This is a genomic window from Rhizobium sp. CRRU65 (genome assembly GCF_048551595.1).
Classification (GTDB): domain Bacteria; phylum Pseudomonadota; class Alphaproteobacteria; order Rhizobiales; family Rhizobiaceae; genus Rhizobium; species Rhizobium leguminosarum_J.
The window spans coordinates 220854-277271 of sequence record NZ_JBLYZH010000008.1 but is presented as its reverse complement, the minus strand read 5'-3'; the positions used below and the strand labels follow the sequence as shown (position 1 = coordinate 277271).

Genomic DNA, 56418 nt, shown 5'->3' with positions numbered 1-56418 from the left:
CCGAAGCGGTTGATCTGGGCGATCAGGTAATCCTTCTCGAACATCTCGCGGGCTTCGCGCAGCGGCAGCGTCATGATGTGATAGTCGTTCTTGGCGGACACCTTCGGCAGCATGTCGCCGAGATCGGTCGGCAGCATGTCGGCGGTGATCGGCGCATCCGGGCCGTCGGTGCGGGCAAGGATCATCAGCCGCTCGATATTGTTGCGCAGCTGGCGGATGTTGCCGGGCCAGTCATGCGCCTGCAGCACCGCCATGGCGTCGTCGCCGATACGGCGCGGACGGATGCCGGCCTGCTCCGATATCTGGCGCATCAGTTGATCGACGAGGAAGGGAATGTCCTCGCGCCGTTCGGCAAGCGCGGGCACACGCACCGGCACGACGGCAAGGCGATGATAGAGATCCTCGCGGAACCATCCCTCGGCGATGCGGCTCTCGAGATTGTATGCGGTCGAGGAGATGATGCGGACATCGACCTTGACGCGCTTGGAGCCGCCGACCCGCTCGAACTGCTGATCGACCAAGACGCGGAGAATCTTGTTCTGCGTCTCGCGCGGCATCTCGCCGACCTCGTCGAGATAGAGGATGCCGCGATGGGCTTCTTCGAGCGCGCCGATCTTGCGCGCCTGGCCGGGCGTGCCCTCGGTGCCGAACAGCGCCACTTCCATGCGCTCGGGCGTGATGTTGGCGGCGTTGATCGCAACGAAGGGGCCGTTGGCGCGGGCCGACTTCTTGTGGATCATCCGCGCCACCAGCTCCTTGCCGGAGCCCGACGCGCCGAGGATCATGATGCGGCTGTTGGTCGGCGCAACCTTCTCGATCGTCTGGCGCAACTGCGAGACGGCAACCGAGGTGCCGATCAGCTCCAGCGCATCGCCGGTGCGGCGCTTCAGATCCGAGACCTCGCGCTTCAGCTTGGAATTCTCCAGCGCGCGTTCGGCGATCAGGATCAGCCGGTCGGCCTTGAAGGGCTTTTCGATGAAATCGAAGGCGCCGCGCTTGATCGCCGAGACGGCGGTCTCGATGTTGCCATGGCCTGATATCATCACGACGGGCAGTTCCGGATGGCGAGTCCTGATCTCGTCGAGCAGTGAGAGACCATCGAGCTTGCTGCCCTGCATCCAGATATCGAGGAAGATCAGCCGCGGCACGCGATCGGAAATCGCCGCCAGTGCGCTGTCGCTGTCATGGGCCGTGCGCGTCTCGTGCCCTTCGTCGGAGAGAATGCCGGAAACGATCTCGCGAATATCGTGCTCATCGTCGACGACGAGAATATCAGAGGCCATAAACGCTTTCCTTGTCATTGGCTGCGGGGGCAGCAGGCGTCGGATCCAGGCGTGGCAGATGCACGCGGATCATGGCCCCTCTTCCCCGGTCAAAATCGGCGGGCGCATCATGCAGCTCGAGCTGCCCGCCATGTTCCTCGATGATCTTCTTGACGATGGCGAGGCCGAGGCCGGTGCCCTTCTCGCGCATCGTCATATAGGGTTCCAGAATGCTGTGGCGGTTCTCCACCGGCAGGCCGCGGCCATTGTCGATCACGTCGACGGTGAAGCGGTCGCGGCCGGTATCGAGGGCGGCGCGGACGAGAACCTTGCGTTCGTCCCGTTCGTCGCCAGGAACGGCCTCGATCGATTCAACGGCATTCTTGATGAGATTTCCGAAGGCCTGGCCGAGCATGCGGCTGTCGAACAGGCCTTCCAGCGGCTGGTCGCCGAAATCCTGCCCGAAGGTGACGTGATGGTTGCCCATCTCGCGCAGGAAGATCGCGTCGCGCAGGATATTGCACAGATCGCTCGGCTCCTTGGTGGGCTTCGGCATGCGAGCAAAGGCGGAGAATTCGTCGACCATGCGGCCGATGTCGCCGACCTGGCGGATGATCGTATCCGTGCACTGGTCGAAGACGGTCCGGTCATCCGGGTCGATCTGCTTGCCGTAACGGCGCTGGATGCGCTCGGCGGACAGCTGGATCGGCGTCAGCGGGTTCTTGATCTCATGAGCGATGCGCCTGGCCACGTCGCCCCAGGCGGTCGAGCGCTGGGCGATGACGAGATCGGTGATGTCGTCGAGCGTGATCACGTAGGATTCGCTCATGTCGCGCACTTCCTCGCGGGTGACCTGCACGCTCAGCGTCCTCACCGTGCCGCCGCGCACCAGCGCGATCTGCTTGCGGAAATCGCCGCGATAACGCACCGCAGCCTCCGTCAGCACGTGATCGACCTCCGGCGCGATGTCGACCAGCTGCTTTCCGAGCATTTCGTCGGCCGACAACGACATCAGCGTCTCGGCCGAACTGTTGACGATGGCGATGCGGCGATCCTGCTCGACGCCGATGACGGCGGCGGTGACGCCCGACAGCACCGCTTCGATGAAGCGGCGGCGGTCGTCGACCTCGTCCTTGGCCTCAAGGATCTCGTCGCGCTGGGTGCGAATTTCGGAGATCATCTTGTTGAAGGTGCGAGAGAGATTGGCGACGTCGCCGTCGACGGCATGCACCGGCACGACGATATCCATATTGCCCGATGCAACGCTGTCGGCCGCCGTGATCAGCAGGCGGATCGGCCGGACGATGCGGTCGGCGACGGCGATCGCGGTCCAGATCGCCGCCAGCAGCACGATGAGCGCGAAGCCGATATAGAGCACGGCGAAGGCGACCTGCAGCGAGAAGCGGTTGGCCTCCATCGAGCGGTATTCGGTGGCGTTCTCCTCCATCATGCGCATGGCGCCCATGACCTTGGGATCGACGGCGCGCACCGTATAGAGAAAGGTGCCCTGGATGGCGTCGAGCTTGATGATGGCGCCGACGAGATTGGTGACGCCGGGCGGGATCAGCGTCGGCTGACCGGCCGCAGCCTTTTCCAGTGCGTCCTGTGGAATGGCCGGCAGCGGCTTTTCGGTGGCGATGTCGGCCTGGACGATCACCGAGCCGTCGCGCTCGACGAGGAAGGCGCCGAGCAGGCCGCGGCCCCTCGCCTGGCGGGTCATCAGGTCGGCAAAACCGGTCCTGTCAAGGCTGTAGAGCGCGCGGTTGCGCTCCAGATCGTTGGCCATGGAGACCGTCTGCCCCTGCAGGTAGCTGGCATTCTCCATCATGTAAGCTTGGCCGATATTGCGCGACGAGCTGACGATCGACTGGGTGCGCAGCGCGAACCATCGGTCGAGGCCGGCATTCAGCGTGATACTGGCGAAGATGGCGACGAGGATCGCCGGCGTAATCGCGACGATCGAAAAGAGCACGACGATGCGGATGTGCAGGCGGGCTGCCGCACGGCCGCGGGTGCGGGCTTTCAGCAGCCTTGCCACCTCGCGGCCGATCAAGGCGAGCAGCGTCAGGACAAAGAAGGAATTGACGATCACCGAGGTGATGACGACATGCGACGTCGGGGCGATCGGCGTCAGGCCGAGCAGCACGAAAAGCGTCGCTGTGGCGCAGAGAAGCGCGCCGCCGGCGAGCACGAGGCCGGGCACGGCAAAAAGGGCGCGGCGGTCGGTCACTGTCGTCACCGTCTCGCCCGCCGCCGCCGGCGATACCCCATCCTGCGTCATTCGGCCTCTCTTCAGACGACACCTGCCGCCCTCGCCATCCGATCGAAAACCAAGCAACGCCGGCTTAAGAAGCCAGCGCTGCAACGACTCGATCGGGGCGAATGTCCAAAACCCTTGCGTGACCTTTAAGCAACGCATTGTGGCGAAAATGCAACGCGTCTGGTCACATTGTCAAGCCGTGTTAACCTTGTCTCGTCGGCCGTGAGTTCGGCTCCGCCGCCCATGTCGGTGGTTTTCCATGCCGCCTTTTTACGTCTCTAATCTAGTTGATTTGCGCATGCATCGAGCTTCACATAGTGCGACGTGAGCCTCCCAACGTATGCTCCGTTAGAGATATTCTCCTTCATGAAGTTTATTTTTACGACCTTTGCAAATGTCCTCGTCATGTACTGTTCGAACGTCTCAGGAGAAAAATAATCATTTGGGAATCCGCGATATATACTGCAGCAGTCCGGGTGCCTCATAAGGAACTCTGGCACAAACCTGTAGTTGGACTTCATCCTCGATGACTGGATGAAATAGGGTGAGTTTTCAGACGCTCGGATGGATTGAGCGACAGCGGCTGTTATGAACTCGCTGTCGCTGAGCGGCCCACGGTCTCCGCAATCGTGCGAGACCTCCCAGGTGTGGCCGGCCGTTTTGAACCTGATGAACGTCCAGGCACCGGTAAAGAGCACGATTGCCGCCAGCAAAATCAGGAGAATTCTCAATATCTCGCTCTCAAAATGTCTTAACGGCCCGTGTCGACAAAAGACGGCATCGAGAGCTTTTGGCCCAGAAGCTCGCCGCATCCTCCGACCAGTAGAATACCCCGTTGGCCCGCTGCGCGAGCCATCGTGCTGGAACGATTGGCCAGCGACGTCCCTCGACGGGCCTTGATCTGACCCGCCGAGGGAGGTTTGTTTTCTCTAGAAGCGACGTGGTCCTTCGGGCTTGTTTCCGACGATCGTGTCGATCCGCTCCAGCACGTCAGACGTCATCTTGTGTCTGTGTGAGAGGGCCGCGAGATTGTCCTGCAGCTGGCTGGCGCGCGAGGCTCCAAGAATGACGGTCGAGACGTTGCGGTTGGCGAGGCACCACAAAAGGGCAAGATGCGTGATCGACATGCCGATCTCGTCCGCGAGCTTTGCGAGCTCGCCGACTTGTTTGAGCTGGGCAAGGCCGGCATCGCTGGACCACTTTTCCTTCAGCCATTCGTAGCCCGGCAGGTTCATACGGCTGTCGGCCGGCACACCGTTATTGTACTTGCCGGTGAGGACGCCCGAGGCGAGCGGTGACCAGATCGTGGTGCCAAGGCCGATCAGGTCATAGAGCGGCAGATAGTCGGATTCGACCTTCTGGCGTTCGAAGATGTTGTATTGCGGCTGTTCCATGGTCGGCGGGGTGATGCGCAGGTCCCGGGCAACGGCGTAGGCTTCCGTCAATTGCTGCGCGGACCATTCCGACGTGCCCCAATAGAGCACCTTGCCCTGGGCGACGAGATCGTGCATCGCCCGGACTGTTTCCTCGATCGGCGTGTCGATATCCGGGCGGTGGCAGAAGTAAAGGTCGAGGTAGTCCACCTGAAGCCGCTTGAGCGCTGCGTGGCAGGCGTCGGTCACATGCTTGCGCGACAGGCCGCGCTGCGTCGGCTTCTGGCCTCCCCAGAAGACCTTGCTGGAGACGACGAAGCTGTCGCGGCTCCAGCCGAGCCTGCTGAGCGCCTCGCCCATCACGATCTCGGATTTGCCGCTCTCGTATCCTTCGGCATTGTCGAAGAAGTTCACCCCGTTGTCGTAGGCAAGCTTCATGAGGTCGACGGCGTCGCCTCCATTGACCTGCTTACCGAACGTCACCCATGAGCCGAAGGAGAACTCGCTCACCTTCAGGCCCGACTTTCCCAAACGTCGATATTCCATCATGCAACTCCCGCAAATTATGAATATGTGCCGGCTGGTCACCGGGGTCGGCGTCGCCCGATTGATCGACGACCGATTCGCGTAATCTATGGCATGCGGAACGATATGCGAGGCTCAGCCCGCAAGTTGACCAAAACACGATGTCGCAGGCCCCGTCAGCCCCGACCGTAAAGAAAAAGGGCGCTCCACGACATCAGTCGGAGCGCCCCGTGGCATGCGATCGACGACGTTTGCGGCGGAGGTCGACGGCAGCAAGAGCAGAATGACGAGATTCGGAACGGATAGGCAACATGCGATTGGAATCTGCGACATTATCGCCCGCTGATTGATCACGTCGTCCACCTGTTATCCACAGCTTATCCACAGGCATGGCGACGATGATCGCAGCAACTTCAATGACATTTGCCCGGCGGCGAAACACTCCTCACAAATGCTTATGTGACTGTCGAATGACACCGCATCTTTGTTTGTCTGCTTGGATATAAACCGTGGCCTGGCTCAGATAGGCTCACCTCTCCTCCCGACCGTGGCGGCGGACGCCGGGAGGGGTGGGCGGTGGGCAACATGAGGGCCCGCCGCCTTCTTTTCATCGCACCCCGGAGCAGCTTCAGGCGGTGCGGGAACTCCTGTAGACCGAGACGCCAAGTTCCCTGATCTTCTTGCGCAAGGTGTTGCGGTTGAGACCGAGAAGATCGGCCGCCTTGATCTGGTTGCCGCGTGTCGCCGTCAGGGCGGCGAGGATCAGCGGATATTCCATTTCGGTCAGCACACGGTCATAGAGGCCGGGCGGCGGCAGATTGTCCCCGAAGCCTGCGAAGTAGCTGCGCATGTTCTCTTCGACGGCTTGCGCGATCGTCATCGAGCCGCTGCGCATCGGCCCCTTGTCGATCGGGCTGTCGGGCACGTCGGAACGCAGTTCCGCGTCGATGATCTCGCGGGTGATCACATCCTGCGGATAGAGCGCCATCAGGCGGCGGATGAGGTTCTCCAGTTCGCGGACGTTGCCCGGCCAGGCATAGGCCTTCATCAGTTCGAGCGCTTCCTGATCGAAACGCTTGGAGCCAAGACCTTCCTTTTCCGCCTGCTGGATGAAATGGCGCACCAGATCGGGAATGTCCTCGGCGCGGTCGCGCAGCGGCGGCAGGCGCAGCGGCACGACATTGAGGCGGTAGTACAGATCCTCGCGGAAGAGGCCCTGGTTGATCGCCTGCTTCAGGTCTTTGTTGGTGGCGGCAACGATGCGCACATCGGTGCGGATCGGCGTGCGGCCGCCGACGGTGGTGTATTCACCCTGCTGCAGGACGCGTAAGAGCCGCGTCTGGGCGTCCATCGGCATATCGCCGATCTCGTCGAGGAAGAGCGTGCCGCCTTCGGCCTGCTCGAAGCGGCCGGTCGAGCGCGTCTGGGCGCCGGTGAAGGCGCCCTTCTCATGGCCGAAGAGTTCAGATTCGATCAGGTCACGCGGGATCGCCGCCATGTTGATCGCAACGAACGGGCCGTTGCGGCGCTTGCCGTAATCATGCAGCGCGCGGGCGACGAGTTCCTTGCCGGTGCCGGATTCGCCGGTGATCATCAGCGTCAGGTCGGTCTGCATCAGCCGGGCGAGCACGCGGTAGATTTCCTGCATCGCCGCCGAGCGGCCGACGAGCGGCATGCCGTCTTGCATGTCGTCTTCGAGTTTGGCGGGCTTGCGCTTCGGCTCGGCGAGCGCCCGGCCGATGATGCCGATCAGCTCGGTGAGGTCGAAGGGCTTCGGCAGATAATCGTATGCGCCCTTCTCCGAGGCCTTGATGGCGGTCATGAATGTGTTCTGGGCGCTCATGACGAGGACCGGCAGGTCGGGCCGCGCCTTCTTGATACGCGGCAGCAGATCAAAGGCGTTTTCGTCGGGCATCACCACATCGGTGACGACCAGATCGCCCTCGCCTGCCGAAATCCAGCGCCAGAGGGTAGCGGCGTTGGAGGTGATACGGACGTCATAACCGGCGCGGCTCAAAGCCTGGTTGAGCACGGTCCGGATGGCCGCATCATCATCTGCAACGAGGATCGTGGCTGTCATCGAGAAGGTCCTGTCGAGCTTGCTATAGAGGCGTCTTCGAGCGAGGCGTCCTTCGACGCCGGCATGAGAACGCGGAATGTCGTGCGGCTGTTCTGGCTGTCGCATTCGATGATGCCGCCGTGATCGCCGATGATCTTGGCGACCAGCGCCAGGCCGAGGCCGCTGCCGTTCGGCTTGGTGGTGATGAAGGGATCGAATAGATGCGGCACCAGATCGAGGGGGACGCCGGGGCCGTTGTCGTGGACGCAGAATTCCAGCGGCAGCGAGATCTTTTCGCGCGTGCCGGCGACCGAAAGACGGATGCCGGGGCGATAGGCCGTCGTCAGCATGATCTCGCCGTCCGACCGATCGCCGACCGCTTCGGCGGCGTTCTTCACCAGATTGAGGAAGACCTGGACGAGCTGGTCGCGATTGGCATAGACGGCCGGCAGTGACGGGTCGTAACTCTCGGTGACGCGGATGTTGCGGGCAAAACCCGCCTTGGCGACCGCCTTCACATGATCGAGCACGGAATGGATATTGACCGGCATGCGGTCGACAGGGCGTTCGTCGGAAAAGACTTCCATGCGATCGACCAGCGAGACAATGCGATCGGTCTCGTCGCAGATCAGCCGGGTCAGCGCACGGTCCTCATCGACCGCGGACTGTTCGAGCAGCTGGGCAGCACCCCGTATGCCCGAGAGCGGGTTCTTGATCTCATGCGCCAGCATCGAGGCAAGGCCGGTCACCGAGCGGGCGGCGGCGCGATGCGTCAGCTGCCGGTCGATCTTGTCGGCCATCGAGCGTTCCTGAAAGACAATGACGACGGCGCCGGGCTCGCTGAGCACAGGGGCGACATAGAGATCGACCAGCTTGTCCTGGCCGAGGCGGGGTGAACTCAGGTCGACGCGATATTCGTTGACCGGCGCCTTGCGCTCGCGCACCTGGTCGATCAGGGCAAGCAGCGGGCTGCCGAAAGGAATGAAGGTCGAGATGCGGTAACGCGCCAGATGCGAGGCGCTGGCGCCGAAGAAGGCCTCCGCCTCCCAATTGGCAAAAACGACGAAGCCGGATTCGTCGACCATGACGACGGGGTTCTGGATGGCGTTCAGCACGGCCATGGCGACGGTCCCGCCGGCGTGATCGGACGGAGATGTCATATCCTTCATCATGCCGCCTCCCGGCTGTCGACAACACTGGCCGCAAGCGCATCGTAAAGGCGCGCGGCCACCTCGTGCGGGTCGCGCGAGGTCATGATCTCCGCCTTTTCAGCGCCTGACAAATCAGGCGCGAAACGCTGGAGATACCAGCCAAGGTGCTTGCGGGCGTGGCGGATTGCCACCGCCTCGCCATAGAAATCCAGCATCATCCGGTAATGCTCGACGGCAATCTCGGCGATCTCCTGCGGTAGCGGCTCGGGCGCTCCCGATATGACACCGGCATGCCACGGCCTACCCTGGCAGCCCCTGCCGATCATCACGGCATCGGCGCCGGAGCGGCGCAATATTTCCTGCGCATCGCTTGCCGTTTCGACATCACCGTTGGCGATCAGCGGAATGGAGATCACCTCGCGGACGGCGCGGATCGCATCCCAATCGGCGCGGCCTTCATAGAATTGCATGCGGGTGCGCCCATGAATGGTCACAAGCTGGATGCCGGCCGCCTCGGCGCGGCGGGCGATATCAGGCGCGTTGATCGAATTCTCATCCCAGCCAAGGCGCATCTTCAGCGTCACCGGAATGTCGACGGCCTTGACCGTCGCCTCGATGAGGCCGAGCGCGTGATCGGGATCGCGCATCAGCGCCGAGCCGGAATAACCGCCGATCACTTTCTTTGCCGGGCAACCCATGTTGATGTCGATGATATCGGCGCCGTGATCGGCGGCGATCTTGGCCGCCTCCGCCATCCAGTGCGCCTCGCGCCCGGCAAGCTGCACCATATGCGGCCGGAAGCCCGCAGCGCTAAGCCGCGACCAGGATTCGGCCGTGTCGTTGACCAGTTCACGGCTCGCCACCATCTCGGTGACGACGAGGCCAGCGCCGAAGCGCCAGGCAAGCTCGCGGAAGGGCATATCCGTGACGCCGGACATCGGCGCCAGTACAACGCGGTTCCGCACGGACACGGGTCCGATTTGGAAAGGCGCTGCGAGGTCCTTGTAAATCAAATGATTATCTTTCGGGCACACAATAGAACTGCATTATTTTTAGCCACTATTCCCTGGCTTGCCAAGGGGGCTGCGACCGGAATTGATATTTTTCGGGCAGATGCTGGAAAAGGCCAAAGCAAGACGTTAGAGCACTCGGGTCAATTCCGCATAATTTAGGGGATTTATGCTGCAAATGCCTTCTAAGCAACCGATATCGGCTGGAATTGTCATCGTTGCCGCCGGCCGCGGCGAGCGCGCAGGATCATCCAAGGAAGGCCCCAAGCAGTATCGCATGATCGGCGGCAAGCCGGTTATCGTGCATACGCTTGAAAACTTCATGACATGGGAAGCGGCAACTGAGATTGTCGTCGTCATTCATCCCGATGACGAGGCGCTGTTTGCGAGAGCCTTCCGCCACATCATCTCGGCAACGCCGATCGAAACGGTGCATGGGGGTGCCACAAGGCAGCAATCCGTGCTTGCCGGCCTCAGATACCTCAAAGACAAACAAATCAGCCATGTGCTGATCCATGATGCCGTGCGGCCGTTCTTCGACCATGATCTCCTGGACCGCATTGCCGAGAGCCTCGACGCCGGCGCACAGGCGGTGCTGCCAGCGATCCCGGTCACAGATACGCTGAAACGCGCCGACAGCGCCGGCACCGTGCTGACGACGGTTTCGCGCGAGCATCTTTACGCTGCGCAGACGCCGCAATCCTTCGCCTTCCAAACGATCCTCGAGGCGCATGAGAAGGCGGCGGCAAGCGGACGAAGCGATTTCACCGACGACGCCTCGATCGCCGAATGGCTGGGCATTCCGGTAACGATCGTCGAGGGCACGGCCGACAACGTCAAGCTGACGGTCAAAAACGATATCGCCATGGCCGACGACAAGCTCTCGTCTTCGCTGCTTCCAGACGTGCGCACCGGCAACGGCTACGACGTGCACCAGCTCGTCGCGGGCGATGGCGTGACGCTCTGCGGCGTGTTCATTCCGCATGACCAGAAACTGAAAGGACACTCGGATGCCGACGTTGCGCTGCATGCGCTGACGGACGCGCTGCTTGCCACCTGCGGCGCCGGCGATATCGGCGATCATTTCCCGCCGTCCGACCCGCAATGGAAGGGGGCAGCTTCGCGGATCTTCATCGAGCATGCCGCCCGGATCGTGCGCGAGCGCGGCGGCACGATCATGAATGCCGACGTCTCGCTGATCGCCGAAGCACCCAAGGTCGGCCCGCATCGCGACGCTATGCGGGCGAAACTGTCGGACTATCTCGGCATCGATATCGAGCGCTGCTCGGTCAAGGCGACGACCAACGAGACGATCGGCTTTGTCGGCCGGCGCGAAGGCATCGCGGCGATCGCCACGGCAACCGTCGTCTATCGCGGGAAGAAATGATGAGCCCTTTTCCCAACGATATCCTTTCGGCGGCGGAGACGATCATTCGTGACTTCACGGCCGCAGGGCTGATGGTCTCGACCGCCGAATCCTGCACCGGCGGGTTGATCGCCGGGGCGCTGACGGAGATTTCGGGTTCGTCAGCTGTCGTCGACCGAGGCTTCGTCACCTATACGAATAGCGCAAAGATCGAGATGCTCGGCGTGCAGGCGGAAACCCTGCTGCGCTTCGGGGCAGTTTCCGAGGAAACGGCGCGGCAGATGGTGCATGGCGCCCTCTTCCGCTCACGCGCCGAGATCGCCGTTGCCGTCACCGGCATTGCCGGCCCCGGCGGCGGATCGGCGGAAAAGCCGGTCGGCCTCGTGCATCTCGCCGCCAAATCGCGCGACGGCGCGCTCATCCATCGAAAGATGCTCTATGGCGATATCGGCCGCAGCGAGGTTCGGCTGGCGACGATCAGGACGGCGCTGGAAATGGTGCGCTCGCTCCTTGCTGCCTGACGCCGGTTCGCTCATCGGGCTGGCGTGTAGATCCTGTTTGCGCGCGTCTCGAAGGCTTCGGTGAACATGCGGAAGGCGCGGTCGAACATCGAGCCCATCAACGCACCCAGGATGCGGCTCTTGAACTCGTAATCGATAAAGAAATCGACGGTGCAGCCGCCAGACGGCGTCTCGGCAAAGTGCCAGCGGTTGTCGAGATATTTGAACGGGCCATCGATATATTTGACCTCGATGACGTGTTCGGCCCGGTTCAGCAGCACCTGTGTCGTGAAGGTCTCGCGGATCGCCTTGTAGCCGACCGTCATGTCGGCAACGAGCAGGATCTTGCCGTCGCGCTCCTTGCGGCTCCGGATGGCGAGCGCTTCGCAGAGCGGCAGAAATTCCGGATAGCGCTCGACATCGGCGACGAGATCGAACATCTGCTCGGGCGTGTGCGGGACGGGACGGTGCGTTTCGAATTGCGGCATAAGCGGCAATTAATCGGGCCGGCCGAGAAGATCAAGAAGCTCGCGCATCTGGCGGCGGGATTTTAGCTGAAGAACCGGCACGTCGGGGCCGTGCTCGGCGATGCCGGCGACATGATCCCGAAGTGCTGCTTCGATCAAGGGGGCGGCATCCCGCTCGAAATTCCAGATATAGGCAAGCGCCTCCAGCGAGAGCCGTTCGGGACAGCCGACTGGCAGTTCGGGACGGTTGCGCCCGAAATAGCGCAACCCTCTCGATATTGCTCCATACAGGCATGCATCTCTGGGTAGCCGAAGCCAAATAACGGCGTCGGCGCGCGGCAGGCGAAGATGGAAGGAGCTGAGCCCGGTTCCATCGATGATCCAGCGTTCTTCCGCCACGACCTCCGATATCATCCGATCGATGTCGCTGCGATCCCGCTTCCTCCAGCCGGGAAGCCAATAGAAATCGCGATCCATCGATATATAGAGAAGATCGAGCGAGGTCGACAGCGCCCGTGCAAGCACGCTCTTTCCACCACCGGGGCAGCCAATCACCAGAATGCGTTTGGCATGCCGGAGCATTGCTCCGTCGACGGGCATGGCCGCAACTCCCATGAAAAACCGCTGCGAAAACCCGCGGCTCAGACTGCTGATAAAATCGGCCATTCCTCTTTCGTCATGCTCGGGCTTGTCCCGAGTATCTGCAACCGGCACAGCAGATCCTCGGCACAAGGCCGAGGATGACGTCGAGTCAAGATCGAGGTTTGCCAACAAACTGAACTGCGGCGAAAATCGCCGCAGCCGACACAAAAAGCAAGCGCCGGATCTTACTCGGCGGCGATCAGCAACTTCTTTTCGCGGGCCGCCCGCAGCCGGGCGAAGTCGTCGCCGGCATGGTGCGAGGAGCGGGTCAGCGGGCTGGAGGCGACCATCAGGAAGCCCTTGCTGTAGGCAACGGTCTCGTAGGACTTGAACTCGTCGGGCGTGACGAAGCTTTCGACCTTATGGTGCTTGCGGGTCGGCTGCAGGTACTGGCCGATCGTCAGGAAATCGACATCGGCGGTGCGCAGATCGTCCATCAGCTGCAGCACTTCGTTTCGCTCTTCGCCGAGACCGACCATGATGCCCGATTTGGTGAACATGGTGGGATCGAGTTCCTTCACCCGCTGCAGCAGGCGGACGGAATGGAAGTAGCGGGCGCCGGGGCGAACCGTCAGATAATTACCAGGCACCGTTTCCATATTGTGGTTGAAGACGTCGGGCTTGGCGGCAACGACGCGTTCCAGCGCCCCCGGCTTCTTCAGGAAATCAGGCGTCAGGATCTCGATCGTCGTCATCGGCGAGGAGGCGCGGATCGCCCAGATCACCTTTTCGAAGTGCTCGGCGCCGCCGTCCTCCAGGTCGTCGCGGTCGACCGAGGTGATGACGACGTGGCTGAGGCCCATCTCCTTGACCGCCTTGGCGACGTTCTCCGGCTCGGCCATGTCGAGCGCATTCGGCTTGCCGGTGGCGACATTGCAGAAGGCGCAGGCGCGGGTACAGATCTCACCCATGATCATGAAGGTCGCGTGCTTCTTGTCCCAGCACTCGCCGATATTCGGGCAGCCGGCTTCCTCGCAGACGGTGACGAGCTTGTGCTCCTTCACGATCGCGCGTGTCTCGGCATAACCCTTGGAGGTCGGCGCCTTGACGCGAATCCAGTCCGGCTTGCGCATGACTTCCGTGTCCGGCCGATGCGCCTTCTCCGGATGCCGCACGCGCTTGGCGTCGGGATTGATCGTGTCGAGGATGGTCACCATTGCAGTTTCAACCTTCTACCGCCCCTATGCGGCAAATCATCTAAAGAGCATCGCGTCAAATCGGATTAATGCGACGCTCTTTAAGTCTTTGTTTTATGCAAGTCGTTATCCCAAAACCGCTGCACACTTTTGGGCGACATGCATTAGCGCCGCACCAGCCGCGCAAGGAATATCAGCAGGCAGGCGCCGAGAAAACCCGTCACGAAATAACCGAGCCGCCCGCCGACCACCTCGAGATGAAACTGCGCGAGGATGGCGCTTGCGACGACCGAGCCGACGATGCCGAGCACGATATTCAGGAAAATCCCGTATCGCGCTTCCATCAGCTTGCCGGCGAGCCAGCCCGCAAGCCCGCCGATGATGATTGCCGAAATCCAGCCGACGCTTTCCATTCTTGCCCTGCCCCTCAGTTGCGCTTCAAGCGACCGCCCTCGCGATCAGAACCACGATGATGGCGCCGACGGTGGCGTGGATGATCTGCACCACCAGCGCGTTTTCAATGCCCAGCGAAATGCCGAGCGCGCTGAACAGATAGCCGCCGACGAAGGCGCCGATGATGCCGCTCAGCAGGCATCTTATCAGCCCGCCGCCACCGACGACCAGGCTTGCGAGGAAGCCTGCGACCAGGCCGATCAGCAAAAATACCAGCAACGCCTGCGTCTCCATAGACATGATGATTTCCTTTCGTTTTTTCCACCCCAGCGGAGTGGCTTTCCACTCCGGGGGGATGGATTCTCCACCCCGGCGGGACGGCTTTGCCGCTCTGAGATAAAGGGCGGATTGGGAAATTATCAAGCGTTCAGCACGCGACCGTAAGCATCGAGCACCGCTTCCTTCATCGATTCCGACACGGTCGGATGCGGGAAGATCGTGTGCATCAGTTCTTCCTCGGTCGTCTCGAGGTTCATCGCAACGACGAAGCCCTGGATGAGCTCGGTGACTTCGGCGCCGACCATATGGGCGCCGAGCAGCTCGCCGGTCTTCTTGTCGAAGATCACCTTCACCATGCCTTGGTCTTCGCCGAGCGCGATCGCCTTGCCGTTTGCTGCGAAGGAGAAGCGGCCGACGCGGATGTCACGGCCCTGCTCCTTGGCTTTGGCTTCGGTGATGCCGACGGAGGCGACCTGCGGATTGCAATAGGTGCAGCCCGGGACCTTGCCCTTGTCGGTGGGATGAACATTCGGGAGGCCGGCGATCTTTTCGACGCAGACGACGCCCTCATGTTCTGCCTTGTGCGCCAGCATCGGCGGGCCGGCGACATCGCCGATCGCATAGATGCCGGCGATATTGGTCTTGCCGTAGCCATCGATGACGACGCAGCCGCGGTCGGTCTTGACGCCGAGCGCCTCGAGGCCGAGGTTTTCGATATTGCCCTGAACGCCGACGGCCGAGATCAGCCGGTCGGCGGTGATCTGCTGCACCTTACCATCGGCCGTCTCGACATGAGCGGTGACGCTGCCGGCGCCCTTCTCGACCTTCGAAACCTTGGCGCTCGTGAAGATCTTGAGGCCACGCTTTTCAAGCTGCTTGCGGGCGATCGCCGTGATCTCGGCATCCTCGACCGGCATGATGGTCGGCATGACTTCAACGACCGTCACGTCGACGCCCATCGAGCGATAGAAGCTGGCGAATTCGATGCCGATCGCGCCCGAGCCCATGACGATCAGCGACTTCGGCAGCACATCCGGCTTCAGCGCCTCGAAATAGGTCCAGATCAGCTTGCCATCCGGCTCGATGCCGGGCAGCGCGCGCGGGCGGGCACCGGTGGCAATGATGATGTGCTTGGCGGTATAGGTGCCCTCGCCGCTCTTGACGTTCTTAGGCAGCGGATGCTGCGGCTCCACGACGGCCTTCGACGACTTGCCGACGACGATCTCGCCCGCCTGGGTCCCGGTCGAAGCCTTCGTGATCTTTGCCTCGCCCCAGATGATGTCGATCTTGTTCTTCTTCATCAGGAAGCCGACGCCGGCATTCAGACGGGCGGAGACGGCGCGCGAGCGGCCGACGACGGCCTTGGCATCCGGCTTGACCGTGCCTTCGAGAACGAGGCCGAAATCCTTGAAGTGATTGGCGTGATCGAGCACCTCGGCCGAGCGCAACAACGCCTTGGTCGGGATGCAACCCCAGTTCAGGCAGATGCCGCCCATATGCTCGCGCTCGACGATCGCGGTCTTGAGGCCGAGCTGGCTGGCGCGGATGGCAGCGACATAGCCGCCGGGACCCGAACCAATGATGATGACGTCGTAGGATTCAGCCATGTGTTTCCTGCCTTTGTTACGCTGCGCTGCGGGTCATGAGCACCCACGCATGTCTCTTGCTGTTTTCGAAGAGCGGCACGGCATCGGCGCGCGCAGCCTCCAGGAATCCGTTTCTTCCGTAAAGCGACAAAGCCGCTTCGTTGTCGCTGGCGGTGATCAGGCTGACGGGCCGCCGATCGGCCCTTTCGATCTGATCGTCCAGCAGCCTGCGTCCGATGCCGATGCCGCGCAGGTGGCGATAGACGCCGAGACTGCCGATGAACCAGCTTCCGACCACCGTCTTCTGCAAGGCAAGCATCGGTGCGGTCGCCGGAATCGTCGCCTCGATATCGCCTATCCCCTCACCCAGCGCATGGCCGATCGCCACACCCGCAATCTCACCATAGGCCTCGGCAATGACGGCATCCCGCCAGCTGCCGACAGCTTCCTCCTGGCTCATCTTCAGCCGGCCCCGCTCCAGCGGCGTGTCGCTCACGCCGTTTTCCACACCGGCAAACCAGAGCCAGGAGGCAAAACCGCGCGATGCGATATCCGCCAGAATCGCCAGCTCCGAGGCATCCCGCCGTGAGGCCTGCCGGAGGGCGATGAAGGAGGTCATGGTCAGATCCCCAGCATCATCCGCACGATCGATTCCAGCCCGCGTCCGAGCGCACGCGTATTCTCCGCATCAAGGTGAATGCCGTCGATCGGTGTGGTCTTGGCGACGGAATTGCCGTCGAAGAAGCCACAACCGAGTTCGTCGGCAAGATCACGATAAAGCGTTGCAAGTTTTGCCGATTCCTCGATGCCGCCGGGAAACGACGCGGCGAAGGGCACATTGCCCGTCGCGCGGATCGCCGGTGGCGCCACGATCAGGATCTCCGGCCCATCGAATTCGAAGGGCCAGGCATGATTGCGGATCAGCCGCACGAGCCGGCTGATGCCCTGGCATGCGGCAAAGGCCGAGCCTGCCACGACCGGCTTCATGTCATTGGTGCCGAGCAGAAGGATGACGAGGTCGAGCGGCGCATGCGTCTGCAGGATCGTCGGCAGGATGCGCGCACCGTTGCGGTCGCAATCGGCGAGATGGTCGTCGAAAGCGGTGGTGCGACCGTTCAAGCCTTCGGCGATGATACGCGCGTCACCGCCGAGCGCTGCCTGAAGCACGCTCGGCCAGCGATTCTTGTAATCATGACGGCCGATCGTCTCGGCGTCATAACCCCAGGTCAGCGAGTCACCATAGCAAAGAACGGTCTTGGTCATTTCCGCCTCGTGCCGCTATCAGACAAGCATGCCCATCGGGTTCTCGATGTAGCCCTTGAAGGCCTGGAGCAGTTCGGCGCCGAGCGCGCCATCGACGCAGCGATGGTCGGTCGAGAGCGTGACTGACATCACGGTGGCAATCGCCATTTCGCCCTTCTTGACGACAACCCGCTGTTCACCGGCGCCGACCGCGAGGATCGTCGCATGCGGCGGGTTGACGACGGCTGCGAAGTTCTTCACGCCCATCATGCCCATGTTCGAGACCGAGCTGGTGCCGCCCTGATATTCCTCGGGCTTCAGCTTGCGGTCCTTGGCCCGCTTGCCGAGATCGCGCATCTCGTTGGAGATCGTCGACAGGGTCTTTTCCTCGGCCTTGCGGATGATCGGGGTGATCAGGCCGCCGGGGATCGAGACGGCGACGCCGACATCGGCGTGCTTGTGCTTGACCATGTTGCTGTCGGTCCAGGAGACATTGGCATCCGGAACGTCGCGCAGCGACAGCGCAATGGCCTTGATGACCATGTCGTTGACCGAGAGCTTGTAGGCCGGAGCGTTGTCCTTGCGCGGAGCCGCATCGTTCAGCTGGGCGCGCAGCGCCAACAGCGCATCGAGCTCGCAATCGACGCTGACGTAGAAATGCGGGATCGTCTGCTTGGATTCGACCAGGCGCCTGGCGATCGTCTTGCGCATGCCGTCATGCGGCACGAGCTCGTAGGAGCCAGGCTCGAAGAGCTTGAGCACAGCTTCTTCGGACGCGCCCTTCGGCGCGGCGGCCGGAGCCGGAGCCGCGGAGGCTTGCGGAGCGGAGGCAGCAGCGGCGGGGGCCGCGGCCTTGGCGCCGCCACCGGCAACCGCGGCCTCGATGTCGCTCTTGACGACGCGGCCGTGCGGGCCGGAGCCGGCGACTGCCGAAAGGTCGATACCGGCTTCCTTGGCCAACCTGCGAGCGAGCGGCGAAGAGAAGGCGCGGCTGCCATCAGATGAAACTGAGGCGGTTGCGGCGGCGGCTACAGGTGCCGCAGCCGGAGTAGACTGGGCCGCAGCCGGTGCAGCTTCGGCCTTCGGCGCGGCTGCACCGTCAGCTTTCGGTGCCGGAGCGGCCGAACCCGCACTGCTTGCGGCAGCGGAGACATCCTCGCCATCGGCGGCAAGAACCGCAATCAGCGCATTGACCTTGACGCCTTCGGTGCCGGCGGCAACGACGAGCTTGGCGACCGTGCCTTCATCGACGGCTTCGACTTCCATCGTCGCCTTGTCGGTCTCGATCTCGGCGATCACATCGCCAGACTTGACCTTGTCGCCTTCCTTGACCAGCCATTTGGAAAGATTGCCTTCCTCCATGGTCGGAGAGAGGGCGGGCATCGTAATATTGATCGGCATCGAAACACCCTCCCCTTATTTGTAGCAAACAGCCTTCACCGCATCGACCACTTCGCCGACGTTCGGAAGGGCGAGCTTTTCGAGATTGGCGGCGTAAGGCATCGGAACGTCCTTGCCTGCGATCGTCAGGATCGGCGCATCGAGATAGTCGAAGGCCTGCTGCATGACGCGGGTGGCGATTTCGGTGCCGACTGATGATTGCGGATAACCTTCCTCGACGGTGACCAGACGGCCGGTCTTCTTCACCGATTCGATCACGGCCGGCAGGTCCATCGGGCGGATAGTGCGAAGGTCGATCAGTTCGACATCGATGCCGAGCTTTTCGAGTTCGGCGACAGCCTTGATCGCATAGGTCATGCCGATACCGAAGGAGACCACGGTGACGTCCTTGCCCGGACGATGGATGCGCGCCTTGCCGATCGGGAGAACGAAATTATCGAGCTTCGGCACATCGAAGTGCTGGCCGTAGAGAATTTCGTTTTCGAGGAAGATAACCGGGTTCGGATCGCGGATCGCAGCCTTCAGCAGGCCCTTGGCATCGGATGCCGTGTAGGGCATGACGACCTTCAGGCCGGGAATGGCGCTGTACCAGGCTGCATAATCCTGGCTGTGCTGGGCGCCGACGCGGGCCGCTGCACCATTCGGGCCGCGGAAGACGATCGGAGCGCCCATCTGGCCGCCGGACATGTAGAGCGTCTTGGCAGCGGAGTTGATGATCTGGTCGATCGCCTGCATGGCGAAGTTGAAGGTCATGAACTCGACGATCGGGCGAAGGCCGGCCATGGCGGCACCAACGCCGACGCCGGCAAAGCCATGCTCGGTGATCGGCGTATCGACGACGCGGCGGGGGCCGAATTCCTGCAGCAGCCCTTGCGTGACCTTGTAGGCGCCCTGATATTCGGCGACTTCCTCGCCCATGACGAAGACGTTTTCGTCGGCGCGCATTTCCTCGGCCATGGCGTCGCGGAGCGCTTCGCGCACGGTCGTCGACACCATTTCGGTGCCGGCCGGGATTTCGGGGTCATTCGGAACGACGGCCTTCGGCTCGGCCGGAAGGGGTGCTGAGGCGGAACCGGTGTTGGTCGGCTTCTCTTCCTGGGCAACTTCGGGCGCAGCAGCAGCGGCCGGCTTGGCGGCGGAAATGTCCGAGGCCGATTCGCCGTCCTGCAGGAGAACGGCGATCTTGGTGTTGACCTTGACGCCTTCGGTGCCGGCATCGACGAGCAGCTTGCCGATGATCCCTTCATCGACGGCTTCGACTTCCATCGTCGCCTTGTCGGTTTCGATTTCGGCAATCACGTCGCCGGAGGTGACCTTGTCACCTTCCTGCTTCAGCCATTTGGACAGTGTGCCTTCTTCCATGGTCGGAGAGAGGGCGGGCATGAGGATATCGATAGGCATGGGTTCCCTCCCCGATTAGAGCAGAATGTCGGTATAGAGCTCGGATGCATCCGGCTCCGGATCGGCCTGGGCGAAATCGGCGCTATCGGCGACGATGTCGCGAACATCCTTGTCGATCGCCTTCAGATCGTCTTCGGAAGCCCAGCCCTTTTCGACGAGGCGTGCCTTGACCTGTTCGATCGGGTCATGCTCGGAGCGCATCTTCTGCACTTCGTCCTTGGAGCGATACTTCGCCGGGTCGGACATCGAGTGACCGCGATAACGATAGGTCAGCATTTCGAGAATGATCGGTCCCTTGCCGGAACGGCAATGCTCGAGCGCCTCGTCGGCGGCCGCCTTAACGGCGCGGACGTCCATGCCATCGACCTGAATGCCGGGGATGCCGAAACCGGATCCGCGAAGCGAGTAATTCGACTGCGCGGTGGCGCGGGCAGTCGATGTGCCCATGGCGTAACGGTTGTTCTCGACGATGTAGACGATCGGCAGCTTCCAGAGAGCAGCCATGTTGAAGCTCTCGTAGACCTGGCCCTGGTTGGCAGCGCCGTCGCCGAAATAGGCGATGGAGACATTGTCATTGCCGCGGTAGCGGTTTGCGAAGGCAAGACCCGTTCCGAGCGAGACCTGGGCGCCGACGATGCCGTGACCGCCGTAGAAATGCTTCTCTTTCGAGAACATGTGCATCGAGCCGCCCTTGCCGTGGGAATAGCCGCTGCGGCGCCCGGTCAGTTCCGCCATGACGCCACGCGCTTCCATGCCGGTTGCCAGCATATGACCGTGGTCGCGATAGGCGGTGATGACCTGGTCGCCATCCTTCTGCGCCATCTGCATGCCGACGACGACAGCTTCCTGACCGATGTAGAGGTGACAAAAGCCGCCGATGAAGCCCATGCCGTAAAGCTGGCCGGCCTTCTCCTCGAAACGGCGGATCAGCAGCATCTCGCGATAGGCCTTCAGCTCTTCATTGCGATCGAAGTCGGCTACCGGGCCTCCATTCGATGCTTTGGCTGCCGGTTTTGCTGCAGTTTTGCGGCTGGAAACGGTCGCGGTCTTTCGCGGCGCCATTCAACCCTCCCTATGGGTTTGTCGTTTCTTGGTGGCGCGTACCATAGGGAAGAAATATGAGCACAGCAATGCCATAATTGCATGGCTCGTATTCGGCGCTAAATTATTGGAAAAACAATGAAAATTCCAATTAACCTGTTTCCGGTTAATTGGAATAATGGTTGAATACGACGATCTCGTCGGCGCGCGACATGTTGAGCTGATAACGCGCTTTTTCGTCCAACATATCTTTATCGAGCGACCCGTCACTCAAGAGCGCGACCTGATTTTCCAGATGTTCGCGCTTCGCCTTCAAGATCGCAAGCTCTTTTTCACGCGCGACACGCTGATGCTCGAACGTCTCCGTTGCGCGCAGGCCGTAATCGCCATGGATGCAATGATAACCGAAATAGGAGAGGAAGGCGACCGTCATGGCCGGAATGACGAAGCGACCGATCTTTCTCTTCTTATGATGCTTTGTCCACATACACGCATGCTCTTGAACGCATTACCAATTCGTTCAATCTAGCGCGCAGAGATTAACCGTTCGTTGACTCTAAAAAACGGGCAATAAAAAACCCGCGCCGGAAAGGCGCGGGTCAAGTCATTGAACATCAGATCCGATCAGCCGCGAATGATCGACCGGCCGGCATACTGGGCCTGCGGGCCGAGGCCCTCTTCGATACGGATCAGCTGATTGTACTTGGCAAGACGGTCGGAGCGCGACAGCGAGCCGGTCTTGATCTGACCGCAGTTGGTGGCGACCGCGAGATCGGCGATGGTCGAATCTTCGGTCTCGCCGGAGCGGTGGGACATGACGGCGGTATAGGCCGCCTTGTGCGCCGTGTTGACGGCATCAAGCGTCTCCGTCAGCGTGCCGATCTGGTTGACCTTGACCAGGATCGAGTTGGCGACGCCCATGCGGATACCGTCGCGAAGACGGGCGGAGTTGGTGACGAAGAGATCATCGCCGACGAGCTGGGTCTTCTTGCCGGCCAGGTCGGTCAGCGTCTTCCAGCCATCCCAGTCGTCTTCGGCCATGCCGTCCTCGATCGAGATGATCGGATACTTGGCGGCGAGTTCGGCCAGATATTCGGCCATGGCGCCCGATTCCAGCGTGCGGCCTTCCCCTTCGAGAACGTATTTGCCGTCCTTGAAGAATTCCGTCGAGGCGCAGTCGAGGCCGAGGCACATGTCGTCGCCCGGCTTGTAGCCGGCTTTCTCGATCGACTTCATGATGAAGTCGAGAGCTCCCGGCGCGCTCTTCAGGCCCGGTGCGAAACCGCCTTCATCGCCGACATTGGTGTTATGGCCCTGTGCGGCAAGTTCCTTGCGCAGCGTATGGAAGACTTCCGAACCCATGCGCACGGCTTCGGCGATCGAATCGGCGCCGACCGGCAGGATCATGAATTCCTGGAAATCGATCGGGTTGTCGGCATGGGCACCACCATTGATGATGTTCATCATCGGCACTGGCAGCAGGCTGGCGGAAGCACCGCCGACATAGCGGTAGAGCGGCAGGCCGGATGCCTGGGCGGCAGCCTTGGCGACGGCGAGCGACACGCCAAGGATGGCGTTGGCGCCGAGACGCGACTTGTTCGGCGTGCCGTCCAGCTCGATCATGATGTTGTCGATCTGGATCTGGTTTTCGGCGTCGATGCCGCCGATCGCGTCGAAGATCTCGGTGTTGGCGGCTTCGACCGCCTTTTCGACGCCCTTGCCCAGGTAGCGCTTGCCGCCGTCACGCAGTTCGACCGCCTCATGCGCGCCCGTCGAGGCGCCCGAGGGAACGGCCGCGCGGCCCATGCTGCCATCTTCGAGATAGACATCGACTTCGACGGTGGGGTTGCCACGGCTATCGAGAATCTCGCGGGCGATGATATCGGTGATTGCAGTCATGGGTTCTTCCTGCTCGGTGGGTGATAAATGGTTCGAAACCTGTCTTAGTCGAAGGCGTGCAAATTACAATGCTGCAATAGCCTTCGGACCAGCGTTCGGATGTGGCCTATAGCACGATCATGTCAGACTGTTGAACGTCAAGCCTTGGCGACCGCATCGAAGGCGAGCAGCTTTTCGAGAAGCCGCGGCATGTCCTTGAGATAGACCATGTTCGGGCCGTCGGAAGGGGCATTGTCGGGGTCCTGATGGGTTTCGACGAAGACGCCGGCAATGCCGGCAGCCACCGCTGCGCGCGCCAGTGTTTCCACGAATTCCCGCTGACCGCCGGAGGATTCGCCCTGCCCGCCCGGCTGCGCCACGGAATGGGTCGCATCGAAGATAACGGGCGCACCCATCGCCGCCATGATCGGCAGCGAGCGCATGTCGGAGACCAGCGTATTGTAGCCGAATGAGGCGCCGCGCTCGCACAGCAGCACGTTCGGATTGCCGCTGGCATTGAGCTTCTTAAGGACGTTCTTCATATCCCAGGGAGCGAGGAACTGGCCCTTCTTGACATTGACGACGCGGCCGGTCTTGGCGGCGGCGATGAGAAGGTCGGTCTGGCGGCAGAGGAAGGCCGGGATCTGCAGGACGTCGACGATCTTTGCCACCTCCGCGCATTGCTCGGCGGTATGAACGTCGGTCAGGACGGGAAAACCGAATTCCTTCTTGAGGTCGGCAAAGACCTCCATGCCCTTCTCGATCCCGATACCGCGTTCGGCCGACAGCGAGGTCCGGTTCGCCTTGTCGAAGGAGCTCTTGTAGACGAGGCCGATGCCGAGCTTTCCGCAAAGCTCCTTCAGCGTGCCGGCAACCATGAAGGCGTGGTCGCGGCTCTCCATCTGGCAGGGACCGGCAATCAGCGACAGGCGGCCGGTATTGGAAAAGGTGACCTGGCCTTGGCCTTCGCCGACCCTGACTTCGGAATTCGTATCAGTGCTCATCGTGTTTCCTCGAAGGCGAAGAGCGTGCCCTGCCCGGGCGCGGGCTTCACCAGAATGCGATTGTTCTTGCGCGTGTATGTCACCCCGTTAGCAGCCAAATGCGCTTCTGTCACGGCAAGATCGGCGACAGCGAAGAGGATTGCCCGGCCGCGCAGGCCGCGATCTGCGGATGAGTCGGCGATGTCGAAATAGGCCTCCAGCCCTTCCCGCGTCATCAGGCTGATTTTCGCATTCGATGCCGCGATATTGGCGCCGAAACCGGTTTTCTCGACTGCCGATTGCGCCACGGCAAGGCTGACGAAGGCTGCGAAGGCGGCAGCATCAGGCGCGCAAAGCGCTATCTCGACTATGCCGGTCACGCCATTGGCATGCGTCTCCAGCGCGGCGCGCTCGGCCGGTAGCGGATTGACGCGCTCGACGGTGAAAAGCAGGAGATCCGGCGCGCGCAGGTCGGCGGCGAAAGCCAGCTTGAAGCCGGCAATCGTCTCGGAACCGTCCGGCATCGTCATCGGCCGGGTGAACTGCAGCATCTCGCCGGCGCTCGATCCGTTGCCGACGAAATTCTGATGATCGATGCCGGCATCCTTGCTGCCGAAAGCCAGCCCCGAAAGCCCCTCCTCGCCACAGCGGAAACGGAAGGCCTGGTTGCGGGCAGTGAAGACATTGCCTTGGCGCGCCGATGCCTCGCTCTCCTCGACGCTCGCAATCCCGAGTGGCTCCAGATAGGTCTTGTCGGCAAAAAAGACGCAGGCGTTTTCCGTTCCGAAGGGATGGCGCGCATCGGCGGCAACGGTGAAGCCGAGCTTGCCGAGCCTCTCGCGCGCCAGATCGATATTGACGACCGGCAGCACGACATGATCCAGCGGGTGCGGTTTGGCGGAATGCTCGTTCATCATATCCCTCCTGGAAACGGCAAGAGATGTGCGACGGCGCGCCCCTCAATACAAGAGATGTGTCCCAATCCGGCGAATGAAAATAAAAATCTCAACGAGTTGGCGCCAAGTTTTACGGAAATTTAGCTACTTGCGGAACACATATGGAACATATAGTGTCTGTTCTGGATTTGTTTCAATCACGAGGTCACAACGTCGATGCTCACGCGCAAACAACAGGAGCTTCTCCTTTTCATTCACGAGCGCATGAAAGAATCCGGCGTTCCACCGTCTTTCGACGAAATGAAGGATGCTCTGGACCTCGCCTCGAAGTCCGGGATTCATCGCTTGATTACAGCGCTAGAGGAGCGAGGCTTCATTCGCCGCCTACCGAACCGCGCCCGCGCGCTCGAGGTCATCAAGCTTCCGGAGGCCTACAGCCCCAGCATCCAGCCGCGGCGCGGCTTTTCGCCGAGCGTCATCGAAGGCAGCCTGGGCAAACCTCAGCCGGTCGCCGCCCCTGCTCCCGCAAAACCCGTCGCCGACAACGGCAACTCGGTTTCCGTGCCGGTCATGGGCAGAATCGCCGCCGGTGTGCCGATCTCGGCGATCCAGAACAACACCCACGACATCGCCGTTCCGGCCGACATGCTCGGCTCCGGTGAACATTATGCGCTCGAGGTCAAGGGCGATTCGATGATCGACGCCGGCATCTTCGACGGCGACACCGTGATCATCCGCAATGGCAGCACCGCAAGTCCTGGCGACATTGTTGTTGCACTCGTCGATGACGAAGAAGCGACACTCAAGCGCTTCCGCCGCAAGGGCGCCTCGATCGCACTGGAAGCGGCCAACCCGGCTTACGAGACCCGGATTTTCGGACCAGACCGTGTTAAGGTGCAGGGCAAACTCGTCGGCCTCATTCGCCGCTATCACTGACATCGGTTAGGCCGGATTCGGTAAAGCTGTTGCTGCGCCAGTCAAAGGCGCGATGGCGCATCCATGGTCGCGACAATGCGTCAAATGCGGTTGCCACCTCCAGGCCGGCGTCCGCGAAGCGCAACTCGATGGATCCGGTCCTGCGCAGCGTCTCGCCGGTGAAGAGCGTCGCACCTGAGCGGCAGCTGTTGAAACGCAGGCGGACCGACGTCACGATGATATCGGCCGCGTCGCATGCCGGGCCGAGATAGGCGGCATTGTCGATGACAGCAACCACACGACCATTGCCAAGCCTTGATGCGCACCAGGCCCTCTTGACGCAGGAAAAGCGGTTTGCTTCACCGGCCGCTGCGGCCGCCCGCATCGCTGTCCTCGCTTCGTTCTGCTGATCGCGGGAAAGCTTGACGCGGCGGTCTTCTCCTACCTGCGGGATAGCAGGACCATCCAGCATCTTCGGCGGATCATGTCTCGGCAGGACCAGGGCTCTCTGCCACTGGTCGAAGATGAAATCCGGTGGTCTTTCACGGTTGGAAGCCATTGCTGCCGCTTCGACCACCGCGACGAGACTGCCATCCTCCGAAATCACCAGATCCGGCGGCCGGGGAACCGGTAGAAGCAACAGGATGAGCGTTGCGACCGCGATGATTGATGTGCCGATATGGCGCAGCCGGGTGCGGAGCAGCGTCAGCAGCAGAAAGCCTGCCACGGCGACCGCGAAATACCAGGCGGGCAAGCGGCCGACGTCGATATTGCCATCCCAGCCGGACACCGTCTTTGCGACCGCGATCACCAGATCGAGGCCGAATCCGACGACCTTCCAGGGCAAAACATCCAGACCGAAAGGCATGAGCAGCATCGCCAGCAAGCCGGCCGGCATGACGATGAAGGAGATGATCGGCATCGTCGCGAGGTTTGCCGGCAGGCCGTAGGCGGTCAGGCGATGAAAATGCTCGATCGAAAACAGCGCGGTGGAAAAACCGCCGATCAGCGAAGTCAGGAAGACGCCGCCGAAGAAACCGGCAACCGTAACGACGGGCCTGATGATAGGTAGCTTCAGAAAGGCGTTTTCGCGGACGCGCCGGTCCTTCCACAACTGATAGCCCGAGACCAGCGCCAATGTCGCGGCAAAGGACATCTGGAAGCTCGGACCTAAGACCTCGGACGGTGAAATGAGGATGATGACGAGGGCGGAAAGCGCGACATTGCGCAGGCTGATCGACGGCCGGTCGAAGAAGACGGCAATCAACATGATGGCCATCATGATGAAAGCGCGCTCGGCAGAGACCGCAAAGCCCGAAATCAGGAAATAGGCAGTAACGGCGATGAGCGCGCCGGCGGCAGCGATCTTCTTCGTCGGGTAGGCCTCAGCGATACCGGCAAAGATGCTGAGCAGCATCCGAAAGCCGACGAAGAAGATGCCGGCCGACAGCGCCATGTTGAGACCGGAGATGGCGATGATATGAGCCAGACCGGACTGGCGTAGTGCCTCCGTCGTCGCATCCGAGATGGCGCGCCGCTCGTCCGTCACCAGTGCGGCGGCAAAAGCGCCGGTATCGCCGGGCAGGATCGACCTTATCCGGTCGCCAATGCCGCTGCGCAGCCGGTAGAGCCCTTCGAGCAGCGCTTCCACCGCCGATCTTGCAGCCTGCGGACCTGCCTGCGCATCGACCTTCGTCGGTGCACCGTAGAAGAAGCCGTTGGCGCCGATGCCGTCGAAATAGGCACTGAAGGAGAAGTCGTTGAGCTCGGGAAGTGCTGGGCCCGCCGGCGGCGTCAGCCGCGCCCTGCCGGTGATGATATCGCCGATCTCGAAGGCTGCGTCCGCACCGCGGGCGATGGCGGTGATGCGTTCCGGCGGCCGCTTGACCTGAGGCGCTTCAGTGCCGGTGACGGCAAGAATGTAGCGCCACCGGCCGCGACCATCGCCTTCGCGCCGCTCGACGCGGCCGGTCACCGTCGTCGTCACTGATGAATCGAGGATCACGGTCGAAGCCCGCCAGCTCTCGAACTGCGCCGAGACTATGCCGCAAGCCACGAGCGAAAGCGCCAGCAGCGCTGCCCGCAATGCCGCCCGGTTGCGGCTGGCGATGAGAACTGCGACGGTCAGCACCAACAGGCAGAGCAGCGATGCAGTGAGCGGAAAATCCGATGCCGCGAGAAACCAGATGGCTGACCCGGCGCCGAGGAAGACCGGCGAGAACAGCAGCAGGCGGCCATGGTCCGTCTCCTCGCCCAGCATGCGCATGCCGGCACGCAGCAAGTGCGAGGCTGCGGCCGGCAGCCGGTGGCGCAATGGTATTGCCGACTGCGTCCTTGCCGGTCGCGTCACCACGACTGGTGGTGAAAAATTGGAGGAGCCGGCAAGGCCTTCGCCTGTTTCCGGCCGCAATTCGACTGACGTCAACTCCTGCATGAACCGCCCAAGCCCGGCTGCGAAGGCAGTCAGAATGCAACCTCCAATCAAATCCGGCAAGCATAATCGATTGAAATATGAGGCAAAATCGCGAGCCCCAAAAGACCAGTCGAATCATCGGCTTCCGATATGCGTGTGGCTCATCGCTGCAGTGCCTAAAAGGTGATACCGCATTGCACAAAATGCCATCACAGTAACTTGGCATTAGCTTCGCGATCATATAGCTATCGGTGAGGACGCTTAACCCCTATGGCGCTTTTATGGCGCCACCGCCATTTCGGAGGATCAGCATGACGGATCAAAGCGCTACAATAAAAATCGGTGACAAGTCTGTCGACCTTGCTGTCAAAAGCGGCACGATCGGCCCGAGCGTCATCGATATCGGTGCCCTCTACAAGAACACCGCTTCCTTCACCTACGATCCGGGTTTTACCTCGACCGCATCCTGTGAATCGAAAATCACCTACATCGACGGCGACGAAGGTGTCCTGCTGCATCGTGGCTATCCGATCGAGCAGCTCGCCGAGCATGGCGACTTCCTCGAAGTCTGCTATCTCCTGCTTTACGGCGAACTGCCGACCACCGTGCAGAAGAAGGATTTCGATTACCGCGTTACGCACCACACCATGGTACACGAGCAGATGAGCCGCTTCTTCACCGGCTTCCGCCGCGATGCGCATCCGATGGCCGTCATGTGCGGCTGCGTCGGCGCACTGTCGGCCTTCTATCACGACTCCACCGACATCACCGATCCGCACCAGCGCATGGTCGCCAGCCTGCGCATGATCGCCAAGATGCCGACGCTTGCCGCGATGGCCTACAAATACCATATCGGCCAACCCTTCGTTTATCCGAAGAACGACCTCGACTATGCCTCGAACTTCCTGCGCATGTGCTTTGCTGTGCCCTGCGAGGAATATGTGGTCAATCCGGTGCTTTCCCGCGCCATGGACCGCATCTTCATCCTGCATGCCGATCATGAGCAGAACGCCTCGACCTCGACCGTCCGTCTCGCCGGTTCATCGGGTGCCAACCCGTTCGCCTGCATCGCCGCCGGCATTGCTTGCCTCTGGGGGCCCGCTCACGGCGGTGCTAACGAAGCAGCCCTCAACATGCTGACGGAAATCGGCACGGTCGACCGCATTCCGGAATATGTCGCCCGCGCCAAGGACAAGAATGATCCGTTCCGCCTGATGGGCTTCGGTCACCGGGTCTACAAGAACTACGATCCGCGCGCCAAGATCATGCAGAAGACGACGCATGAAGTGCTCGGCGAACTCGGCATCAAGGACGATCCGTTGCTCGAAGTGGCGATGGAGCTGGAGCGCATCGCGCTCACCGACGAATATTTCATCGAGAAGAAGCTCTATCCGAACATCGACTTCTATTCCGGCATCACGCTGAAGGCGCTGGGCTTCCCCACGACCATGTTCACCGTGCTCTTCGCGCTCGCCCGCACCGTCGGCTGGATCGCGCAGTGGAACGAGATGATCGAGGATCCGGAACAGCGCATCGGCCGTCCGCGCCAGCTTTATGTCGGCGAACCGAAGCGCGACTACATTCCGGTTTCGAAGCGCTGATCGCTTCAGAAAGAACCCAAAAGAAAACCCGGTCAGAAACGACCGGGTTTTTTCTTTTTCAGCACGTCGAGAAGGATCTCGGCAGCGTGTTCGCCGGGCGGCTTTTCGGTCTGCATGCGTTGCCAGACGAGATCATAACCCTCGTTCATCGCCTTCAATTGGAACGTGTCGGCCGACAGCCGCTCCATCCAGCGCGCCAGGCTGGCGCCGCGGACGATCTCGTTCAGATATTCCGGCACGACGGCATAATCGGCGATGATATTGGGCAATGCGCCCGTCCATACCTTGATGCGCCGGGCGAGCAGGCGGATAATCCAATCCGTCTTGTAAACGGACACCGTCGGCACGCCGGCAAGGGCGAGTTCGAGGATCACCGTGCCGGAAGCTGCCATCGCCGCATCCGCCTCGGCAAGGGCCTTCCACTTCTGCGCCGGCCCGACCGCCACCTCCGGCGGCGTGGCCCAGCCGGCGACGAGCCCTTTCACCAGCGCTTCGTTGTGCGGCACGGTCGGCAGCAGGAATCGCATCGGGCCGTTGCGGGCGACAAGTTCTTTGGCCGCATCCTCGAAGAACGGAAGCAGTTTGGCGATTTCGGAGGATCTTGATCCAGGAAGCATCAGGATCGCCTTGCCGGCTCCCTCGACGGGTGCGCGCATGGTGCGCTGCTGCCGCACTTCGAGCAGCGCCGGATCGGCGGTCAGGCGATGGCCGACATAGGTGGTCTCAGGCCCGCCGAGCGCACGCATTGTTGCCGGCTCGAAGGGCAGGACGGCGAGCACATGATCGACATAGGCGAGCATGCGCGTGGCGCGATATTCCTTCCAGGCCCAGACGCTTGGACAAACATAATTGACAACCGGCAGATCCGGCAGAGCGATGCGGACACGCTTTGCGACGCGATGGGTGAAATCCGGGCTGTCGATGATCAGAAGAATATCCGGCCTTGCGGCGATGATGGCAGCCGTCGTCTGGCGGATCAGCGTATAGAGCTTTGGCAGCCGGCTCAGCACCTGGGTGATACCCATGATCGACAGCTCGGAGAAATCGAACAGGGATCGCAAGCCTTCCGCCTGCAGCCCCTCGCCGCCGACACCGACGAGCTCCACCGGTCCGCTATGAACCCGCTTCAGGGCGGCGATGAGATCGGCACCGAGCAGATCCCCCGACACCTCGCCGGCAATGACGGCGATCTTCAGCGGCGCCCCGTTCATTCAAGCCCCCATGCCGGCAGGCCGCGATCGATGCCACAGACGAAGAGCCCAGCCTCATCGGCGGCTTTGATGACGGCGGCGCGATCGAGCACCAGCGAGCGGCCGGCCTCGACGGCGACGCCGGCAAGGCCGGCTTTCCTCGCGTTCAGAACCGTGGAAACGCCGATCGCCGGCAAGTCGGCGCGGATATCCTGTTGCGGCTTGCAGAGTTTGACGAGTGCGCCACGGCGGCGCGGCGAGATGCGCCCGGCGGCTCTGAGACCCGCGACACGCTCCAGCATCTCGTCCGTGCCCTCAAGACCCTCCAGCGCGACGATACGCCCGCCGATGGCGACGGCGCCCTGACCGACATCGAGCCGGCCCAGCATCTCAGCGGCATCGGCTGCGCGCCTGATATCGCGCCGGTCTTCCTCGCCAGGCGCTGCAGCGCCAAGCGGACCGACGTAGGCAAGAAGGTCGGGAGCGATCTCATGAGCGCCGACGACCCGGCGGCCGTTTCCCTCGATCAGCCGGATCACCATCTGCAGCACCGTATCGTCGCCACCGGACAGCAAGGTGCGGATCACGGCCGGCATCTTCATCAGAGTGCGCAGCGTCGGGCGCACCTCGCGCCATTCCGGCCGGCGCCGCACGCTGCCGGACATGACGACGCGGCCGATGCCGTAGCGGTTCAAGAGGCCCTCGAGAGCTGCAAAATCGCCGACGCCGATGACGGCATGGTCATACCCTTCCCAGCGCCGGTCGCTTTCGTCCTTCAGCGCGACGATGACGGGATTTTCGCCCGCCGCGCGCGCAGCTTCGGCGACATAGGAAGGCAGAAGGCCGCCGCCGGCGATGATCGCCAGCCGGCCCGCAGCGGTATCGCCGGAAAGAGTCACGGACTAGCCCTTCTGCCCCCGAGTTGGCGAGGACAAAGCGCGGTCGCTGTCGGCGGCGATGAAGTCGAGGATGTGGACCGCCTGCTCGCAATCAGCATATTCTTCGCGGATGGCGGCGGCGTTTTCGCGGACGGAGCCCGGTCCTTCGAAGATCGACTTGTAGGCGCGCCGCACCCTGTGAATGACGGCGCGGTCCACGCCGGCGCGCGTCATGCCGACGACGTTGAGGCCGCTCAGCAGCCCGGGATTGCCGTTCAGCATGCCGTACGGAATGACGTCGTAACTCACTGCCGAGAGCCCCCCGACGAAGGCCTGACGGCCGACGCGGGTAAACTGGTGAACGGCCGAGCCGCCGCCCAGGATGACGCGATCTTCGATGACGACATGGCCGGCGAGCATGACGTTGTTCGACATGATCACATGGTTGCCCACCCGGCAGTCATGCGCGACATGCGAATTGGCAAGGAAGAGGTTATTGTCGCCGACGATCGTCTGGCCGCCGAAATCGGCCGTGCCCGTATTCATCGTCACGCCCTCGCGGATCGTGCAGTTGGCGCCGACCGTCAGCGTCGTCTCCTCGCCGCCGTGATGCACGCTCTGCGGATCGCCGCCAACGACCGCCATCGGGAAGATGCGTGTGCCCTTGCCGACCACGGTGCGGCCGGTCACGACCGCATGCGACAAAAGCTCGACATTCGCATGCAGGACGACGTGCGACCCGACATGGCAGAAGGGACCGATCTTGACGCCCTCACCGATGGTCGCGCCGTCTTCGACGACAGCCATCGGATGAACGCGAGCGCTTTCGGCGATAGTGCTCATGCCTGATCCTTACGAACGATCATCGCGCCGATATCGGCTTCGGCGACAAGTGCGCCGTCGACCTTGGCGTCGCAATGGAATTTCCAGATATTGCCGCGCTGCTTGTGCTTCCTGACATGGAATTCAACACGATCGCCGGGTACGACGGGCTTGCGGAAGCGCGCATTCTCGATGGTCATGAAATAGACGAGGTTGCCTGGCTGGCCATCCTTCTTGGCACAGATCGCACCCGCGGTCTGGGCCATGCCCTCGATCAGGAGAACGCCGGGCATGATCGGAGATTCCGGAAAATGACCGGTGAAATGCGGTTCGTTCACCGTGACGTTCTTGATGCCGATCGCCGTGTTGTCGCCGTCAATCTCGATGATCTTGTCGACCATGAGAAACGGGTAGCGATGCGGCAGCAGTTTCATGATCTCGATGATGTCAGCCGAAGAAAGCGTTGTCGTGGCTTCCTCAGTCATTTTGCTTGCCTCCAGGTTTCGTCCCGCGCAGCTTCGTCCTTGACATCTGTTGCGCGACATCTCTCAGATAGTCATTCAGCGGGCGCCCAGGTGTACCACCATATTGTCCGCCGGCGGCAAGATCGGTCATGATACCGCTTTGGGCGGCGATCTGCACGCCGTCACCGATCGTCACATGCCCCTTGATACCGACCTGGCCGCCGATCTGAACGCCATTGCCGATCTTCGCGCTGCCGGCGATGCCGACATGCGCAACGATCGCGCAATGGCGGCCGATCTGAACGTTGTGGCCGATCTGTACCTGGTTGTCGATCTTGGTGCCTTCGCCGATGACCGTATCGTCCATGGTGCCACGGTCGATCGAGGTGTTGGCGCCGATCTCGACATTATCCTGGATGATCACTCGGCCGATCTGGACGATCTTGATCATGCCGCGCGGGCCCGGCGCATAACCGAAACCATCCTGGCCGATGCGGGCGCCGTTGTGGATGATGACGCCATTGCCGAGCAGCGCGCAGAGAATGCTGGCGCCGGCCGCAATCGAACAATCCCGGCCAATCTTGACATTCGGACCGATGATGCTTTGGGCGCCGATGCGCGTCCCTTCGCCGATCTCGGCATGCGCTCCGATGACGGCCATCGGCTCGACGATCACGCCCTTTTCAAGCTTGGCGCTCGGATCGATCACCGCGCTTGGCGCGATCTCGCTTTCACCGGAAAAGACGACCGGGCGCAATGCCGCGGGATAAAACAGGCCGCCCGCCATCGCGAAAGCCGCATGTGGATTGGACGACAGGATGACCGGGATATGGGGGGGTACGAGATCGGCGAGCGCCTTATCGCAGATCACTGCCGAGGCCTCGCATGTCGCCAGTTCATCGCGGTTACGACGCGACAGGATATAGCAGACGTCTCCCGCCCGAGCCCGGCTGATGGGGGCAACGGACCTGACGACAACATCGGCATGGTCGGAATTGGCGAGTTCCGCCCCAAGAAACTCTGCCAGCTCAGCGAGCTTCAGACCTTCATGGGGCAGAAAAAAAACGTTTTGCTCCATCGGCAATGCTCCAGAACGGAATTGAGTCTTACAGTTCCGGACTGCCGATATCAGAATTGGTTGTTGATGCCAAACTTGAAGTTCTGCGTCTTGTCGAAGTCTTCCTTGAGAACCGGGATCGCGTAATCCAGACGCAATGCACCGAAGGGAGACTGCCAGACGACGCCGACACCGACGGAGGCGCGCAGCGAAGCGCTGGTACCGTCGGCCTGGTCTGACCCAAGAAGCTCGACGTCATTGCCGAACAGCGTACCGGCATCGGCAAAGACTGCGCCGCGCAGGTTGAAGTCACGCGGGAAGCCCGGCATCGGGAAGGTGGCTTCTGCAGACGCCGTGAAATAGGTCGTGCCACCGAGCGGGTCATCGTGATCCCCGCGGATGCGCGGGCCGATACCCTTGTTCTCGAAGCCGCGAATATCGCCGTTGGTCAGCGTGAACTGGTCGAAGACGTTCAGATGGTCCCCCAAGGGAACGACATAACCAGCCGAAGCGGAGACCGAGCCGATGATATCGGCATCGTCAGCGAGCAGGTGGTAATAACGGGCCTTGCCGTAGATCTTGTAGAACTGCGAGTCGCCGCCGAGGCCGGCAAGTTCGTGCGTCGCCGTCGCATAGATGCCTTCACGCGGCAGGACGGTGTCGTCAAGCGTGTTGTAGGTCAGCGTCTGCGAGACGGAAGAGCGTGTCCACGGGCTCTCGTCGACCAGATTGGCGTAGGTCGCCGAAAGATCAGAGGTATCGCCGTCATACTTCATCTGCTTGTAGTTATAACGGAAGGTCGTCGCCAGATCTTCGGTGATCGGCGCAGTCACACGCAGGACGACGCTGGTTTCTTCGTAATCGTAGTCGTCGTTGCTCGACGTTTCGCTGCGGTTGACGTCGAAGCCTGCCGCCAGACGGTAGCCGAGGAAATAGGGTTCAGTGAAGCTGACGCCGTAGGCGCGTGAGCCTTCCTGGCCGCCACCGGCCGAGATGCGGATGTACTGACCACGACCGAGGAAGTTCTTTTCCTCGATCGATGCTTCGAGCAGCAGGCCGTCGCCGCCGGCGGCATAACCCGCGCCGACACCGAACGAACCGGTCGACTGATCCTGCACGTCGACGACCACCACGACACGGTCAGGCGAACTGCCCGGCTGGGTGGAGATATTGACGGAAGAGAAGTAACCGAGCGCTTCGAGGCGACGCTTGGCCTTGGTGATCATCTGCTGGTTGAAGGCATCGCCTTCGCTCATGTCGAATTCGCGGCGAATGACGTAGTCGCGCGTGCGGCTGTTGCCGCGGATCTCGATGCGCTCGACATAGGCGCGCTCGCCCTGGTCGACCAGGTATTCGACACCGATCGTGTTGTTGTTGAGGTCGCGGTTACCGCGCGGCGTGACGCGCGCAAAGGGATAACCGGCTGACGCCACCTGATCGGAGATCGCCTCGATCGACTTCTGGACTTCCTTGGCGTTGTAGACCTGGCCTTCGCGGGTGCGCACCAGCGGCTGCAGCTGCTCTGAGCCGACGCCTTCGACGGTCGATTGGACGGTCACCGGTCCGAAGTCGTAACGCTGGCCTTCCTCGATGTTGAAGGTCAGCGTGTATTTGTTGGTCGCGTCGTCGAAGGTGGCATCGGAAGAGACGATGCGCATGTCAGCGTAGCCGCGATTGTAATAGAACTGACGCAGCGCTTCTTCGTCGGCGTGGAGCTTGTCTTCGTTGTAGACATCCTTGCGAGTCAGGAACGACAGGAAGTTCGAACGCTTGGTGGCGATGACGGCAGCCAGGCGGCCGGCGCTGTAGGCATTGTTACCGACGAAGTTGATCGAATCGATCTTGGTGCGGTCGCCCTCGTTGATGACGAAGGCGAGGTTGACACGGCCTTCGCCGAGCGGCACCACCTGCGTCGTGACTTCGACCTCGCTGCGGCCGGTGGCAGCGTAAGCTTCCTTGATCGACTGAATGTCGGCCTGGATCTGGGTGTCGCTGTAGGGACCGGCAGCGTGGGTCTGGACGATCGTCGCGAGCTTGTCGTCCTTGATCTTGCGGTTGCCGTTGAAGACGACCTGATTGACCAGCTGGGCTTCCTGAACGTTGACAACCAGCGTGCTTCCGGAAACCGAGATCTTGACGTCGGAGAAGTAACCCGTGCCGTAGAGCTGCTTGACCGAGGCATCGATATCGCTGTTCGAAAAACTCTTTCCGGGAGCGATGGTGAGGTTCGACCGAACGGCTTCCGCGCCGACACGGCTTGCGCCGCGCACATCGATGCGCTGGATAACCGCGGCCTCAGCGGCCGTAGCGGAAACGAACGTCAAAGCACCTGCGCCCGAAGCAACAACACTAGCAGACAGCGCAACCGCCGATACTGCGTTCAAAAACTTTGAACCAGCCTTCATTTCACCCATTACCTTTTGTTTCCCTCGTCCCCGGCTTCAGGAAACCCCGATTCCGGTCACGTGTGTCGTTTTACCCGCTTTTGACATACAAGCAAGGCAGGTCGTTAATTTCTGTTTACTTCATTTGCAAGCGTGACCCATTCGCCACTACAGCCTTGAAACATCGTAAATAAATAGTAATTAGCCTCGCCTTGCTCGTTTACCCTCTTAACGAGCCAATGTCGTTCCAGGTCGTGAAAACCATCAATGTCAGTATCATCGCCAGGCCGATGCGAAATGCAATTTCCTGGGCCGAAGAGCCGAGCGGTTTCCCCCTCACCGCTTCCACCGCATAGAACATCAGGTGGCCGCCATCAAGTACCGGAACCGGCATCAGGTTAAGCAATCCTATCGAAACAGAAAGCACCGCCGCAAGCTGCAACACTGCGCCTATTCCAAGCGACGCCATCTGGCCCGAAGCTTGCGCCACGCGGATCGGCCCGCCCAATTGATCGGCGCGCATCGTTCCGCTGAAGATGTTGCCGATGTATTTGAAGGTGCCGGTGACAATGTCACGGGTCTCAATCACAGCCTCGCGCAACGACTCCAGCGGCGTGTAGGTCTTCAGACGGAAGTTGCCGGCCTCCCGGCTGGTGACGATGCCGATCTGGCCGAGCTCGACCTTGTTGCCGAACTGGTCGGTCTGGTCTACGCGCTGCGGCACCATCGGCACATCGAGCTTCTGGCCGGCGCGCTCGATCGTCACGACGATCTTCTGGCTCGGGCGGATGCCGACATAGCGGCGCACGTCGTCGAAGGTCTCGACCTTGCCGCCGTCGATGGCGACCAGCAGATCGCCTGGAAGGATGCCGGCGGCAGCGGCTGCGCCGTCTGGCTTGACCTCGGCAACGACGGGATCGGCGATCGTGCGGCCATAGACCGAGAAAAGAATGGTGAAGATGGCGATCGCCAGCAGAAAATTGGCGATCGGGCCAGCCGCGACGGTTGCAGCGCGTTTCCACAGCTTGGCGCCGGCAAAGGAGCGCGCCCTGTCCTCCTCGGACATCGCGGCGATCTTGTCGGTGTCGGGCTTGCTCGAGGCATCTTCATCGCCGAAGAACCGGACGTAGCCGCCAAGCGGGATTACCGCAATCTTCCAGCGTGTCCCGTGGCGGTCGGTGAAGCCGAAGATCTCCGGACCGAAGCCGACGGAAAAGGCAAGGATGCGAATGCCGCTCCAGCGCCCGACGAGGTAATGGCCCATCTCATGCACAAAGACGAGCAGTGACAGCACGAGGATGAAGGTAACGATGTTCCCCATCAGAAATGCGTATATGCCGCTCATCGTTTCCATGAGTCCCTTCCGTCAGACTGCCGCGTTGTCAGAGTCCGAACAATGCCGCACCAAGCGACGTCATTCCGGCCCCCTTTATCAGGGAAAAAAGCCCAGCAAGCAAGAACGCCGAAAAACAGGCGAAAATCAGTCCGTCGACACGGTCCATGACGCCGCCATGACCCGGAATGAGACGGCTCGAATCCTTGACGCCGAATTTTCGCTTGATGAACGATTCGAAAAGATCGCCCGACTGGCTGCAAACCGAGAGAACCAATGCCACGCCGGCGGCGATGATTTCAGCGCCCGGAAGGAGAAAATGGACGAGAACGACGCCGGCTACGACCGCCGAAACGGCGCCGCCGATTGCGCCCGACCAGGTCTTTCCGGGCGAGATCGAAGGGGCAAGCTTTGGCCCGCCGAGCGCCCTGCCGACGAAATAGGCAAGGATATCGGTTGCCCAGACGACAGCAAAGACGAAGAGCATGGCGTAAAGGCCAAGCCCGTCATCGCTTCTGATCGCGGCAAGCGACAGGCCGGTGGCGCCGGCATAAAACAGGCCCACTGGCAACCAGCGGCTCGTGCCCTGCAGGATGATCAGGGCGATGCCGACGGCGGTGACGCCGGCCAGCATGCCGGCGGCGAATTCGAAATTGCCGACAAGCACGAGAAAGGCAATCGCCGCCTCGCCGATCCAGCCGACGGCATTGGCGACCCAATCCCGCGCGATGCCTGTCATTTTCGACCATTCATAATAGATCAGCAGGCCGATCACGACCGCCAGGATACGGAAGGCAAGGCCACCATACCAGGTGGCGGCAAGAACGATGGCCGCAAGAATCAGTCCTGAAACGATGCGGAGCTTCAATTCCCTCTGCATCAGGTGCCGACCGCGGCCGCCTGCGACGACAGGCCGCCGAAGCGCCGGTCACGAGAGGCGAATGTATCGAGCGCCGAGCGGAAGATCTCGGGGCTGAAATCCGGCCAATATTCCGGAAGGAAGATGAATTCCGAATAGGCGGCCTGCCAGAGGAGGAAGTTGGAAAGCCGCTCCTCGCCGCTGGTGCGGATGATGAGATCCGGATCGGGGATGCCGGCCGTATCGAGACGGGCGTTGATCAGGGCGGGCGTAATATCCTGCGCTCTCAGGCGGCCGGCTTCGACATCCCGGGCGAGGCTGACGACGGCGCGGGCGATCTCGTCGCGCGAACCATAGTTGAAGGCGATGACGAGCGTCAGCGACGTGTTGTCCTTGGTCGTCTCCTCCGCCTCCAGCAGCAGGCCGAGAATGTCGCTGCGCAGGCTGTCGCGGTCGCCGATCACCTTGATCCGCACGTTCTGGCGATGAAGCTCGGCGAGGTCGCGCCGGATAAAAGCCTTGAGCAGGCCGAGCAGATCGGAGACCTCTGCTTCGGGCCGGCGCCAGTTCTCCGAGGAGAAGGCAAAGAGGGTCAGATATTTTATGCCGGCCGCACCAGCGGCGCGGACTGTCTCACGCACCGCCTCGACGCCCTTGCGATGGCCCATCGTGCGCGGCAGGCCACGTTGCTTGGCCCAACGGCCATTGCCGTCCATGATGATGGCAACATGCTCTGGCACAGTCACAAATACAGATTCCGACATTTCCCGTCCGGTCTTTCCAGGCAAAGGCACAGATCCACTAGACCTGCATGATTTCCTTTTCCTTCTCGCCAAGCAAGCGGTCGATTTCGGAAATCGTCTCGTCCGTCATCTTCTGTACACGTTCCGACTGCGCCCGGCTCTCGTCCTGGCCGATTACGCCGTCCTTTTCGGCTTTCTTAAGGCCGTCCATGCCGTCGCGGCGGACATGGCGAATCGCCACTTTGCTCTTTTCGGCATAGTCGTGCGCCACCTTGACGAGCGACTTGCGGCGCTCCTCGTTCAGCTCCGGCAGCGGAATGCGCAGGTTCTGGCCGTCGATGATCGGGTTGAGGCCGAGATTGGATTCGCGGATGCCGCGCTCGACGGCGCTGACCATCGACTTGTCCCAGACGGAAACCGACAGCATGCGCGGCTCAGGCACGGTGATGTTGGCGACCTGGTTCAGCGGCATGCGCGAACCATAGGCCTCGACCGTGACCGGGTCGAGAATGTTGGCCGAAGCACGGCCGGTGCGCAGCGATGCGATGTCGCCCTTGAATACGGAAATCGCGCCGTCCATGCGGCGCTTCAGTTCCTTGATGTCGATACCTTCACTCATGTCGATGCTCCCGTCTGGCGAGGGCTGCGCCGAAACCGCGGCGCAGCTTTATCAGTTGTCGGAGACGATGGTCTTGAGGCCACCGCCCGTCAAGATTTCAGCAAAACCACCCTTCTCGTGGATCGAGAAGACGATGATCGGAATGGAATTTTCTCTGGCCAGCGCCACGGCGGCAACGTCCATCACCGCCAGCCCCCTGTCCAGCACTTCCTGGTGCGTCAGCCGGTCGAGGCGGGTCGCATCAGGATATTTCTTCGGGTCGGCGGTGTAGATGCCGTCGACCTGCGTGCCCTTGAAGATCGCTTCCGCACCCATTTCGGCGGCGCGAAGTGCTGCGGCGGAATCGGTGGTGAAGAAGGGGTTGCCGGTGCCGCCGGCAAAAATCACCACGCGTCCCATCGACAGATGATAAAGGGTCGCGCGCTGCGAAAAGCTCTCGCAGATCTCGGGCATGGAGATGGCCGAAAGCACCACCGTATCGATATTCAGCTTGCGCAGCGAGGTCGCCAGCGCCAGCGCATTGATGATGGTGCCGAGCATGCCCATATGGTCGCCGGTGACCCGGTCGCCGCCCTTGGACGCTACCGCGACACCGCGGAAGATATTGCCGCCACCGACGACGACGCCGACTTCCACGCCCATATGCCGTGCCTCGGCGATGTCGGATGCGATGCGGTCCGCCACCGTCACATCGATCCCGAAACCCTGGCCACCCATGAGCGCTTCGCCGGAGGCCTTGAGTAGAACGCGTTTATAGACAGGCTCTAAAGACATCTTGGCTCCTCGTAAATTGCCGTGAATGCCCGATACACGAAGGGCACCGCGTTGTCACGCGATGCCCTTCGTGTTTTCCCAATTATGACTGGAAGATCAACCCTTGACGGCAGCCGCGACTTCGGCCGCGAAGTCGGTCTCTTCCTTCTCGACGCCTTCGCCGAGCAGCAGACGGACCATGCCGGTGACTTCGATCGGCGCGCCGACAGCCTTTTCAGCGTCCTTGATGGCGGCACCAACCGTCAGGTCCGGATTGATGACGAAAGCCTGCGAGAGAAGGGCGACTTCCTCGAAGAACTTGCGCATGCGGCCTTCGACCATCTTCTCGATGATATTGTCCGGCTTGCCGGAAGCCCGCGACTGCTCGATGAAGACGTTGCGCTCGCGCTCGGCGACAGCGGCATCGACTTCTTCCGGGCGGATCGCCAGCGGCGCAGTGGCGGCGATGTGCATGGCGACCTGGCGGCCGATAGCGTTCAGGGCATCCTTGTCGCCAGCCGACTTCAGCGCAACGAGAACGCCGAGCTTGCCGAGGCCGTCGGAAACAGCATTGTGGATATAGGTGGCGACGACGCCGTCCTCGACCGAGAGAGCGACCGAGCGGCGCAGGTTCATGTTCTCGCCGATCGTTGCGATCGCATCCTTGATCGTGTCGGACACGGATTTGCCGGATGCCGGGTAGGTCGCAGCGGCAACGGCATCGACGGTTCCGTCGGTCGAGGCGGCGACCTTGGCGATGCCGCGGACGAGTTCCTGGAAGGCATCGTTACGGGCGACGAAGTCGGTCTCGGAATTGACTTCGACGACGACGGCCTTGGTGCCCTGGCTCGCAACGCCGATGAGGCCTTCGGCAGCGGTGCGGCCGGACTTCTTGTCGGCCTTGGCGATGCCCTTGGCGCGCAGCCAGTCGATCGCCGCTTCCATGTCGCCACCGGTTTCAGCAAGAGCCTTCTTGCAGTCCATCATGCCTGCGCCGGTCTTTTCGCGCAGTTCCTTCACCATTGCAGCCGTAATCTCGCTCATTAGCTTCCTCTTGTCGGTTCATACGGTGGGCCGCAAAGCGCGGCTCGGCACCGGATTGAGGCACGAAATGTACCTGTATGTATGACAGCGTGATGAAGACGCGTCATAACGAAACTTATCGGACGGAGAGCCTGACGCCCTCCCCTTGAAACAGGCAAGGCCGCCGAACTTCGATGAGTCGCGAGCGGCCTTTCCCAGTCTCTGTAAGCATTGGCGGACCTTTTCGATCCGCCCGCTTTCATCAGCCTTCGGCTGCTTCCTCGAGAGCCGGCTCGACCGGAACTTCGGAGGATGCGCCGAGATCGCGGCCGGAAGAGCCCTGCTGACGCGCGATGCCGTCGATGGCGGCGCGGGAGATAAGCTCGCAGTAAAGAGCGATGGCGCGCGATGCGTCGTCGTTACCCGGGATCGGATAGTCGATCAGGTCCGGATCGCAGTTCGAATCGATGATGGCGACAACCGGGATGCCGAGGCGCTTGGCTTCGTCGATCGCGATCTTTTCCTTGTTGGTGTCGATGATGAACATCAGGTCGGGCGTGCCGCCCATATCGCGGATACCGCCAAGAGCCTTGTCCAGCTTCTCACGTTCGCGCTCGAGGTTCAGGCGTTCCTTCTTGGTGAAGCCCTGGGCTTCGCCGTTCAGGATCTCGTCGAGCTTGCGCAGACGCTGGATCGAGTTGGAGATGGTCTTCCAGTTCGTCATCATGCCGCCGAGCCAGCGCGAGTTGACGTAGTACTGGGCCGAGCGCTTGGCGCTGTCGGCAATGATCTCAGACGCCTGGCGCTTGGTGCCGACGAAGAGAACACGGCCGCCGCGGGCAACGGTGTCGCTGACGACCTGAAGGGCGCGCGACAGCATCGGAACGGTCTGGGCCAGATCGATGATGTGAATGTTGTTGCGATCGCCGAAGATGTACGGCTTCATCTTCGGGTTCCAGCGATGCGTCTGGTGGCCGAAGTGGACGCCTGCTTCAAGAAGCTGACGCATAGAAAAATCAGGCAATGCCATGCCTTGTTACTCCTTTTCCGGTTGAACCTCCGCAAGGCGAACAGCATCCTCTTCGAGAATGCCACCGGGCGGAACAGTCCGGATTTCTCCCGGACGATCCCATGCCTTACGTGTGGAATGCGGGTGCCCATACATTCGATTTGGCGCAAAAGCAAGGCTTATGCCGAAAAAACCTGGCTCACGCACCGGCCACGGCGCGTGGATCTCAATAAAAGAGACAAAGGCGACTGCCTGCCCTTGGAATGCCGCACTCAGCCTGCCAGCGTCGGCAGCAACATCGACAGGATGAATATCAGTCTCAGGGGCTGCGGAAGGCAACGAGGCCTACTTGCAAACCTCGGCCTTGCGGTCGAGCAACTCCAGCTTGGCGAGCTTGCCGGTCAGGACGAAATCGCCGTAATCCATCGTCAGGTCGCGGGTGATGCCGTTCTCATAGAGCTTGAAGGACATGCGGTAGACCGGCAAAGCATCCGATTTCGCACTCTCGTTGAAATAGGCGATCGTCACCGGCCAGAAGGCCGTCTTGGAGAAGGCGCCGGCATTGCCGGCATCGGCTTCCTCGGCGATCGGTGTCTCCTGCTTGCCGACGATCGTAGTCGTCGCCAGCGATTTGTCACCGTCATCGGAACCGTCGAAGACGCGCGCCTCGAAGAAGCGCTTGCCGTCCTTGGCGTGCTGGATCACATCGAGCATATGTTCCGTGGGAAAGCGGCTTTCTAAAAGCTGCAGCTCGCGGCTCGCCGGCTGCTTGAGATCTACCTTGACACCATCAGGCTGGTCCTGAGCCGCACCGTTGACCTCTTTATCGAGCTGCTCGTCGGTGAAGGATTTGGTGTCGAAGGTGAACTTGCCGTCCTTCAGGTTCTCGAAGGTCTTCGTCTGCTGGTCGCTGACACGCACGCTGTCGCCGGTGTCGATCTGCGTCACGAAGCGGAAGTTGGTGGTGAAGCCCTGGCAATAGCTGCCGTCGAATTCATAGACCATGCGACCGTACATGGCGGCGATGCCGGAGCGGTCCGAAGCGTCCTTCAGTTCCAGATCGTAGACCGCGCGATGGGCGACGAGGCCGGTCGCGATCGCAGCGCTAACCGCGGGCGCAGCCGCCCATGCATTGGCGGAAACGCTGGCGAAAAGCAGAGCGACAAGACTCGATCGGAACATTCATTAACTCCTGTTGGACTCGGTCGCGATGTTATAAGAACGCTTTCGGCCAAATCGAGGCTCGAAACTGTCATATTAAAGATTCTAGTCTTGATGCATAATTTTTGAAGAATTGACAACAAAAGCGGAGACGAAAATGTCCGATGAAATTGCAGCGCGCCTGATTGAGATGGGGATAACCCTGCCCGAAGCTGCAGCACCTGCTGCAAATTACGTTCCCTATGTCATCAGCGGCAATCTTCTCTACATCTCCGGTCAGCTGCCGCTCGAAGGCGGCAAGGTCACTGTCTCGGGCCATCTCGGCAAGACCGTCGACGTACCAACGGGCCAGCGCGGCGCCGAACTCTGCGCCATCAACATCCTTGCCCAGGCGAAGGCGGCACTTGGCGGCGAACTCGGCCGTATCCGGCGCGTCATCAAGCTGAACGGCTTCGTCGCCTCGGCGCCCGACTTCGTCGAGCAGCATCTCGTCATCAACGGCGCTTCGAACCTGATTGCCGGCGTGCTTGGCGAAGCCGGCAAACATGCGCGTGCCGCCGTTGGCATGGCGGCCCTGCCGCTGAATGCCGCCGTCGAGATAGACGCTATCATGGAAATCGCAGAATGACCAATGTTGGCTGGATCAGGGACCTGCCGGTTGCCCATCGCGGCTATCACGACCTCAACACGCAGGTCTGGGAAAACACGCTTTCGGCTTTCTCGCGCGCCGTCGAAGCGGGCTTTGCGATCGAATGCGACCTGCATTACGCCTCCGACGGCGTGCCGGTCATATTTCACGACGAGGATCTGCAGCGCCTGTGCAACCTCCACGGCGACATCCGCGAGCGCACCTCTCGGGAACTCGGACTGATCGCCGTTGGCGGCACCAGCGACAAGGTGCCGACGTTGCGCCAACTCCTCGACCTCGTCGAGGGCAAGGTGCCGCTGGTGCTGGAGCTCAAGGGGCGCGAGGCCGACGACGAAGGTTTCGCCGAAGCTGTTCTCGAGGTGCTCGAAGGCTATGAGGGCAAGGTGGCGCTGATGAGTTTTGACCACTGGCTGCTGCGCGATCTGAAGGCGCTTGGCTCACCCTACCCGCTCGGGCTGACGGCCGACGGCAACACGCCGGAGGCGTTCAAGACACATGCGAAGGCGATGGAGATCGGTCTCGATTTCATCTCTTATCACTATGGCGACCTGCCGAACCCCTTTATCACCAGCGAACGCGAAAAGGGCATTCCTGTCATCACCTGGACGGTGCGTGACGAAGAGGCGCGCCGGCTTACATTTGCAAACGCAGACCAGATGACCTTCGAAGGCTTCGATCCGCGTGTGGCTGCTTGACGCTCGCTTTTTGGCCAAGATCATGCGCAGACTACTGCATAATTCCTTAAGTCGGATCGATTTCAGGATAAAATTATGCAGGAGTTCAAAGTGTTACAGCGTCCTTTGCGCGTCTGAAAGACTCGCAGCGCTGTAAGGCAGAGCCGAGACTACCCTCCCACAGGTTTCGCATTTGTCCCATGACTGATGAATTATCCATTCGCGTAGAACGCTCCTTCACCGCGATTTCCCCGGAGAGCTGGTCCAAGCTTTCCGGGGCGTCGAAAACCTGTGATACGATTGCCTACAACCCTTTCGTTTCCCACGCCTTTTTATCGTCGCTGGAGGAATCCGGCTCGGCCGACGCCGAGACCGGATGGCTCGGCCACCACCTGCTGCTCGAGACCGGGCGCGGCGAGTTGATCGGCGCCCTGCCCGGCTATCTCAAGAACCACAGCCAGGGCGAATATGTCTTCGACCATGGCTGGGCCGACGCCTTCGAACGGGCCGGCGGGCGTTATTACCCCAAACTTCAGTGCTCGATCCCGTTCACCCCGGCGACAGGCCCGCGTCTTCTTGTCGCCGAGGGGCTGCAGCGGCTGCCGATCCAGGGCGCGATCGCCGAAGGCCTGAAGGAGGTGGTGAGCCGGCTCGGCATCTCTTCGGCCCATATCACCTTCGTGCCGGACGAAGAGATCGGCGTCTTCGAGATGGACGGCTATCTGCACCGCACCGACCAGCAGTTCCATTTCATCAACGACGGCTATGCCAATCACGAGGAGTTTCTCGAAACGCTCGCCTCGCGCAAACGCAAGGCGTTGCGCAAGGAGCGCCGCGCCGCACTCGAAAACGGTATCAGCATCGACTGGCTGACCGGCCGCGACCTGACGGAACGTATCTGGGACCAGTTCTTCAAGTTTTACACGGATACCGGCGGGCGCAAGTGGGGCCGGCCCTACCTCACCCGTAAGTTCTATTCGTTGATCGGCGAACGCATGGCCGACGACATCCTGCTCGTCATGGCCAAGCGCGACGGGCGCTATGTCGCCGGCGCGATCAACTTCATCGGTGGCGACACGCTCTACGGCCGTCACTGGGGCTGCATCGAGGATCATCCCTTCCTGCATTTCGAGGTCTGCTATCACCAGGCGATCGACTTCGCCCTTTCGAAAGGGTTGAAACGGGTCGAGGCTGGCGCGCAGGGCGAACACAAGCTTGCCCGCGGTTACCTGCCGGTGACGACGCATTCCGCCCATTATGTCGCGCATGCCGGCCTTCGCCGGGCGATCGGCGACTATCTCGCGCGAGAGCGCGCCGATGTCGAACAGATGAGCGAACTGCTGACCGAACACAGTCCTTTCCGCAAGGGCGAGCGCCTGCAGGAGGATTGACGCCGCCGCACCGGCCGCGTTACCCGATCAACCATGAACTGAGGAGATTTCGTGATGACCAGCCCGGCCGCCTATGACGACAACAACATATTCGCCAAGATCCTCCGCGGCGAAATCCCCTCGCACCGGGTTTACGAGGACGAGCATACCGTCGCCTTCATGGATGTGATGCCGCAGGCGCCGGGCCATGTGCTCGTCCTTCCCAAGGCGCCGTCCCGCAATCTCCTCGATGCCGATCCAGCCACCCTCACCCACTCAATTACTGTCGTCCAGAAGATCGCCAATGCGGTGAAGGACGTCTTCGAAGCCGATGGCGTGTTCATCGCCCAGTTCAACGAACCGGCGGCCGGGCAAACGGTGTTCCATCTGCATTTCCACGTCATCCCGCGGCATGAGGGCGCGGCGCTGAAGCCGCATTCCGGCAAGATGGAGGACGGTGCCGTGCTCGCCGCCAATGCCGAAAAGATCAGGGCAGCGCTGGCGTAAGGTCAACACCCGTCGATTTCAAAGAATTCAATCCAGACAATCATTTGGAACAAGATCATGATCCGCCATACTGTCGCGTTCCGCCTGAAGCACGAAGCCGGCTCGGCTGAAGAAGCCTCGTTTCTCGCCGACGCGCTGGTGCTTGCCAAGATTCCGAGCGTGCGGAATTTCGAGCAGCTTCGGCAGACGAGTCCAAAGAATGCTTTTGCCTTCGGCTTTTCGATGGAATTCGACGATCAGGCTGGCTACGACACGTACAACCTCCATCCCCTGCATGTCGCCTTCGTGCGCGACCGCTGGGTGCCCGAGGTCGCCGATTTTCTCGAGATCGACTACACCAGGCTCTGAAAAGGGCGCATGCAGATCCGAAAACGAAAAAGGCCGCAGTGACGCGGCCTTTTCCAATTCGGTGACGGTATCTTACTTCTTGCGTGGAACCTTCGGAACCGCGCTTCCCTTCTTCGGGGCGTCGCGAACCTCGGGCTCGGCCTGCGGCACTGCTTTGGCGCGGGTCTTGCGGGCCGCCTTCGTCTTCAGCTCGCCGTCATCCACATCATCGCCTTCGGGATGCACGACCTCGGCTTCGGGCTTCGGCTTGATCGGCGCCGTTTCCGAAATGGCTTCGAGCACGATGCCGGGCTTGCCGTCTTCCTTCGGGCCGACAGTGACGTTGACGACGCCGCCTTTCTTCAGCTTGCCGAAGAGGATTTCGTTGGCGAGCGGCTTCTTGATCGTATCCTGAATGACGCGAGCAAGCGGGCGGGCGCCCATCTTCTCGTCGTAACCCTTTTCCGCCAGCCAGGCGATTGCATCCTCGTGCAGGTCGAAGGTGACGTTCCTTTCGGAAAGCTGGGCCTCCAGCTGCATGATGAACTTCTGCACGACCTTGTGGATGACGGCCGTCGGCAACGCCGCGAAAGGAATGATCGCGTCGAGACGGTTGCGGAATTCCGGCGTGAACAGGCGGGTGAGCGCCTCCTCGTCCTCGCCGGTGCGCTTGGACGAGCCGAAGCCAATCGCCGCCTTGGCCATTTCGGATGCACCCGCATTGGTCGTCATGATCAGGATGACGTTGCGGAAGTCGATCTTCTTGCCGTTGTGGTCGGTCAGCGTGCCGTGGTCCATGACCTGCAGCAGGATATTGTAGATGTCGGGATGCGCCTTCTCGATTTCGTCGAGCAGAACCACGCAATGCGGGTGCTGATCGACGCCATCGGTGAGAAGGCCGCCCTGGTCGAAGCCGACATAGCCGGGAGGCGCGCCGAGCAGACGCGAAACCGTGTGCCGCTCCATATATTCCGACATGTCGAAGCGCAGAAGTTCGACGCCGAGCGACGATGCCAGCTGCTTTGCCACCTCGGTCTTGCCGACGCCGGTCGGACCGGAGAAGACATAGGCGCCGATCGGCTTGTTCGGCTCACGAAGACCGGCGCGCGCCAGCTTGATCGAGGTCGAAAGCGCTTCGATGGCGATATCCTGGCCGTAGACGACCGAGCGCAGTTCCTTCTCGAGATTGGCAAGCACGGCTTCATCGTCCTTGGAGACGGTCTTCGGCGGAATGCGCGCCATCGTCGCGACCGTTGCCTCGATCTCCTTTTCGGTGATCAGCTTGCGGCGCTTGGACGGCGGCAGCAGCATCTGCGCCGCACCGGTTTCGTCGATCACGTCGATCGCCTTGTCGGGCAGTTTGCGGTCGGAGATGTAGCGGGCCGACAATTCGACGGCCGACTTGATGGCGTCGTTCGAATAACGCAGGTGGTGATACTCTTCGAAATAGGGCTTCAAGCCCTTCATGATCTCGATCGCATCTTCGATCGACGGCTCGCTGACGTCGATCTTCTGGAAACGACGGACCAGCGCCCGGTCTTTCTCGAAGAACTGGCGGTATTCCTTATAGGTGGTCGAACCGATGCAGCGAATCGCGCCCGATGACAGGGCCGGCTTCAGCAGGTTCGATGCATCCATCGCGCCGCCCGAAGTGGCGCCGGCGCCGATCACCGTGTGGATCTCGTCGATGAAGAGCACGGCGCCCGGATATTCTTCCAGTTCCTTAACGACCTGCTTCAGGCGCTCTTCGAAGTCGCCACGGTAGCGCGTGCCGGCCAAGAGCGTGCCCATGTCGAGCGAGAAGATCGTCGCATCGGCGAGTGCTTCCGGAACCTTGCCTTCGACGATGCGCTTAGCAAGGCCTTCGGCGATCGCCGTCTTGCCGACGCCGGGATCACCGACATAGAGCGGATTGTTCTTCGAACGGCGGCACAGGATCTGGATTGTGCGGCTGACCTCGGCGTGACGGCCGATCAGCGGATCGATCTTGCCGCCCTTGGCCTTCTCGTTGAGATTGACGCAATAGGCCTTGAGCGCATCCTGCTGCTTCTTCGGGCCGCCTTCTTCCTCGCCGCCGCGCGCCGTCGGCTTGCTGCTTTCGGCTTCGTCCTCAGCACCGCGCGGGGGACGCACATCCGAAGCGCCCGGCCGCTTGCCGATGCCGTGAGAGATGTAGTTGACGGCATCGTAGCGGGTCATCTCCTGCTCCTGCAGGAAATAAGCGGCGTGGCTTTCGCGCTCGGCGAAGATCGCGACGAGCACGTTGGCGCCGGTCACCTCTTCGCGGCCGGACGATTGCACGTGGATGACGGCACGCTGGATGACGCGCTGGAAGCCGGAGGTCGGCTTCGAATCCTCGTCATAACCGGTGATCAGGTTGGAAAGTTCGTTGTCGACATATTCGACGAGCGTCTTGCGCAGCGCGTCGAGATCGACATTGCAGGCACCCATGACCGCGGCCGCATCGGCATCGTCGATCAGGGCGAGCAGCAGATGCTCGAGCGTCGCATATTCGTGGTGCCGCTCGTTGGCAAAGGTCAGTGCCTGATGGAGCGCCTTCTCTAAACTAGGCGAAAATGTTGGCACGTTCAGATCCTCACTTCTTTTCCATGACGCATTGCAGCGGATGCTGGTGCTGCCGGGCGAAGTCCATCACCTGGCTGACCTTCGTTTCCGCTACCTCGTATGTGAATATTCCGCATTCGCCGACGCCGTGGTTATGGACATGGAGCATGATGCGGGTGGCACTTTCACGATCCTTCTGAAAAAAACGCTCCAGAATATGAATGACGAATTCCATGGGAGTGTAGTCGTCATTCAAAAGCAGCACACGATAAAGATTGGGCTTCTTGGTCTTCGGCTTGGTGCGCGTGATGACCGAGGTTCGATTTGCGTTGTCCCCGTTCCTTTCGCTGTCGTTCTGCATCCGGATCGGCTTTGCGATCATTGTCATTCATTCCTCAAGCAATCCGGCGGAGCATGGGAGGGTGCTTTTCCCGCCGAATATCTGAAACACTAACTTAGTTCATAATAGGCTGATTTTAAGCCCCCTGTCAGACACTGCAATCAAGAAATGGCCGGCATGCACGGGAAAGACCAAAAAAGTCCCCGGTCGATCCCATGCGGGCGCTGCAGCGAAAGTGGAAACAAAAAGACCGGCTACAGATGCGTAGCCGGTCTTCATTTTTCAATATGTAGCGCAGGTTGCGCCTTTGAAATCAGTTCAAGCAGCAGCAGGCGTCGCCGCCGACACCGACTTGGCGGTCTTGACGACCGCAGCGGCGATCGGTGCCTCATAGGGCTTGTAGGCTGATTTGGCGAGATCGGCATACATCTCACTGAGCTTCGTCGTCTCGGAGACAAAGCCTTCAAAATACGCCTTGACGTAGCTCGTCTGCAGCTCGAAGGCAGCCTCGAAGCTCTTGACGCCGGCCAGCGTCTCGAAATGCGTCACCGCGTCCTGAAAAGATTTCTTCGAATATTCAGTGGCTTCGGTGGCGATTGCCTGAAAGCCCTTGGACGTGTCGGTATAGGTCTTCAGGGCCGTGTCGACGGCTTCCTTGCTCTTCTTGTTGGCGTCTTCAAAGTTGAACATGAGCCATCCTCCGTTGGGCTGTTGGTGGCCGCAGGGTAGCTGCAATGCACAAATAGTCAAGTAGTCTTGTGCGTTGCAAAACATCCAACGGTTGCATTACAAAAAGATAACAAAGGCAGCGCGCCGGGGCACGTACGTCTTTAATTGATTTTGCTAAAATATATCAGAATGCCGCAACCGGAAGTTTTGAATAAATTCTCGTTGCGAATCGAAAAAACGAAAAAAGGACCGAACGGATCGCGCCGTTCGGTCCTTTTGAAGCTTTCGAACGCGATCAGAGATCGACGTCGAGGATCGCCATCGAAAAGTTGTAGGAGCGGTCGCCGTCCTCGTCATCGATATAGACGACACCCAGAAATTCTTCGCCGAGATAGACTTCCGCAGAATCATCCTTGCGCGGACGCGCCTTGACGATCATCTGCGGATTGAACATGCGCTTGAAATAGGCGTCGAGCTTCTTGATTTCTTCTGGCTTCACTCTGTCATCTCCGTAAGCGGTCTTGGTTGGCCGCTTCTTGCACAGGAAATGCAGCGGTGTAAAGGCAAGGTTGCCGTTTGCTCATGGCTCTCCCCGCTCGGATCCCGCCGACTTTTCCTATCCTTGTTTCCAACGGGCGCTCAGATGTCGGCGCCGATCACCTGGTCCATGTTGCGCGACGGCTCGGAACAACCGGCCTCGCCGACGACCTTGGCCGGCACACCCGCGACTGTCTTTTTGGGCGGCACCGCCTTCAATACGACGGAGCCGGCGGCGACGCGTGAGCAGTAGCCGATCTCGATATTGCCGAGGATCTTCGCACCGGCGCCGATCATGACGCCGGAGCCGATCTTTGGATGGCGGTCGGCGCCCTCCTTGCCGGTGCCGCCGAGTGTGACGCCGTGCAGGATCGAGACGTTGTCGCCGATGACGGCCGTCTCGCCGACGACGAGGCCGGTGGCATGATCGAGGAAGATGCCCTTGCCGATACGGGCGGCCGGGTTGATGTCGGTCTGGAAGACGCTGGAGGAGCGGCTCTGCAGATAGAGCGCAAAATCACGCCGGCCGCGGTTCAGCAGCCAATGGGCGAGACGATGCGTCTGCAGCGCATGGAAGCCCTTGAAATAAAGCACCGCCTCCATGAAACGCAGGCAGGCGGGATCGCGGTCATAGATCGCCTGGATATCGACGCGCAGGATGGAGCTCCAGTCCGGCCAGTCGAGGAGCATTTCTTCGAAGGTCTGGCGAAGCAGGTTCGCCTGCATGTCGGGGTGATCGAGACGTTCGCAGATGCGGTGGATGACGCATTCCTCGAGCGAATGGTAGTTGATCACGGTCGAATAGAGGAAGGCGGCGAGAACCGGGTCCCGTTCGGCGGCGAGCCGGGCTTCCTCGCGCAGGCTGTCCCAGATGGGATCCATCACCTTCAGCGGATGGCCTGTGTCAAAAGCACGAATGTCAGTCTTTGCGACCATCGCCGCTCTCCTCGCTGCCAGCCGGAATGCCGTTTTCGGAATGCCAATATATAGAGGAAAACGGCAATAACATAAATGGGTGCCGTCGCCATGGTTTTTTAGCATGGTTTTTCGGCATCACGATGTTGTCAGCAATGGGCGACCCTTGCATAGAAGGCCAGCACCGCCTGCTTGAAAACCCTGTCGCCGACGGCGAGCATATGATCGCGGCCCGGAATATCGAGCGCTTCGGCATTTTGCATCAGCGCCGCCAATTCCTGCGGCGAGCCGGCGATATCATCCTTGGTGCCGACGCCGATCAGCGTCGGCATGTCGAGCTTGGCCATATCGGAGCGGGCGACGAGATCGCGCGAGCCGCGGATGCAATCGGCAAGAGCGACCCGGTCGCTCTTGGTCTGCTCGGCGAAGGCGCGGAACATGCGGCCTCGGGCATGCGTCACCGCGTCCAGCGAGGGCGCCAGCAGCGCATCGGCAATCGGGTCCCAGTCGCCGACGCCGTCGGTCATGCCGATGCCGAGGCCGCCGAGCACCAGCGAACGGACGCGATGCGGATTGGCAAGCGCGGCAAAGACGGAAATGCGCGCGCCCATCGAATAGCCCATGACATGGGCTTCGGGGATGCCGAGATGGTCGAGCAGCGCGATCGCATCGCCGGCCATGACCCATGGGCGATAGGCTTCGGCATCGTGCGGCTTGTCGCTTGCCCCGTGGCCGCGATTGTCCATAGCGATCACCCGGTAGCCGGCATCGCCAAGCGTCTTCAACCAGCCCGGATGCACCCAGTTGACGTTTGCGGTCGAGGCAAAGCCGTGGATCAACAACACCGGCACACCGGCCGGATCGCCCTCATCGAAGAAGGCGAGCTGCAATCCGTCATGGGTGAAGCTTGAAAATGTGGGTGTATTCAGGTTCATCTGGCCTTCCTTTTTGGCGCGACCATAATCGAGCGGCCTTTCATCGTGAAGCCAAAAACTGTGCCTGGCGTAGTGCTTTGGCTCTACACATTTGCGGCGAAGGCTTATAAGGTTCGCGCACATTTCAAAGCATTCGGAGAGCGACATGGCCGGCCACAACATTCCTCACTTCCAGAACGACGGCGGTCACCGCGTTATCGAAGTCGGCGTCAAGGAATTCATGTGCACCGGCGCTTCGGCTCCCTTCGATCATCCGCATATCTTCATCGACATGGGCGACGACAACGAGAAGGTCTGTTCCTACTGCTCGACACTCTATCGCTTCAATTCCGCGCTCAAGCCCAGCCAGACCAATCCGGCCGGTTGCGTTTTCCACGTGAAGGCGGCGTAGTCAGTCCAGATTCGGATCGGACCGACAATGCCGGTCGAACATGCCGCCATCATCGGCGCCGGGATATCAGGGCTGACAGCTGCCCTTGCGCTTTCGCGCCGGGGCATCAGTTCGGAGATCTTCGAGCAGGCGGGCGAACTCACCGACATCGGCGCCGGGTTGCAGGTTTCGCCGAACGCCTCCCGCATCCTTGCCGAACTCGGCATCCTTGAAGGACTGTCAAAGGTCTGGCTCGAGCCGGACGCGATCCGGCTGATATCGGGCGGGTCGCTCCGCCAGCTCGCGGCCGTGCCGGCAGGCAAATTCGCGCGGGAACGCTGGGGCGCTCCCTATGGCGTTCTGCACCGCACTACGCTGCAGAAAGCCCTTTTGGCAGCGGTTACGGCCGATCCGCGCTGCCGGCTTCACCTTGGCGTGCGGATCGATGCGACCCTACCGCCTTTCGAGCGGGCGGCCGATGTCGTGATCGGCGCCGACGGCGTCTGGTCGAAGCTCCGGCAATCCATTTCGGGCAGCCCCTCGCCGCGCTTTTCCGGCAATATCGCCTACCGCTTCACCATTGCCGAAAATGAGGCGCCCGGTTTCCTCGATAGGGCAAGCGTTTCGGCTTTTCTCGGCGGCTCGGCGCACCTCGTCTGCTATCCGCTCAGAGAAAGCGGCAGCTTCAACATGGTGGCGATCACCGCCGGCAATACCGCGCCGCAGGCCTGGCAAAGCGAGCCGACGGCCGAACAGCGCGCCGAGCTGCGGGCACGCCTTTCCGGCTGGAATGCCGCAATCGTCTCGCTGCTCGACAGACAGAATAAGCTAACGTTCTGGCCGCTGTTCGAAACCACATCAGGCACGTGGCAGGACGGCCGAAAGACGGTGCTGATCGGCGACGCCGCCCACGCGATGATGCCTTTTGCCGGACAGGGAGCGGCGATGGCGATCGAAGACGCCTACGAACTGGCGGCGTTTCTTTCGAATAGCCCCATGGCGGAAGCGCTGGCACGCTTCGAAAGGCATCGGGCGCCACGCATTGCGAGACTTCGCCAGCGCGGCGCCTTCAACCGGTTCGCCTATCATGCGAAAGGGCCGATCCGGATCGGCCGCGATCTCGTGCTCGGCCTCAAGCCGCCGCTAAGCCTGGCGGCCGATCTCGACTGGATCTACGGCTATCGGGCTGCAGATCTGCCTTGAGGTTTCACAAGCGACGACAAAGCTTGTCTGATCAGACCGCGCTTGCCGCCGCAAAACCCCGTTCGATATCGGCCTTCAGATCGACCACGTCCTCGATGCCGATCTGCAGGCGGATGACCGGACCATCCGTGGGCGCCTTGGCGACCTTGCGATCGTTGAGATAGGCATGCAGAGCGAGGCTTTCAAAGCCACCCCAGGAATAGCCGAGACCGAAAATCCTGAGGGCGTCGAGGAAGGCATGCGCCTTTGCTCTTGATTTCTCGGGGCCGTCGGCGGCCAGCACGAAGGAAAAGATGCCGCTGGCGCCTTTGAAATCGCGCTTCCAGAGATGATGAGAGGGAAAACTCGGCAGAGCCGGATGCAGCACGCGGGCGACATCCTCCCTGCCCTCCAGCCATTCCGCAATATCAAGCGCGCTTTCATAATGCCGCTCGAGGCGCAGGCCCATGGTGCGCAATCCGCGCAGAATCTGATAGGCATCATCGGGTGCGCCGCAGATGCCGAGCACGCCGTTTGCCTCCTTCAGCCGCTCCCAGTGCTCGGCATTGGCCGAAACCGTTCCGAGCAGGATGTCGGAATGGCCGGACGGATATTTCGTCGATGCATGGATCGAGATGTCGACGCCGTGATCGAGCGGCCTGAAATAGAGCGGCGTCGCCCAGGTATTATCCATCATGACGACGGCGCCGTGGCGGTGCGCGACCGCCGAGATCGCCGGAATATCCTGCATCTCGAAGGTGTTGGAGCCGGGAGCCTCGGTGTGAACGAGCTTCGTGTTCGGCCGGAACAGCGTCTCGATGCCGGCGCCGATCGCCGGATCGTAATATTCCACCTCGACGCCGAGGCGCTTCAGCATCGTGTCGCAGAAATGGCGCGTCGGGCCATAGACCGAGTCGACCACCAGCGCATGATCGCCGACCGCGACGAAACCTAGGAACGGAATGGTGACGGCCGCAAGGCCCGAGGGCACGAGGATCGTTCCGGCCGAGCCTTCGAGTGCGTCGATCGCCTCGCAGAGCGCATCCGTCGTCGGGGTGCCGCGCGTTCCGTAGGTGTATTTCTGCGTGCGCGTCTCCATCGCCCGGGCGTTCGGAAACAACACCGTCGAGGCATGCACGACCGGCGGATTGATGAAGCCGTGATAGTCGAAAGGATCGTTGCCAATATGGGTCAGGCGGGTGTTGATGCCGGCATTCTGCAGCAAGCTGTCTTTGTCTTTCATGTCGGGAATAGCCTTTGCGAGGGGTCGCGAAACCTGACTTTTGGACGCCCGGCCGTTTCG

General features: G+C 61.3%; 55 protein-coding genes (1 of these 55 cut by a window edge). 11 read left to right on the top strand and 44 right to left on the bottom strand.

What is annotated here, in order from left to right; translation table 11 throughout:
- The 7 genes from ACM5SV_RS18985 to dusB all read right to left on the bottom strand — a co-directional run.
- Positions 1-1283: the 5' portion of a sigma-54-dependent transcriptional regulator gene (locus tag ACM5SV_RS18985; protein WP_003559163.1), read on the bottom strand. The gene continues 82 nt to the left of window position 1, outside the view; only the first 1283 of its 1365 coding nucleotides appear in the window; its start codon is at positions 1281-1283; its stop codon lies off the left edge, out of view.
- On the bottom strand, positions 1273-3543 hold the full coding sequence (locus ACM5SV_RS18980) for a sensor histidine kinase NtrY-like (protein ID WP_222015814.1): 2271 nt from the start codon (positions 3541-3543) through the stop codon (positions 1273-1275). Before ACM5SV_RS18980 ends, ACM5SV_RS18985 begins: the two co-directional genes overlap by 11 nt.
- A 257-nt stretch (positions 3544-3800) precedes the next feature.
- Complete coding sequence (locus ACM5SV_RS18975) at positions 3801-4253, bottom strand: hypothetical protein (RefSeq protein WP_222015812.1); 453 nt, start codon at positions 4251-4253, stop codon at positions 3801-3803.
- 198 nt (positions 4254-4451) lie between these two features.
- Entirely contained in the window at positions 4452-5441 is a 990-nt protein-coding gene (locus tag ACM5SV_RS18970) for a potassium channel beta subunit family protein (protein ID WP_222015810.1), read from the bottom strand.
- A gap of 607 nt (positions 5442-6048) precedes the next feature.
- The gene (gene ntrC, locus ACM5SV_RS18965) at positions 6049-7500 is read right to left on the bottom strand and encodes a nitrogen regulation protein NR(I) (RefSeq protein WP_003539347.1); all 1452 of its coding nucleotides are present in this window, start codon (positions 7498-7500) and stop codon (positions 6049-6051) included.
- Positions 7497-8651, bottom strand: a complete 1155-nt coding sequence (locus ACM5SV_RS18960; protein ID WP_222015808.1) for a two-component system sensor histidine kinase NtrB — start codon at positions 8649-8651, stop codon at positions 7497-7499. Before ACM5SV_RS18960 ends, ntrC begins: the two co-directional genes overlap by 4 nt.
- The gene (dusB, locus tag ACM5SV_RS18955; RefSeq protein WP_419425347.1) at positions 8648-9664 is read right to left on the bottom strand and encodes a tRNA dihydrouridine synthase DusB; all 1017 of its coding nucleotides are present in this window, start codon (positions 9662-9664) and stop codon (positions 8648-8650) included. Before dusB ends, ACM5SV_RS18960 begins: the two co-directional genes overlap by 4 nt.
- A gap of 145 nt (positions 9665-9809) precedes the next feature.
- Between dusB and ACM5SV_RS18950 the strand changes: the two genes are divergently transcribed.
- Positions 9810-11027 (top strand): bifunctional 2-C-methyl-D-erythritol 4-phosphate cytidylyltransferase/2-C-methyl-D-erythritol 2,4-cyclodiphosphate synthase, encoded by a 1218-nt coding sequence (locus ACM5SV_RS18950; RefSeq protein WP_221969302.1) that lies wholly within the window; start codon positions 9810-9812, stop codon positions 11025-11027.
- Positions 11024-11527: a CinA family protein gene (locus ACM5SV_RS18945; RefSeq protein ID WP_206641085.1), complete on the top strand. Its 504-nt coding sequence runs from the start codon at positions 11024-11026 to the stop codon at positions 11525-11527. Before ACM5SV_RS18950 ends, ACM5SV_RS18945 begins: the two co-directional genes overlap by 4 nt.
- Positions 11528-11538: 11 nt before the next feature.
- Here the strand turns inward: ACM5SV_RS18945 and ACM5SV_RS18940 are convergent, their stop codons facing one another.
- From ACM5SV_RS18940 to ACM5SV_RS18870, 15 genes are all read right to left on the bottom strand, one after another.
- Positions 11539-11994, bottom strand: coding sequence for a type II toxin-antitoxin system RatA family toxin (locus tag ACM5SV_RS18940; protein ID WP_017993995.1), 456 nt, complete (start codon positions 11992-11994; stop codon positions 11539-11541).
- Positions 11995-12003: 9 nt separating this feature from the next.
- Positions 12004-12573 carry an AAA family ATPase gene (locus tag ACM5SV_RS18935; RefSeq protein WP_221969300.1) on the bottom strand — a complete coding sequence of 190 codons (570 nt, stop codon included), beginning with the start codon at positions 12571-12573 and terminating at the stop codon, positions 12004-12006.
- 227 nt (positions 12574-12800) lie between these two features.
- A complete protein-coding gene (gene lipA / locus ACM5SV_RS18930; protein WP_113546011.1) occupies positions 12801-13772 on the bottom strand; it encodes a lipoyl synthase in 972 nt (323 codons plus the stop codon).
- 143 nt (positions 13773-13915) lie between these two features.
- Complete coding sequence (locus ACM5SV_RS18925; RefSeq protein WP_003539331.1) at positions 13916-14164, bottom strand: GlsB/YeaQ/YmgE family stress response membrane protein; 249 nt, start codon at positions 14162-14164, stop codon at positions 13916-13918.
- A 25-nt stretch (positions 14165-14189) separates the two neighbouring features.
- On the bottom strand, positions 14190-14444 hold the full coding sequence (locus ACM5SV_RS18920) for a GlsB/YeaQ/YmgE family stress response membrane protein (RefSeq protein WP_003539329.1): 255 nt from the start codon (positions 14442-14444) through the stop codon (positions 14190-14192).
- A gap of 119 nt (positions 14445-14563) precedes the next feature.
- Positions 14564-16030, bottom strand: coding sequence for a dihydrolipoyl dehydrogenase (gene lpdA / locus ACM5SV_RS18915; protein ID WP_222015802.1), 1467 nt, complete (start codon positions 16028-16030; stop codon positions 14564-14566).
- Between the two features lie 16 nt (positions 16031-16046).
- On the bottom strand, positions 16047-16628 hold the full coding sequence (locus ACM5SV_RS18910; RefSeq protein ID WP_222015800.1) for a GNAT family N-acetyltransferase: 582 nt from the start codon (positions 16626-16628) through the stop codon (positions 16047-16049).
- Between the two features lie 2 nt (positions 16629-16630).
- A complete protein-coding gene (locus ACM5SV_RS18905; RefSeq protein ID WP_003539320.1) occupies positions 16631-17272 on the bottom strand; it encodes an SGNH/GDSL hydrolase family protein in 642 nt (213 codons plus the stop codon).
- 18 nt (positions 17273-17290) lie between these two features.
- The gene (locus tag ACM5SV_RS18900; RefSeq protein ID WP_222015797.1) at positions 17291-18652 is read right to left on the bottom strand and encodes a pyruvate dehydrogenase complex dihydrolipoamide acetyltransferase; all 1362 of its coding nucleotides are present in this window, start codon (positions 18650-18652) and stop codon (positions 17291-17293) included.
- A gap of 15 nt (positions 18653-18667) precedes the next feature.
- On the bottom strand, positions 18668-20053 hold the full coding sequence (locus tag ACM5SV_RS18895; RefSeq protein WP_222015795.1) for a pyruvate dehydrogenase complex E1 component subunit beta: 1386 nt from the start codon (positions 20051-20053) through the stop codon (positions 18668-18670).
- 15 nt (positions 20054-20068) lie between these two features.
- Positions 20069-21115, bottom strand: coding sequence for a pyruvate dehydrogenase (acetyl-transferring) E1 component subunit alpha (pdhA, locus tag ACM5SV_RS18890; RefSeq protein ID WP_012757327.1), 1047 nt, complete (start codon positions 21113-21115; stop codon positions 20069-20071).
- A gap of 145 nt (positions 21116-21260) precedes the next feature.
- On the bottom strand, positions 21261-21581 hold the full coding sequence (locus tag ACM5SV_RS18885) for an FtsB family cell division protein (protein WP_012757326.1): 321 nt from the start codon (positions 21579-21581) through the stop codon (positions 21261-21263).
- A 137-nt stretch (positions 21582-21718) separates the two neighbouring features.
- Entirely contained in the window at positions 21719-22993 is a 1275-nt protein-coding gene (gene eno / locus ACM5SV_RS18880) for a phosphopyruvate hydratase (protein WP_419425346.1), read from the bottom strand.
- A gap of 137 nt (positions 22994-23130) precedes the next feature.
- Complete coding sequence (gene kdsA, locus ACM5SV_RS18875; protein WP_017993987.1) at positions 23131-23976, bottom strand: 3-deoxy-8-phosphooctulonate synthase; 846 nt, start codon at positions 23974-23976, stop codon at positions 23131-23133.
- The gene (locus ACM5SV_RS18870; protein WP_222015793.1) at positions 23973-24869 is read right to left on the bottom strand and encodes a VOC family protein; all 897 of its coding nucleotides are present in this window, start codon (positions 24867-24869) and stop codon (positions 23973-23975) included. Before ACM5SV_RS18870 ends, kdsA begins: the two co-directional genes overlap by 4 nt.
- A 198-nt stretch (positions 24870-25067) precedes the next feature.
- Between ACM5SV_RS18870 and lexA the strand changes: the two genes are divergently transcribed.
- Positions 25068-25787, top strand: a complete 720-nt coding sequence (lexA, locus tag ACM5SV_RS18865) for a transcriptional repressor LexA (RefSeq protein WP_012757322.1) — start codon at positions 25068-25070, stop codon at positions 25785-25787.
- Here lexA and ACM5SV_RS18860 read toward each other — a convergent pair.
- Entirely contained in the window at positions 25768-28200 is a 2433-nt protein-coding gene (locus ACM5SV_RS18860) for a ComEC/Rec2 family competence protein (RefSeq protein WP_128439368.1), read from the bottom strand. The two genes, lexA and ACM5SV_RS18860, sit on opposite strands and share 20 nt — an antisense overlap.
- A 290-nt stretch (positions 28201-28490) precedes the next feature.
- Here ACM5SV_RS18860 and gltA point away from each other — a divergent pair, with 290 nt between their 5' ends.
- The gene (gene gltA / locus ACM5SV_RS18855) at positions 28491-29780 is read left to right on the top strand and encodes a citrate synthase (RefSeq protein ID WP_012757320.1); all 1290 of its coding nucleotides are present in this window, start codon (positions 28491-28493) and stop codon (positions 29778-29780) included.
- 32 nt (positions 29781-29812) lie between these two features.
- Here gltA and lpxB read toward each other — a convergent pair whose 3' ends face one another.
- From lpxB to ACM5SV_RS18785, 14 genes are all read right to left on the bottom strand, one after another.
- Positions 29813-30991 carry a lipid-A-disaccharide synthase gene (gene lpxB / locus ACM5SV_RS18850; protein ID WP_221974138.1) on the bottom strand — a complete coding sequence of 393 codons (1179 nt, stop codon included), beginning with the start codon at positions 30989-30991 and terminating at the stop codon, positions 29813-29815.
- Complete coding sequence (locus ACM5SV_RS18845; RefSeq protein ID WP_003559080.1) at positions 30988-31869, bottom strand: LpxI family protein; 882 nt, start codon at positions 31867-31869, stop codon at positions 30988-30990. Before ACM5SV_RS18845 ends, lpxB begins: the two co-directional genes overlap by 4 nt.
- A 3-nt stretch (positions 31870-31872) precedes the next feature.
- Positions 31873-32691 (bottom strand): acyl-ACP--UDP-N-acetylglucosamine O-acyltransferase, encoded by an 819-nt coding sequence (lpxA, locus tag ACM5SV_RS18840; RefSeq protein WP_222015791.1) that lies wholly within the window; start codon positions 32689-32691, stop codon positions 31873-31875.
- Entirely contained in the window at positions 32688-33155 is a 468-nt protein-coding gene (gene fabZ, locus ACM5SV_RS18835) for a 3-hydroxyacyl-ACP dehydratase FabZ (protein WP_003539296.1), read from the bottom strand. The genes lpxA and fabZ overlap by 4 nt, the downstream gene beginning before the upstream one ends.
- Entirely contained in the window at positions 33148-34212 is a 1065-nt protein-coding gene (gene lpxD, locus ACM5SV_RS18830) for a UDP-3-O-(3-hydroxymyristoyl)glucosamine N-acyltransferase (RefSeq protein WP_012757318.1), read from the bottom strand. The genes fabZ and lpxD overlap by 8 nt, the downstream gene beginning before the upstream one ends.
- A 50-nt stretch (positions 34213-34262) precedes the next feature.
- Entirely contained in the window at positions 34263-36596 is a 2334-nt protein-coding gene (bamA, locus tag ACM5SV_RS18825) for an outer membrane protein assembly factor BamA (protein WP_032996633.1), read from the bottom strand.
- A 199-nt stretch (positions 36597-36795) separates the two neighbouring features.
- Entirely contained in the window at positions 36796-37929 is a 1134-nt protein-coding gene (rseP, locus tag ACM5SV_RS18820; RefSeq protein ID WP_017993982.1) for an RIP metalloprotease RseP, read from the bottom strand.
- 28 nt (positions 37930-37957) lie between these two features.
- Positions 37958-38788, bottom strand: coding sequence for a phosphatidate cytidylyltransferase (locus ACM5SV_RS18815; protein WP_012757315.1), 831 nt, complete (start codon positions 38786-38788; stop codon positions 37958-37960).
- Positions 38788-39531 (bottom strand): isoprenyl transferase, encoded by a 744-nt coding sequence (locus ACM5SV_RS18810; RefSeq protein ID WP_012757314.1) that lies wholly within the window; start codon positions 39529-39531, stop codon positions 38788-38790. The genes ACM5SV_RS18815 and ACM5SV_RS18810 overlap by 1 nt, the downstream gene beginning before the upstream one ends.
- Before the next feature lie 37 nt (positions 39532-39568).
- Complete coding sequence (frr, locus tag ACM5SV_RS18805) at positions 39569-40129, bottom strand: ribosome recycling factor (protein WP_011651816.1); 561 nt, start codon at positions 40127-40129, stop codon at positions 39569-39571.
- A gap of 51 nt (positions 40130-40180) precedes the next feature.
- Positions 40181-40903 carry a UMP kinase gene (gene pyrH / locus ACM5SV_RS18800; protein WP_003539289.1) on the bottom strand — a complete coding sequence of 241 codons (723 nt, stop codon included), beginning with the start codon at positions 40901-40903 and terminating at the stop codon, positions 40181-40183.
- A 96-nt stretch (positions 40904-40999) separates the two neighbouring features.
- Positions 41000-41926 carry a translation elongation factor Ts gene (gene tsf / locus ACM5SV_RS18795; RefSeq protein WP_222015788.1) on the bottom strand — a complete coding sequence of 309 codons (927 nt, stop codon included), beginning with the start codon at positions 41924-41926 and terminating at the stop codon, positions 41000-41002.
- Between the two features lie 241 nt (positions 41927-42167).
- Positions 42168-42935 (bottom strand): 30S ribosomal protein S2, encoded by a 768-nt coding sequence (rpsB, locus tag ACM5SV_RS18790; protein ID WP_003539287.1) that lies wholly within the window; start codon positions 42933-42935, stop codon positions 42168-42170.
- Between the two features lie 324 nt (positions 42936-43259).
- The gene (locus tag ACM5SV_RS18785) at positions 43260-44096 is read right to left on the bottom strand and encodes a cell envelope integrity EipB family protein (protein ID WP_012757312.1); all 837 of its coding nucleotides are present in this window, start codon (positions 44094-44096) and stop codon (positions 43260-43262) included.
- A 136-nt stretch (positions 44097-44232) separates the two neighbouring features.
- Here ACM5SV_RS18785 and ACM5SV_RS18780 point away from each other — a divergent pair, with 136 nt between their 5' ends.
- The 5 genes from ACM5SV_RS18780 (at position 44233) to ACM5SV_RS18760 (ending at position 47623) form a co-directional block, all read left to right on the top strand.
- A complete protein-coding gene (locus ACM5SV_RS18780) occupies positions 44233-44703 on the top strand; it encodes a RidA family protein (protein WP_222015786.1) in 471 nt (156 codons plus the stop codon).
- The gene (locus ACM5SV_RS18775; RefSeq protein WP_222015785.1) at positions 44700-45419 is read left to right on the top strand and encodes a glycerophosphodiester phosphodiesterase; all 720 of its coding nucleotides are present in this window, start codon (positions 44700-44702) and stop codon (positions 45417-45419) included. Before ACM5SV_RS18780 ends, ACM5SV_RS18775 begins: the two co-directional genes overlap by 4 nt.
- A 179-nt stretch (positions 45420-45598) precedes the next feature.
- Positions 45599-46789 (top strand): GNAT family N-acetyltransferase, encoded by a 1191-nt coding sequence (locus ACM5SV_RS18770; protein ID WP_222015782.1) that lies wholly within the window; start codon positions 45599-45601, stop codon positions 46787-46789.
- A 54-nt stretch (positions 46790-46843) separates the two neighbouring features.
- The gene (locus tag ACM5SV_RS18765; RefSeq protein ID WP_222015781.1) at positions 46844-47275 is read left to right on the top strand and encodes an HIT family protein; all 432 of its coding nucleotides are present in this window, start codon (positions 46844-46846) and stop codon (positions 47273-47275) included.
- 57 nt (positions 47276-47332) lie between these two features.
- Positions 47333-47623, top strand: a complete 291-nt coding sequence (locus ACM5SV_RS18760; protein WP_113546020.1) for a Dabb family protein — start codon at positions 47333-47335, stop codon at positions 47621-47623.
- 72 nt (positions 47624-47695) lie between these two features.
- Here ACM5SV_RS18760 and clpA read toward each other — a convergent pair whose 3' ends face one another.
- The 6 genes from clpA to ACM5SV_RS18730 all read right to left on the bottom strand — a co-directional run bounded on the left by clpA (position 47696) and on the right by ACM5SV_RS18730 (position 53563).
- Positions 47696-50188, bottom strand: coding sequence for an ATP-dependent Clp protease ATP-binding subunit ClpA (gene clpA / locus ACM5SV_RS18755; RefSeq protein ID WP_222015779.1), 2493 nt, complete (start codon positions 50186-50188; stop codon positions 47696-47698).
- Between the two features lie 10 nt (positions 50189-50198).
- Positions 50199-50549, bottom strand: a complete 351-nt coding sequence (gene clpS / locus ACM5SV_RS18750; RefSeq protein ID WP_017988219.1) for an ATP-dependent Clp protease adapter ClpS — start codon at positions 50547-50549, stop codon at positions 50199-50201.
- A gap of 276 nt (positions 50550-50825) precedes the next feature.
- Complete coding sequence (locus ACM5SV_RS18745) at positions 50826-51197, bottom strand: phasin family protein (RefSeq protein WP_012757305.1); 372 nt, start codon at positions 51195-51197, stop codon at positions 50826-50828.
- 274 nt (positions 51198-51471) lie between these two features.
- Entirely contained in the window at positions 51472-51675 is a 204-nt protein-coding gene (locus ACM5SV_RS18740) for a DUF3126 family protein (RefSeq protein ID WP_003539277.1), read from the bottom strand.
- A gap of 140 nt (positions 51676-51815) precedes the next feature.
- The gene (gene cysE / locus ACM5SV_RS18735) at positions 51816-52649 is read right to left on the bottom strand and encodes a serine O-acetyltransferase (RefSeq protein ID WP_003539276.1); all 834 of its coding nucleotides are present in this window, start codon (positions 52647-52649) and stop codon (positions 51816-51818) included.
- A gap of 128 nt (positions 52650-52777) precedes the next feature.
- The gene (locus ACM5SV_RS18730; protein WP_113546028.1) at positions 52778-53563 is read right to left on the bottom strand and encodes an alpha/beta fold hydrolase; all 786 of its coding nucleotides are present in this window, start codon (positions 53561-53563) and stop codon (positions 52778-52780) included.
- Positions 53564-53708: 145 nt separating this feature from the next.
- On the opposite strand from ACM5SV_RS18730, the gene ACM5SV_RS18725 reads away from it, so the two are divergent.
- Together ACM5SV_RS18725 and ACM5SV_RS18720 are read left to right on the top strand one after the other, a co-directional pair.
- The gene (locus ACM5SV_RS18725) at positions 53709-53954 is read left to right on the top strand and encodes a zinc-finger domain-containing protein (RefSeq protein ID WP_003539274.1); all 246 of its coding nucleotides are present in this window, start codon (positions 53709-53711) and stop codon (positions 53952-53954) included.
- Between the two features lie 27 nt (positions 53955-53981).
- Positions 53982-55136 carry an FAD-dependent monooxygenase gene (locus ACM5SV_RS18720; RefSeq protein WP_113546021.1) on the top strand — a complete coding sequence of 385 codons (1155 nt, stop codon included), beginning with the start codon at positions 53982-53984 and terminating at the stop codon, positions 55134-55136.
- A gap of 31 nt (positions 55137-55167) precedes the next feature.
- On the opposite strand, the gene ACM5SV_RS18715 is transcribed toward ACM5SV_RS18720, so the two are convergent.
- Complete coding sequence (locus ACM5SV_RS18715; protein ID WP_222015777.1) at positions 55168-56358, bottom strand: cystathionine beta-lyase; 1191 nt, start codon at positions 56356-56358, stop codon at positions 55168-55170.
- Positions 56359-56418: the final 60 nt, after the last annotated feature.

Coding starts and splice junctions, on each gene's coding strand:
- ACM5SV_RS18980 (WP_222015814.1), bottom strand. CDS start 3,543: ATGACGCAGGATGGGGTATCGCCGGCGGCGGCGGGCGAGACGGTGACG.
- ACM5SV_RS18970 (WP_222015810.1), bottom strand. CDS start 5,441: ATGGAATATCGACGTTTGGGAAAGTCGGGCCTGAAGGTGAGCGAGTTC.
- ntrC (WP_003539347.1), bottom strand. CDS start 7,500: ATGACAGCCACGATCCTCGTTGCAGATGATGATGCGGCCATCCGGACC.
- ACM5SV_RS18960 (WP_222015808.1), bottom strand. CDS start 8,651: ATGATGAAGGATATGACATCTCCGTCCGATCACGCCGGCGGGACCGTC.
- ACM5SV_RS18950 (WP_221969302.1), top strand. CDS start 9,810: ATGCTGCAAATGCCTTCTAAGCAACCGATATCGGCTGGAATTGTCATC.
- ACM5SV_RS18945 (WP_206641085.1), top strand. CDS start 11,024: ATGATGAGCCCTTTTCCCAACGATATCCTTTCGGCGGCGGAGACGATC.
- ACM5SV_RS18940 (WP_017993995.1), bottom strand. CDS start 11,994: ATGCCGCAATTCGAAACGCACCGTCCCGTCCCGCACACGCCCGAGCAG.
- ACM5SV_RS18935 (WP_221969300.1), bottom strand. CDS start 12,573: ATGCCCGTCGACGGAGCAATGCTCCGGCATGCCAAACGCATTCTGGTG.
- lipA (WP_113546011.1), bottom strand. CDS start 13,772: ATGGTGACCATCCTCGACACGATCAATCCCGACGCCAAGCGCGTGCGG.
- ACM5SV_RS18925 (WP_003539331.1), bottom strand. CDS start 14,164: ATGGAAAGCGTCGGCTGGATTTCGGCAATCATCATCGGCGGGCTTGCG.
- ACM5SV_RS18920 (WP_003539329.1), bottom strand. CDS start 14,444: ATGTCTATGGAGACGCAGGCGTTGCTGGTATTTTTGCTGATCGGCCTG.
- lpdA (WP_222015802.1), bottom strand. CDS start 16,030: ATGGCTGAATCCTACGACGTCATCATCATTGGTTCGGGTCCCGGCGGC.
- ACM5SV_RS18910 (WP_222015800.1), bottom strand. CDS start 16,628: ATGACCTCCTTCATCGCCCTCCGGCAGGCCTCACGGCGGGATGCCTCG.
- ACM5SV_RS18905 (WP_003539320.1), bottom strand. CDS start 17,272: ATGACCAAGACCGTTCTTTGCTATGGTGACTCGCTGACCTGGGGTTAT.
- ACM5SV_RS18900 (WP_222015797.1), bottom strand. CDS start 18,652: ATGCCGATCAATATTACGATGCCCGCCCTCTCTCCGACCATGGAGGAA.
- ACM5SV_RS18895 (WP_222015795.1), bottom strand. CDS start 20,053: ATGCCTATCGATATCCTCATGCCCGCCCTCTCTCCGACCATGGAAGAA.
- pdhA (WP_012757327.1), bottom strand. CDS start 21,115: ATGGCGCCGCGAAAGACCGCGACCGTTTCCAGCCGCAAAACTGCAGCA.
- ACM5SV_RS18885 (WP_012757326.1), bottom strand. CDS start 21,581: ATGTGGACAAAGCATCATAAGAAGAGAAAGATCGGTCGCTTCGTCATT.
- eno (WP_419425346.1), bottom strand. CDS start 22,993: ATGACTGCAATCACCGATATCATCGCCCGCGAGATTCTCGATAGCCGT.
- kdsA (WP_017993987.1), bottom strand. CDS start 23,976: ATGAGCACTGATACGAATTCCGAAGTCAGGGTCGGCGAAGGCCAAGGC.
- ACM5SV_RS18870 (WP_222015793.1), bottom strand. CDS start 24,869: ATGAACGAGCATTCCGCCAAACCGCACCCGCTGGATCATGTCGTGCTG.
- lexA (WP_012757322.1), top strand. CDS start 25,068: ATGCTCACGCGCAAACAACAGGAGCTTCTCCTTTTCATTCACGAGCGC.
- ACM5SV_RS18860 (WP_128439368.1), bottom strand. CDS start 28,200: ATGCAGGAGTTGACGTCAGTCGAATTGCGGCCGGAAACAGGCGAAGGC.
- gltA (WP_012757320.1), top strand. CDS start 28,491: ATGACGGATCAAAGCGCTACAATAAAAATCGGTGACAAGTCTGTCGAC.
- lpxB (WP_221974138.1), bottom strand. CDS start 30,991: ATGAACGGGGCGCCGCTGAAGATCGCCGTCATTGCCGGCGAGGTGTCG.
- lpxA (WP_222015791.1), bottom strand. CDS start 32,691: ATGAGCACTATCGCCGAAAGCGCTCGCGTTCATCCGATGGCTGTCGTC.
- fabZ (WP_003539296.1), bottom strand. CDS start 33,155: ATGACTGAGGAAGCCACGACAACGCTTTCTTCGGCTGACATCATCGAG.
- lpxD (WP_012757318.1), bottom strand. CDS start 34,212: ATGGAGCAAAACGTTTTTTTTCTGCCCCATGAAGGTCTGAAGCTCGCT.
- bamA (WP_032996633.1), bottom strand. CDS start 36,596: ATGAAGGCTGGTTCAAAGTTTTTGAACGCAGTATCGGCGGTTGCGCTG.
- rseP (WP_017993982.1), bottom strand. CDS start 37,929: ATGGAAACGATGAGCGGCATATACGCATTTCTGATGGGGAACATCGTT.
- ACM5SV_RS18815 (WP_012757315.1), bottom strand. CDS start 38,788: ATGCAGAGGGAATTGAAGCTCCGCATCGTTTCAGGACTGATTCTTGCG.
- ACM5SV_RS18810 (WP_012757314.1), bottom strand. CDS start 39,531: ATGTCGGAATCTGTATTTGTGACTGTGCCAGAGCATGTTGCCATCATC.
- frr (WP_011651816.1), bottom strand. CDS start 40,129: ATGAGTGAAGGTATCGACATCAAGGAACTGAAGCGCCGCATGGACGGC.
- pyrH (WP_003539289.1), bottom strand. CDS start 40,903: ATGTCTTTAGAGCCTGTCTATAAACGCGTTCTACTCAAGGCCTCCGGC.
- tsf (WP_222015788.1), bottom strand. CDS start 41,926: ATGAGCGAGATTACGGCTGCAATGGTGAAGGAACTGCGCGAAAAGACC.
- rpsB (WP_003539287.1), bottom strand. CDS start 42,935: ATGGCATTGCCTGATTTTTCTATGCGTCAGCTTCTTGAAGCAGGCGTC.
- ACM5SV_RS18785 (WP_012757312.1), bottom strand. CDS start 44,096: ATGTTCCGATCGAGTCTTGTCGCTCTGCTTTTCGCCAGCGTTTCCGCC.
- ACM5SV_RS18780 (WP_222015786.1), top strand. CDS start 44,233: ATGTCCGATGAAATTGCAGCGCGCCTGATTGAGATGGGGATAACCCTG.
- ACM5SV_RS18775 (WP_222015785.1), top strand. CDS start 44,700: ATGACCAATGTTGGCTGGATCAGGGACCTGCCGGTTGCCCATCGCGGC.
- ACM5SV_RS18770 (WP_222015782.1), top strand. CDS start 45,599: ATGACTGATGAATTATCCATTCGCGTAGAACGCTCCTTCACCGCGATT.
- ACM5SV_RS18765 (WP_222015781.1), top strand. CDS start 46,844: ATGACCAGCCCGGCCGCCTATGACGACAACAACATATTCGCCAAGATC.
- ACM5SV_RS18760 (WP_113546020.1), top strand. CDS start 47,333: ATGATCCGCCATACTGTCGCGTTCCGCCTGAAGCACGAAGCCGGCTCG.
- clpS (WP_017988219.1), bottom strand. CDS start 50,549: ATGATCGCAAAGCCGATCCGGATGCAGAACGACAGCGAAAGGAACGGG.
- ACM5SV_RS18745 (WP_012757305.1), bottom strand. CDS start 51,197: ATGTTCAACTTTGAAGACGCCAACAAGAAGAGCAAGGAAGCCGTCGAC.
- cysE (WP_003539276.1), bottom strand. CDS start 52,649: ATGGTCGCAAAGACTGACATTCGTGCTTTTGACACAGGCCATCCGCTG.
- ACM5SV_RS18730 (WP_113546028.1), bottom strand. CDS start 53,563: ATGAACCTGAATACACCCACATTTTCAAGCTTCACCCATGACGGATTG.
- ACM5SV_RS18725 (WP_003539274.1), top strand. CDS start 53,709: ATGGCCGGCCACAACATTCCTCACTTCCAGAACGACGGCGGTCACCGC.
- ACM5SV_RS18720 (WP_113546021.1), top strand. CDS start 53,982: ATGCCGGTCGAACATGCCGCCATCATCGGCGCCGGGATATCAGGGCTG.
- ACM5SV_RS18715 (WP_222015777.1), bottom strand. CDS start 56,358: ATGAAAGACAAAGACAGCTTGCTGCAGAATGCCGGCATCAACACCCGC.